Below are 57,083 nucleotides of genomic sequence, written 5' to 3' on the forward strand. Positions count from 1 at the left end.
TTGTCGCGTTTTCGGGGCCCGAAAACGCGCGACAAGTGCGCAAAACGCGAGGGGGAGGGGCGGGCGTAGAGGGGCGGGGGGAGGTCTTCCGAGCCGGGTCCGGGCGATTCGCCGCCACTGATTACGATTGGGGGGTGACCAGTGCGCCAGAGACTCCCCAGACCCCCGCAGACGCCCTCCCCAAGAGCTGGGACCCCAGCGCGGTAGAGGCCGACTTGTATCAGGGCTGGGTGGACGCCGGTTACTTCACCGCCGACCCGACGAGCGACAAGCCCGGCTACTCGATCGTGCTGCCGCCGCCGAACGTCACCGGCTCGCTGCACATGGGCCACGCGCTCGACCACACCCTGATGGACGCGCTGTGCCGCCGCAAGCGGATGCAGGGCTTCGAGGTGCTGTGGCTGCCCGGCATGGACCACGCCGGCATCGCGACGCAGACCATCGTCGAGAAGCAGCTCGCCGCCGACGGCAAGAAGAAGGAAGACTTCGGCCGCGAGGACTTCATCGAGAAGGTCTGGGACTGGAAGCGCGAGTCCGGCGGCATGATCCAGGGCCAGATGCGTCGCATCGGCGACGGCGTCGACTGGAGCCGCGACCGCTTCACGATGGACGAGGGCCTCTCCCGCGCCGTCCAGACGATCTTCAAGCGGATGTACGACGACGGCCTGATCTACCGCGCCGAGCGCCTGGTCAACTGGTCGCCGGTGCTGCAGACCGCGATCTCCGACATCGAGGTGAAGTTCGAGGAGGTCGAGGGCGAGCTCGTCTCGCTGCGCTACGGCTCCCTCGACGACGCCGAGCCGCACGTGATCGTCGCCACCACCCGTGTCGAGACGATGCTCGGTGACACCGCCGTCGCGGTGCACCCCGAGGACGAGCGCTACAAGCACCTCGTCGGTACCACGCTCGAGCACCCGTTCACGGGCCGGCAGATCCCGATCATCGCCGACGACTACGTCGACCCCGCGTTCGGCACCGGCGCCGTGAAGATCACGCCCGCGCACGACCCCAACGACTTCGAGATGGGCGTGCGGCACAACCTGCCGATGCCCACCATCATGGACAAGACCGGCAAGATCGCCGACACCGGAACGCAGTTCGACGGCATGGACCGCTTCGAGGCCCGCGTCAAGGTGCGCGAAGCGCTCGCCGAGCAGGGCCGCGTCGTCGCCGAGAAGCGTCCGTACGTGCACAGCGTCGGGCACTCGGAGCGCTCCGGCGAGACCATCGAGCCGCGGCTGTCGATGCAGTGGTGGGTCAAGGTCGACGCGCTGGCCAAGGCCGCGGGTGACGCGGTCCGTAACGGCGACACCGTCATTCACCCGGCCAGCCAGGAGCCGCGCTGGTTCGCGTGGGTCGACAACATGCACGACTGGTGCATCTCGCGTCAGCTGTGGTGGGGTCACCGCATCCCGATCTGGTACGGCCCGAACGGCGAGGTGCAGTGCTTCGGCCCGGACGAGACCGCACCCGAGGGCTGGGTGCAGGACCCCGACGTCCTCGACACGTGGTTCTCGTCGGGCCTGTGGCCGTTCTCCACGATGGGCTGGCCCGAGAAGACCCCCGAGATCGAGAAGTTCTATCCCACCAGCGTTCTCGTCACCGGCTACGACATCCTGTTCTTCTGGGTGGCCCGGATGATGATGTTCGGCACGTACGTGGCCGGCGACGACGCCGTGAGCGGTGCCAAGGTGCCGTTCAAGGACCTGTTCCTGCACGGCCTGGTGCGCGACCAGTTCGGCAAGAAGATGTCGAAGTCGCGCGGCAACGGCATCGACCCGCTGGACTGGGTGGACCGCTTCGGCGCCGACGCGCTGCGCTTCACGCTGGCCCGCGGCGCCAACCCGGGCAGCGACCTGGCGGTCGGCGAGGACCACGCGCAGTCGTCGCGCAACTTCGCGAACAAGCTGTTCAATGCCACCAAGTTCGCGCTGATGAACGGTGCCGTCGTGGCCGATCTGCCGGCTCGTGACGTGCTCACCGACGCCGACCGCTGGATCCTCGACCGACTCGAGCAGGTCCGCGGCGAGGTCGACGAGGCGTTCGAGAAGTTCGAGTTCTCCAAGGCCTGCGAGGCGCTGTACCACTTCGCCTGGGACGAGGTGTGCGACTGGTACCTCGAGCTCGCCAAGCCGCAACTCGCCGAGGGCAGCGTCCACGCCGAAGGCACCAAGGCCGTGCTCGGCAACGTGCTCGACACGCTGCTGCGGATGCTGCACCCGGTGATCCCGTTCGTCACCGAGACGCTGTGGAAGGTGCTCACCGGCGGCGAGTCCGTCGTCGTCGCCGAGTGGCCCGCCGCGACCGGTGTCGCGTCGGATGCCGTTGCGGCGCAGCGGGTCGAGGACATGCAGCGTCTGGTGACCGAGGTTCGCCGCTTCCGTAGCGACCAGGGTCTCAAGCCGTCGCAGAAGGTGGCCGCGCGCCTCACCGGTGCCGCCGACGCCGACATCGAGTCCCAGCTGGCGTCGGTGACGTCGCTCGCGAAGCTCACCGAGCCGACCGAGACGTTCGCGGCGACCGCCTCGGTGGAGGTGCGCCTGAGCAAGGCCACCGTCACCGTCGAGCTGGACACGTCGGGCGCCGTCGACCTGGGTGCCGAGAAGAAGCGCCTCGAGAAGGACCTCGCGGTCGCCGAGAAGGAACTCGCCGGCACCACCGCCAAGCTCGGCAACGAGGCGTTCCTCGCGAAGGCCCCCGATGCGGTGGTCGACAAGATCCGTGCCCGCCAGCAGGTGGCGCAGGAGGAGATCGCGCGCATGTCGGCACGTCTGAAGGAGCTGGGCGGAGCGTGAGTACCGAACGTCCGGGCGCCCCCGACCCGGTCGATCTCGCCGAACTCGCGCTCGTCGAGGCGGAGCTGGACCAGCGCTGGCCCGAGACCAAGATCGAGCCGTCGCTGACCCGGATCTCCGCGCTGATGGACCTGCTCGGCTCGCCGCAGCACAGCTATCCGGCCATCCACGTCGCCGGCACCAACGGCAAGACGTCGGTGACGCGGATGGTCGACGCGTTGATGACGCACCTGCACCGTCGGACCGGTCGGACCACCAGCCCGCACCTGCAGCTGGCGACCGAGCGGATCAGTATCGACGGGGCACCGATCTCGGTGCGCACCTACGTCGACACCTATCGGGAGATCGAGCCGTACATCCGGATGATCGACCAGCAGTCCGAGGCTGCCGGTGGTCCCGCGATGAGCAAGTTCGAGGTCACCACGGCGATGGCGTACGCCGCTTTCGCCGAGGCGCCCGTGGACGTTGCGGTCGTCGAGACCGGGCTGGGTGGCAAATGGGATGCGACCAACGTCATCGACGCGCAGGTCGCGGTGATCACCCCGATCGGCCTGGACCACGTCGACTACCTCGGCCCCGACCTCGCGTCGATCGCGGGGGAGAAGGCCGGAATCATCAAGAAGGGTCGCGACAGCGGCGTCGAGGGCGTCGCGCCGGTCGACACCGTCGCGATCATCGCAGAGCAGGACCCCGAGGTCATGGACGTGCTGCTGCGCCGCGCCGTCGAGGTCGAGGCGGCCGTGGCGCGCGAGGGATCCGAGTTCCGGGTGCTGCGCCGGCAGATCGCGATCGGTGGCCAGCAGCTCGAACTGCAGGGCCTCGGCGGCGTGTACGAGGACATCTTCCTGCCGCTGCACGGCGAGCACCAGGCGCGCAACGCGTCGCTCGCGCTCGCGGCGGTCGAGGCGTTCTTCGGCGCGGGCCCGGACCGTCAGCTCGACGCGGACGCGATCCGCGCGGGCTTCGCGTCCGTCGTCAATCCCGGACGGCTCGAGCGGGTCCGGAATGCGCCGACGGTGTTCCTGGACGCCGCGCACAACCCGCACGGGGCACAGGCCCTCGCGGCCGCGCTGGCCGCGGAGTTCGACTTCCGCAAGCTGGTCGGCGTCGTGAGCGTCATGGGCGACAAGGACGTCGACGGCATCCTGGCGGCGCTCGAGCCGGTCTTCGACGAGATCGTCGTCACCCACAACGGGTCTCCCCGCGCGATGGACGTCGAGGATCTCGCGAATCGCGCGGTCGCGCGGTTCGGCGACGAACGTGTCGTGGTGGCGTCCACCCTGCCGGACGCCCTCGAGACCGCGATCGGGTTGGCCGAAGAGGTCGCCGAACCCGGTGAGGCAGTATCGGGAGCGGGAGTCGTCGTCACCGGGTCCGTCGTGACCGCGGGCGTCGCCCGATCCCTGTTCGGAAAGGACCCCGCGTGAGCGACACCCCAGAACCCCAGTTCCACCCCCCGGTGAACGACCCGTGGAAGGGGTTCCGTGGCGTCATGGCCGGCACCCTGATCCTCGAGGCGATCGTCGTGCTGCTGGCTCTGCCGGTCGTGGCGGTCGTGAACTCGACCGGCCTGACGTGGGCCTCGGGCCTCTACATCTGCGTGTTGGCGCTGCTGATGATCCTGGGCGCCGGCGTGCAGGGGAAGCCGTGGGCGATGAAGTACAACCTGGCACTCCAGGTTGCGACGATCCTCGGATTCTTCATCGACATCTCCCTCGGCGTGATCGGCGTGCTGTTCGGCGCGGTCTGGCTGTACATCGTGTACCTGCGCAAGGACATCTCCGAGCGCATCGCGCGGGGTCTGCTGCCCGGACAACGAGACTGACCGTCTAGGCTGTTCGCCGTGACTGAGCGCACCCTGGTACTGATCAAGCCCGACGGCGTGGCCCGTGGCTACGTCGGCGAGATCCTCTCCCGCATCGAACGCAAGGGCCTGACCATCGCGGCGATGGAGATGCGGACCGCGCCGAACGACGTGGCCGCCACCCATTACGCCGAGCACGAGGGCAAGCCCTTCTACCCGGGGCTGCTCGAGTTCATCACGTCGGGTCCGCTCGTCGCGGCGGTCCTCGAGGGCCCGCGGGCCATCGCGGCGTTCCGTCAGATCGCCGGCGGGACCGATCCCGTCGAGAAGGCGGTTCCCGGCACCATTCGCGCCGACCTGGCGCTCGACGGTGGACAGAATCTCGTCCACGGATCCGATTCCGTGGAGTCTGCCGAGCGCGAGATCGCGCTCTGGTTTCCCCAGCTCGCGCGGGCCTGATACCCCCAACCTCCGGACGCTCCCGGGCCTTCGTGCCCGCGGAGCGTCCCTTCGTTTCGTCACCTATCGGTGCGCCGCTGGGCGGACAAACCGTTGCCGTGTGGGATACTGGGGGAGGCCGGACCGCAATTTGGCTCCACGCGGATTCGGCCGGATGACACCCACGGAACGAAGCCCGTCATCGCTGCCACATCAGCACAGGTAATCCCTGTCACGTGCGGCATGCTGGATGAGCAGGCGCTCGCGCCGTGAACGGTCAGGCGCATGCGCCGTGGATCGCCGCCATCCAGCCAGGCACCGCGCGATTCTGCAGTGATAACGGACACTGCGGAGCACGTGGAGCGAGACCAGACAATCTCGTATCCAAGATGCGAGTACACAACCATCGCCCCCGCGCGGCCGCGTCACATTCGATCGACAGACGGATGGACGCGCCCGGGGGCTCGAGGAGAATACGTGGCCGACCAAGCGCCGCCCGAAAACGTCCAGGAACCGATCGCGGAAGCGTCGGTCGAAGCGAGTGCCCCCCCGGCACTGCCCGAGAAGATCCGCGCCCATGCGCTGGCCAAGCTCCTCGGTGTGACAAGCAAGCAGGTCCTCGCTGAGGCCGCCGCGCTGGGTACCGAACTGCGCAGCGCACAGTCGAGTCTCCCGCGTGAGATCGCCGAACGGATCCACGCGACCGTGACGGGCGCGACCGCCGCGCCCGAGCCGGTCGTCGCCGAGCCGGTCGTCGCCGAGCCGGTCGTCGCGGAGCCGGTCGCCGCTGAACCCGTGACCGAGACCGTCGCAGAGCAGGCACCGGCGGAGACCGCTCCGGCCGAGAAGCCGGCCCCGCGCAAGCGGGCCCGCAAGAAGGCTGCCCCCAAGGCTGCAAAGGTCGCCGAACCGGCCGAGGCCGCCGAGTCGGCGGAGACCACGGAGACCTCGGACGCGGGTGACGCCCTCTTCGCCAGCGCGGACCTGGGTACCGAGAGCGACGAGGCGGCGGCTCCCGCGTCCGTGCAGGCGCCGTTGTTCCTGCAGCCCGAGGCTGTCGCGGCGGAGCCCGCTCCGCGGCGGCGGCGTAGCCGTCGGGCCGCAGCCGCACCCGAGGTGACCGAGGAGTCGCAGGAGGAGAAGGTCGAGGCCGCCGCGGAGACGGCCGCCGACGAGACCGCCGCCGAGGCTACGACCGAGGCTGCCGAATCCGCAGACGCCGGGGAATCGAGCGATTCCGAGGGCGGCGACCAGCAGCGTCGTCGTCGTCGGGGGCGCCGTGGCCGTGGCCGCGGCCGAGGTGAGCAGCAGACCGAGGGTGAGACCGAGGACACCGAGAAGGCCGAGGACGTCTCCTCGGATTCTGCAGAGTCCGCAGGTAAGGACGCCGGTGAGACGGCGACCGAGGAGGGTGCGGAGAGCACCGAGGCTTCCGAGGGCGAGGGGGCGGAGTCCGAGGACGAGGGCGACGGCTCGAGCCGGCGCCGGCGTCGTCGTCGTCGCCGCCGCAGCGGTGCCGACGGCGAGGTCACCTCCGAGGACGATCCGCCGAACACCGTCGTCCACGAGCGCGAACCGCGCAACAAGCCGCGGACCAAGGACGAGGTGCAGGGGATCAGCGGATCCACCCGTCTCGAGGCGAAGCGTCAGCGTCGCCGCGACGGGCGTTACGCCGGGCGTCGTCGTCCGCCGATCCTGAGCGAGTCGGAGTTCCTGGCCCGCCGTGAGGCGGTCGACCGGGTCATGGTCGTCCGCGAGAAGGTCGGCGGAGCCAATCCGGCGGCGTCGACGCAGGTCGCGGTCCTCGAGGACGGCGTGCTCGTGGAGCACTTCGTCACCGGGTCGTCCTCGACGTCGATGGTCGGCAACGTCTACCTCGGGCGCGTGCAGAACGTGCTGCCCAGCATGGAAGCAGCCTTCATCGACATCGGTCGCGGACGTAACGGCGTCCTGTATGCGGGCGAGGTCAACTGGGAGGCCGCCGGTCTCGGTGGTCGCGAGCGCAAGATCGAGCAGGCCCTCAAGCCGGGCGATCAGGTGCTGGTGCAGGTCAGCAAGGATCCGGTGGGCCACAAGGGTGCCCGCCTGACCACGCAGATCAGCCTGGCCGGGCGATTCCTCGTGTATGTGCCCGGCGGAACCTCCACCGGCATCAGCCGCAAGCTGCCCGACACCGAGCGCAAGCGTCTCAAGGAGATCCTCCGTGAGATCGTGCCGGCCGACGCCGGTGTGATCATCCGGACGGCGTCGGAGGGCGTCAGCGAGGAGGAACTGGCGCGCGACGTCACCCGCCTGCAGACGCAGTGGGCGACGATCGAGGAGCAGGCCGCGAAGGCGAAGGACGGCAAGTCCGGCTCGCCGCAGGCGCTGTACGAGGAGCCCGATCTCCTCGTCAAGGTTGTCCGCGATCTGTTCAACGAGGACTTCTCGAAGCTCGTGATCGAGGGCGAGAAGGCGTGGAACACCGTCGAGACCTACATCAAGACGGTGGCGCCCGATCTGCTGCCGCGCGTCGAGCGGCACGATCCTGCGCCGGGCACCCCGGACGTGTTCGAGACGCACCGCATCGACGAGCAGCTCGCGAAGGCGCTCGATCGCAAGGTGTGGCTGCCGTCCGGCGGCACGCTGGTGATCGACCGCACCGAGGCGATGACCGTGGTCGACGTCAACACCGGCAAGTTCACCGGTGCCGGCGGCAACCTCGAGGAGACCGTCACCCGGAACAACCTCGAGGCGGCCGAGGAGATCGTGCGGCAGATGCGTCTGCGCGACATCGGCGGCATGATCGTCATCGACTTCATCGACATGGTGCTCGAGTCCAACCGTGATCTGGTGCTGCGCAGGCTCACCGAGTCGCTGGGACGGGACCGGACCCGCCATCAGGTGTCCGAGGTGACGTCGCTGGGCCTGGTCCAGGTCACGCGCAAGAAGCTCGGCACCGGGCTGGTCGAGGCGTTCTCGACGACGTGTGAGCACTGCCACGGTCGAGGCATCATCGTTCACACCGAGCCGGTCGAGGCGAAGTCCTCCGACGACGGTGGACGCGGCCAGGGTCAGGGCAAGGAGTCGGGCGGCGGCCGCAAGAAGCGTGGCCGCGATCGGTCGGCCGCGGCTGCCCCTGCCACTGCCCCGGAACCGGAGCCGGAGTCGGACGGTCAGCACGGGCACCCGTCGCCCGAGGAGGCGGCCGCGGACGCGACCGTCAAGCGGGCGCACCCGGTGGCACTCGCGATGGCGTCGCATCACCCGGAGGACGAAGCCGGAGCGTCCGCCGAGACGCCGGTTGCCGCCGACGCGACCGCCGCATCCGAGGCGGCTGTGGAGGCATCTTCGCCGAAGTCGTCGGAACCCGCGGTCGCGGAAGCCGAACCGGTAGAGGCGGAGCCAACGCCGGAACCCGAGCCGGAGGCGGCGACGCCGCGCCGGCGACGGAGTCGGCGGGTCTCCCGCGCGGCGGCCGCACCGGCAGGGGACACCCCCGAGTCGGGGACGGTATTCGTGATGTCGGCCACGGAGCCCGCTCCGTCGGCAGAACCCCCGGCCGCGCCCGAACCGGCGGCCGAGGTTGCGGAGACGACGTCGTCGCCCGACGGCGGTGCGCCTGCCGAGCCTGCAGCTACTCCGCGTAAGCCGCGTCGGCGCCGTGCGTCCGCGCGTCCTGCCGGTCCGCCGGTGGACGCCGACGCTTGATCCATCCCGTGGTGCTTCGCCGCCCTCTCATACCGGGCGGCGAAGCACCACAGCGGGAACGGTGTTGCGTCAGTTTGACCCTGACGGCTCCTGTCCCGTAATCTTGACCGGTCGCTACCCGGCGATACCGCTCTGCTGCGCCCGCTTTGGGCATACCACGGGCGCGCAAGGGGTAGCCGCCACACCAGACCAGTCGCGCAGCAACGAAAGCCTGACGGCAGCGGCGCGAGCACGTTCGAAGTAGCAAGGGGTAGCCGTCCGATGGCAACGTACGCGATCGTCAAGACCGGCGGAAAGCAGTACAAGGTCGCTGTTGGTGACCTCGTCAAGGTCGAGAAGATCGAGGGTGAGCCCGGCACCGCTGTCTCGCTTGCCCCGGTCCTCGTGGTCGATGGGTCCGAGCTGACCACCGACGCCGACAAGCTGGCGAAGATCTCCGTGACCGGTGAGGTCGTCGAGCACACCAAGGGCCCGAAGATCCGGATCCACAAGTTCAAGAACAAGACCGGCTACCACAAGCGCCAGGGTCACCGTCAGAAGCTGACGGTCCTCAAGGTCACCGGCATCAAGTAACTCGACCTTTTCACCGATTCAGCTTTCACCGATTCCTGGGAGGGATTCGACATGGCACATAAGAAGGGTGCATCCAGCTCCCGTAACGGTCGCGATTCAAATGCACAGCGACTCGGCGTGAAGCGCTTCGGCGGCCAGTCCGTCAGCGCCGGCGAGATCCTCGTGCGTCAGCGCGGCACCCACTTCCACCCCGGCGTCAACGTCGGTCGTGGCGGTGACGACACCCTGTTCGCTCTCGCTGCGGGCGCCGTCGAGTTCGGCACCAAGCGTGGGCGCAAGACCGTGAACATCGTTCCGGTCGCGGCAGAGGCCTGAGCCTGCTGCCAACTGTGATCCGGGCTTCGTTCGCCTGACAGGCTGACGAGTCCGACATCGCATCCGATCTCCCAATGGGGGCGGGCCAGGGTCTCACAACCCTGCCCGCCCCTATTGTTGTTTCCAGAGCGGTGCGCGCGCTTCGCGTGCACCGTGCACTCTCCGCCCGAAGTATTGACTGAGGAAGGATCCGGCAGTCATGTCCCGATTCATTGACCGCGTGGTGCTGCACGTCAGCGCCGGAAAAGGCGGCAATGGTTGCGCCTCCGTCCACCGCGAGAAGTTCAAGCCGCTCGGCGGCCCCGACGGTGGCAACGGTGGTCGCGGCGGAGATGTCGTGCTCGAGGTGGACCGCAACGTCCACACCCTCCTCGACTTCCACTTCCATCCGCGCGCCAAGGCGACCAGTGGCACGCAGGGGATGGGTGGCAACCGCGAGGGTGCCAACGGCTCGGACCTGATCCTCAAGGTGCCGGACGGCACCGTCGTGGTCGACAAGGACGGCGAGGTTCTCGCCGACCTGATCGGGATCGGGACCCAGTTCGTCGCGGCCAGGGGCGGCCGGGGTGGCCTCGGCAACGCGTCGCTGGCCTCCAAGGCCCGCAAGGCCCCCGGCTTCGCCCTGCTCGGCGAGGAGGGCGAGGCAGGCGACCTGATCCTCGAACTCAAGTCGGTCGCCGACGTCGGCCTCGTCGGCTTCCCCTCCGCCGGCAAGTCGTCGCTGGTGTCGGTGCTGTCGGCCGCGAAGCCGAAGATCGGCGACTACCCGTTCACGACCCTGCAGCCGAACCTGGGCGTCGTGTCGAGTGGTGACGAGACGTTCACCGTCGCGGACGTGCCGGGCCTGATCCCGGGCGCCAGCGAGGGCCGTGGCCTCGGCCTGGACTTCCTGCGGCACCTCGAGCGCTGCGCGGTTCTCGCGCACGTCGTGGACTGCGCGACGCTCGAGCCGGGGCGCGATCCGATCTCCGACGTCGACGCCCTCGAGGCGGAACTGGCGGCCTACCAGCCGGCGCTCAAGGGCGACGCGAGCCTCGGTGACCTCGCCGACCGTCCCCGCATCGTGATCCTCAACAAGGCCGACGTCCCCGAGGCGGCCGAGCTCGCCGAGATGGTGACGCCGGACTTCGAGGCGCGCGGCTGGCCCGTGTTCACGATCTCGGCCGTCAGCCGGGACGGACTGCGGCCGCTGACCTTCGCGCTCGCCAAGATGGTGGCCGATTACCGTGAGGCGCATCCGCCGGCGGAGCCCAAGCGCCAGGTGATCCGCCCGATCGCAGCCAAGGAGACCGGGTTCGAGGTCCTCGCCGATCCGGATCATCCGGGTGGCTTCATCGTGCGCGGCGTTCAGCCCGAGCGCTGGGTGCGGCAGACCGCGTTCGACAACGACGAGGCCGTCGGCTACCTCGCCGACCGTCTGGCTCGCCTCGGCGTCGAGGACGCGTTGGTCAAGCACGGCGCCGAACCCGGTGCCTTCGTCACCATCGGCGACGTCGGATTCGAGTGGGAGCCGCAGACTGCGGCCGGTGTCGACATCGTCCGTACCGGTCGTGGCACCGATGCCCGACTCGACCAGGACGAGCGCATCGGCGCGGCCGAGCGTAAGCACGCCCGCCGGGTGCGTCGCGGACTCGATAGCGAGGATCCCGAGAACCAGTGAGCGAGACCAGAGCGTCCATCGCGTCCGCGCGCAGCATCGTCGTCAAGATCGGTTCGTCGGCCTTGACGAGCCTGATCGGTGGCCTCGACGTCGGGCGGCTCAATCTGCTCGCGGATGCGCTCGAGGCGCGGATGCGGGCCGGTTCGGACGTCGTCGTGGTGTCGTCGGGTGCGGTCGGGGCGGGTCTCGCTCCGCTCGGATTGACGCACCGCCCAAGGGATCTCGCGACGAAGCAGGCTGCCGCCAGCGTCGGTCAGTTGGCGTTGGCGCACGCGTGGGGCACGTCGTTCGCGCGATACGGGCGCACCGTCGGCCAGGTGTTGCTCACCGCCGACGACATCGCCCGGCGCACGCAGCACCGCAACGCGCAGCGCACGCTCGACCGGCTGCGAGCCCTGCACGCGGTCGCGATCGTCAACGAGAACGACACCGTTGCCACGACGGAACTCCGGTTCGGTGACAACGACCGGCTCGCGGCGCTCGTCGCGCATCTCGTCGGCGCGGACGCTCTGGTACTGCTCTCGGACGTCGACGGTCTCTACGACGGCGATCCCCGAAAGGGTGGCGCCACACTCATTCCCGAGGTGAACAGCCCCGAGGATCTCGACGGCGTGGTGGCCGGGTCCGGGGGAGCGCTGGGCACGGGCGGCATGGCGTCCAAGCTGTCGGCGGCTCGGTTGGCGGCCGACTCGGGTGTGCCGGTGCTGCTGACCGCGGCGTCGGATGCGGCGACGGCGCTCACGACGGCCGACGTCGGCACCGTGTTCGCGGCACGGCCGCACCGGATGTCGGCCCGTAAGTTCTGGGTCCGGCACGCGGCGGACACGCAGGGCGCGCTGCACCTCGACGAGGGCGCCGTGCGGGCGGTCGTCGAACGTCGACGCTCGCTGCTGCCGGCGGGCGTCACCGCGGTCGGCGGCCGGTTCTACGGCGGCGACGTCGTGTCCCTCGTCGGCCCCGACGACCGTCCTGTCGCGCGCGGCGTGGTGGCGTACGACTCGACGGAGATCGAGGAGATGCTGGGTCGGTCCACCGCGGATCTGCCCGCCGACATGCACCGTCCCGTCGTGCACGCCGACGACCTGGTGGCGCTGTAGCCGTCCCGGTCAGTCGGGGAGCGCGGACACCAGCGACTGCAGGACGTCCGAGCAGCCGTCCTCGACCTTGAGCGTCGCGAACTCGTCGCCGCGCGTGCTGCCGCGGTTGACGATGACGATCGGCAGCCCGTCCCGCGCGGCGCGGCGGACGAAGCGTAGCCCCGACATCACGGTCAGCGACGATCCGGCGACCAGCAGGGCGTCGGCGCCGGCGACCATCTCGAATGCGGCCGTCACGCGCGGCTTCGGCACGCTCTCGCCGAAGTAGACGATGTCGGGCTTGAGCATGCCGCCGCACCGGTCGCAGTCCACCATCCGGAAGTGGTCGGTGGTTTCGATCACGGCGTCGGCGTCGGGCGCGATCTCGACGCCGGTCGCGGCGGCGACGCTGTCCGCGAAACCGGGGTTGGCGGCGTCGAGGCGGTCGGCGAGGGTCATCCGCGACATCCGTGCGCCGCAGTCCAGGCACCGCACCTGGGCGTAGCTGCCGTGCAGATCGATGACCCGACGGGTGCCGGCCTTGGTGTGCAGCAGATCGACGTTCTGGGTGATGACACCGTGGACGACGCCGGCCCGTTCGAGCGCGGCGACGGCGTGGTGCCCGACGTTGGGGCGGGCGGCGTCCATGAACCGCCAGCCGAGGTGGTTGCGCGCCCAGTAGTGGCGGCGGAACGAGGGATCGCCCACGAACTGCTGGTAGGTCATCGGGTTCCGCGGTGGCGAATCGGGGCCGCGGTAGTCGGGGATTCCGGAGTCGGTGGAGATTCCCGCCCCGGTCAGCACGCACACGCGGCGGCCGCGGAGCAGTTCGAGCATTCGGTCGATCACCCGATCCAGGGTAGGCGTGTCCGATCCGTTCAATCCTCGTCGGTCGCCGGCGCCGGAGACTGGTCGCCATGACCACAGTGAACCCGATTCCCGACGGATACCGAACCCTGACGCCGTACCTGGCGGTCCCCGACGGCGACGTCGCGATCGACTTCTATGTCCGCGGTCTCGGCGCGGTGATCGTCGACCGGATGGACGCGCCGGACGGCACCGTGATGCACGCCGAGATCCGGATCGGCGACTCGATGCTCCAACTGTCGCAGGAGATGCCCGATTTCGGGCTCAAGGCGCCGGAGCAGGGTTGGGTGCACTCCTCGCTCGTGGTGTACGTCGAGGACACCGATGCGTTCGTCGACACCGCTGTGCGGGCCGGTGCGACCCTGGTCACGCCGGTGGCCGACGCGTTCTCCGGCGACCGGCACGGTGTGTTCCTCGATCCGTTCGGGCACCGCTGGGCGGTCTGCACCCGGATCGAGAACGTCCCGCCGACGGAGGTGGCGCGCCGGGCACGCGAGCTGTTCTTCCCGGACCCGGTGTCCTGACCGCGACACGCTGCCGTCGAATTCGCGGGAAACGCCACCGTGAGCGGTTTCACTCTCTATCGTGACCAAATTGGACATATGTCCACGTCGGCGCCGTTCGCGGCCGCCGGCCGCCCTCGGTCCCCGCAACGAGAGAGCTCCTCATGGTGCCCACATCTCCGTCCGGTGAGCCCGGCGCTTCCACGCGCCGGGCTCACGTCGTCCGCACGATCCTGGCGTTGCTCGTCATCGCGCCGCTCGCTATTGCCGGCTTCTACATGTGGGCGCTGTGGAATCCGGGTGACACCGTCAGCCGGCTGCCGGTCGCGATCGTCAACGCGGACGTGGGCGCCGACGTCGACGGCACGCGGATCGTCGCGGGCGACGAGGTCGTCGCGGGGCTCGTCGACAGCGGCGACGTCGACTGGAAGGTCGTCTCGGCCCAGGAGGCCCAGGACGGCGTCGACGACGGCAGCTACTACTTCTCCGTCGTGATTCCGGAGACGTTCAGCGCCGACGTCGCGAGTGCAGCCAGTGGCAGCGGCCGCAAGGCCCAGCTCGACGTGGTCTACAACGACTACAACAGCCTTGTCGCCACCCCGGTCGGGGAGAGTGTCGTCGCGCAGGTGCGCTCGGCGGTGTCGGAGTCGATCGGTGAGCAGTCCGTCGATCAGGTCCTCATCGGTCTCGGCGACCTCGGGAAGGGTTTCGGTGAGGCGGCGGCCGGTGCGCAGCAGCTCTCGGCCGGAACGAAGGACGCGCTCGCGGGAACCAACGAGCTCTACGCGGGCAGCAAGGAGCTGTCGGCCGGACTCGGGGAGGCGAACCAGGGCAGCACCGAGCTCGCGGCCGGTGCCGGTGAACTCGCGACGGGCGCCGGCGAGGCCGCGGCCGGTTCGGGTGAGTTGAGCGCGGGCCTGAACCAGCTGGTGGGCGGCACCGACGAATTGGGCGCCGGCGCGAAGCAGATCAGCGAACTCGTGGACACGGTCACCGGCCCGCTGCTCAGCGTCCTCGGCGAACAGGGCGACATCCAGTCCCAGCTCGTGGAGCTGAGGGACGGTGCGCGCCAGCTCGCGCGTCAGCTCACCGACCCGACCGCCGAATACCGTGGCGGCCTGATGTCGGCGGCTGCGGGTGCCGGGGAGCTGAACACCGGGCTGGGGCAGTTGTCGTCGGGTGCGCAGCAACTGAGCACCGGCGCGAACGAGTTGTCGTCGGGGCTCGGTCAGCTGAACACCGGTGGCATCCAGCTGCGCGACGGACTGGGGCAGCTGTCCACCGGCATGGGCCAGCTCGACAGCGGCAGCAACGAACTCGCGACGGGGCTGACCGACGGCGCCGCGCAGGTTCCCCAGTTCACCGACGAGCAGCGGGCCACCACCGCGGGGCTGCTGTCGGCGCCGGTCGCTGTCGAGCAGACGTACGCCTACCCGGCGGCCGGGTTCGGGCCCGGCGCGGTGCCGGCCGTGATGTCGGTGCTGCTGTTCCTGGTCGGCATCCTGATCTGGTTCGTCGTCCGCCCGCGTCGGGGTAGCTCGCAGCGGGTGCACGAGAACGTGATCCGGGAGGGCCTGCGCCGGTACCGGACCCCCGCCGCCGTCACGCTCGTCGCGGCCCTCGTGGCGACGGTGGTGTCGCTCGTCGTGGCCGACGCGGATCCGCCGAGCGCCCTCGCGCTGACCGCCGTCATGGTCCTCGTCGGTGCGGCCGCGGTCGCGCTGGGACGGCTCTTCACGGTGGTCTTCGGCGCGGTCAACGGCACCTTCGTGGCGTTGGGTGCGTTGATGATCCAGATCTTCGCGTTCGGTGCCGTCTACCCGATCGAGCAGATGCCGGCGCCGCTGCAGTGGCTGCACGCCCTGATGCCGCTGACGTGGGCGCGCAACGCGATGCGGATGGTCCTCGTCGGCTACTACGGCCCGCGGTTCTGGACGGCCGTTCTGGCGCTCGTGGCGCTGATCGTCGTCGCCGTCGCGTTCACCATCTGGTGGCGCCGTCGGCAGGAGCCGGCCGCGGACGACGTTCCCCCGATGGATGATCCGACCGTCGTGATGGAGCGCGTCGGCTGATCGTAGGCAACAGTCAGGGCCCGGTCGAGAGAATCGACCGGGCCCTGACTGGTGTTCGGAGCAGTTTGTCGTGCGGTGCTACGAGGCGGCGCGCTCGTCCTCGTCGAGGGTGACGAGCGGGTACACGCCGTTCTCGTCGTGCACCTCGCGCCCGGTGACCGGGGGATTGAACACGCACAGCATGCGCATCGTGGTGACCGGTTCCACCCGGTGCCGCTCGTGCCCGTCGAGCAGGTACATCGTGCCCGGGCGCAGCTGGTACACCTCGCCGCTGTCGAGGTCGGTGAGGATACCGTCGCCCTCGACCAGCCACACAGCCTCGATGTGGTTCGCATAGTGGAACTCGTTGACCGAGCCGGCGCGGATCACGGTCTCGTGGAACGAGAACCCGACCCCGTCGCCCGCGAGGACGATGCGCTTGCTGCGCCAGTTGCCGTCCTCGCTGGTGATGTCGCGGTCGGTGTCGGTGATCTCGTCGGTGGTGCGAACGATCATGAAAGCTCCTCTCGTCGCTACGTTTTCGGTTGGATCAGAGGGTCAGGCGAAGACCTTGGCGGTGGCCTCGGCGAGGATGCTCAGGCCGTGGTCGAGTTCGGCCTCGGTGATGGTCAGCGGCGGCAGCAGTTTGACCACCTCGTCGGACGGCCCCGAGGTCTCGGCGAGCAGGCCCTCGTCGAACGCGAGTCCGCACACCTTCACGGCCATCCCGGGGTCGTCGAACACCAGGCCCTGGACCATGCCGCGGCCGCGGGTGCTGACGCCGTCGAACGTATCTGCGAGGTTGGTGAAGATCTGGCTGATCCGATCGCCCTTGGCGAGCGTGGACCGCTGCAGTGCGTCGTCCGACCAGTAGTGGTCGAGCGCCGCGGTAGCGGTCACGAACGCCGGATTGTTGCCACGGAACGTGCCGTTGTGCTCGCCCGGTGCCCACAGGTCGAGTTCGGGCTTGAACAGCGTGAGCGCCATCGGCAGGCCGTAGCCGCCGATCGACTTCGACAGGGTCACGATGTCGGGGGTGATTCCCGCGATCTCGAACGAGAAGAACGGGCCGGTGCGGCCGCAGCCCATCTGGACATCGTCGACGATGAGCAGGATGTCGCGGCGCTGACACAGGTCGGCGAGCGCGCGCAGCCATTCGGGGCGGGCGACGTTGACGCCGCCCTCGCCCTGCACGGTTTCGACGATCACCGCAGCGGGGCGGTTGAGTCCGCTGCCGGAGTCGTCGAGCACCCGCTCGAACCACTGGAAGTCCTCGGTGACGCCGCCGAAGTAGTTGTCGAACGGCATCGGGGTGGCGTGCACCAGTGGCACGCCCGCGCCGGCCCGCTTCATCGAGTTGCCGGTCACCGACAGCGCGCCCAACGTCATACCGTGGAAGGCGTTGGTGAAGTTGATGATCGACTCGCGTCCGGTCGCCTTGCGGGCGAGCTTCAGCGCGGCCTCGACCGAGTTGGTGCCGGTCGGTCCGGGGAACTGGACCTTGTAGTCGAGTCCGCGGGGTTCGAGGATGTTGCGCTGGAAGCTCTTCAGGAACTCCCGCTTGGCGACGGTGGACATGTCCAGGCCGTGCGTGATGCCGTCGCTCGCGATGTAGTCGATCAGTGCCTGTTTCATGACGGGGTTGTTGTGCCCGTAGTTGAGGGCGCCGGCGCCCGCGAAGAAGTCCAGGTATTCGCGCCCGGCCTCGTCGCGGATCCAGGCCCCGGACGCCGATTCGAACACGGCGGGCCAGTTGCGGCTGTAGCTCCGCACCTCGGATTCGAGCGATTCGAAGATGCTGGTCTCGACTGTGGTCATGGGTGCTCCTTCCTCAGGAGGCGTTCTGTGGCGAGATCGTGTAGAGATCCTCGGCCTCGTGCCCGTCGGGAAAATCATTGGGGGAGAACAGTTCACTCTTGGTGATCACACATCCACGTCGATGAGCGACGGACGTGAACAGCGCAACCGATGCGGCATTGTCCGGGCTGATGGTGGTCTCGAGCTTCCAGACGCCCTGTAGTGCAACATGATCGAGAAGATGGGACAGCATTCGGCCGGCCAGTCCGCGGCCTCGTTGGCTCTCGTCGACGGCGACCTGCCAGACGAAGAGCGTGGCCGGCACCTCGGGGCGCACGTAGCCGGTGACGAATCCGACGACCCTGTCGTCGACGGTCGCGACAATCGAGGTGTCCGGGAAATCCCTGCACCACAACAGGTATGAGTAGCTCGAATTGAGGTCGAGCACCTGCGAATCCTTGGCGATCTCCCAGAGCCGGACTCCGTCTGAGATCTGGGGCTTACGTAACTCCACCGCGTCCGGCGCGATGGTTGGGGTACTTCTCCGCTGTAATGGCGTCATTATTGTTGGCGTCCTTGTTGTTCGAACGTAACAACCACGCGCCGCGATTTCATGGAAGCGTCGAAATCGGACAGAGAAGACCCCGAAGTCGTGCAGGTGGGACGATGTATGTGACCCTGGTCACACGACCGCTATTTGGGGGTGGCGAGGGCGAACGGGAGGACGGCCGGAGCGCCGGCCCGACGCAGGGTGCGGGCCGCCATCGTGAGCGTCCAACCGGTGTCGGTGACGGTGTCGAGGAGCAGCACCGGGTGGTCGAGGCCGGACAGGTCCGGGGCGTCCCACAGGCCGTCGAGTCCCGCGACGCGGTACGCCGAGTTGGCCGCGGACACCGGCGGCAGCTCGGGTCGCACGTGCAGGACGCCCAGGTCGTCGAGGCGGCCCACCTCGGCCAGCCGGGTGGTGAGTGAACGCATCAGGATCGGGTGGGTCGCGGATTCGAGACACATCACCGCACCCGGGCGCTCGGCCCAGTCCCACGCGGCGAGGACCTTGATGCCGGCGTCGACGATGGCGTCGGGCACCGGCGCGTCCGGGCCGTCGAGCAGGCCGCGCAGGCGCTGGCCCCAGCCCAGGTCGGACAGGCGGCCGAGGACGCGTCCGGGCTCCGGTCCGTCGGAGATCTTGCCGGACAGGCTGATTCCGAGCTTGGCCATCCCTGTGGGCCACTGCTTGCGCGGCGCCAGATCGATGCCGGGACGCTGCAGTCGCTGACGGGTGTCGGCGAGCGTGGTTTCGCTCACCTCGGCGGTGTACTTGGGCCCGGCGCAGTTGTCGCAGCGGCCGCAGTTGCCGGCGTCGGCCAGCCCCGGGTCGTCGAGCTGGCGACGCAGGAACGTCATCCGGCACTCGTCGGTGCGCTCGTACTCGAGCATCGCCTGCTGCTCGGCCTGCCGGGCGGCGTCGAGGCGCCCGTAACGTTCGGCGTCGTACGCCCACGGCTGCCCGGTGGCCACCCAGCCGCCCTTGACCCGGCGAACGGCGCCGTCGACGTCGAGCACCTTGAGGACGAGTTCGAGGCGCGTCCGGTTCAGTTCCACGAGCGGTTCGAGCGCCATCGTCGACTGCGGCCGATCGGTGTCGAGCACATCGATGACCTTGCGCACGATGTGTTCCCGCGGGAACGACACCGACGCGAAGTAACTCCAGATCTGCTGGTCCTCGTGGCCGGGCAGCAGCACCACCTCGGCGCTGTCGGTGGAGCGTCCGGCACGGCCCACCTGCTGGTAGTACGAGATGGGTGAGGACGGCGCGCCCAGGTGCACGACGAAACCCAGGTCGGGCTTGTCGAATCCCATGCCCAGTGCGGACGTCGCGACCAGCGCCTTGACCCGGTTGTTCAGCAGGTCGTTCTCGAGGACCTCGCGTTCGGCGGCATCCGTCTGGCCGGTATACGCGGCGACCTGGTGCCCGCGGTCGGCCAGCAGGCTGGCGAGGTCACGCGCGGCCGAGACGGTGAGCGTGTAGATGATGCCCGAGCCGGGCAGCTCGTCGAGGTGTTCGGCGAGCCACGCCGCGCGTTGGGTGGCCTCCGGGATCCGGACGACGGACATGCTCAGCGAGTCCCGCTCGAGGGTGCCGCGCAGCACGAGTGTCTCGGCGCCGCCCACACCCAGCTGGGTGGCGACGTCGGTGACGACGCGGTCGTTCGCGGTGGCTGTGGTGGCGAGCACCGGGATGCCCTCGCCCAGGTCCTCGACGAGGGTGCGGATGCGGCGGTAGTCGGGGCGGAAGTCGTGGCCCCAGTCCGAGACGCAGTGCGCCTCGTCGACCACGACGAGGCCCGCGTCGGCGGCGAGCGACGGGAGGACCTGGTCGCGGAAGTCGGGGTTGTTGAGCCGTTCGGGGCTGACCAGCAGCACATCCAGCTCGCGCGCCGCGACGCGCTCGTGGATCTCGTCCCATTCGGTGACGTTGCCCGAGTTGATCGTCGCGGCCTGCACGCCGGCCCGCTCCGCCGACGCCACCTGGTTGCGCATGAGCGCGAGCAGCGGCGAGACGATGACCGTGGGGCCGTGCCCGTGCGCGCGCAGCAGCTTCGCGGCGATGAAATAGACCGCCGACTTGCCCCAGCCGGTGCGCTGCACGACGAGCGCCCGCCGTCGCCCGACGACCAGTGCCTCGATCGCGGTCCACTGGTCCTCGCGCAGCCGGGCGTCCGGGCCGGCGAGTTCGCGGAGCAACCGTTCGGCCTCGTCGCGGAGGTCGGCGGCGGACTCGGTGGCAGTCTCGGTCGTCATGAGTCCATCGTGCCCGAGGGCGCCGACAGGTTCGGTAGCGCGGTGGTCGGGGTCAGTCGGTCGACCGCACCATGTGCAGGATCGGGAACGGCCGGCCGTCGCCGTCGGTGGCGGAACGGCTCGAGGTGACGAACCCGTGGCGTTCGTAGAACCCGACGGCCTGCGGATTCTGTTCGTTGACGTCGAGGATCAGATCAGGGTGGTCCGAGAGTGCGCGCTCGAGCAGCGCGGAACCTATGCCGCGCCCGCGATACGCGTCGTCGACGAACAGCATTTCGAGGGAGTTGCCGGCGATCCCGGAGAAGCCCGCGGGTGTGCCGTCGAGGTCGGCGACCGTGAGATCGACGGCCGGCAGGTAGTCGCTCGTCATCCGCGACTCGAAGAAGGCGACGTCCTCGGGAGCGAGGAAATCGTGGGTCGCCTCGACCGCGCTGCGCCATATCCGGACGAGGACGGGCCACTCCGTCGAACCCCGGCAGGGGCGCAACACCGGATGACTCGATGTGCTCATTTCAGGGACCGTACGGGCGGACGTCCGCGGTGCCAACCGAGTTTCGATTTCAGGCGTTCTCGGACAGCAGCGCCTCGATCTCACCGCGCGTCGGCGACGCCGCGCTCGCGCCGGGACGCGTGGCGGTGAGGGCCCCGGCGGCGCACGCGAAGGCCAGTGCCTCGCGAGGGCCGCGGCTCCACGTCGAGGCCAGCGCGCCCGCGAACGCGTCGCCCGCGCCGGTGGTGTCGACCGCGTCGACGGTGGGGGAGTCGACCCGGATCCTCTCGCCGCCGGGTCCCCGGTACCGCGCGCCGTCGGCGCCGAGGGTCGTGACGACGTGCTGCACGCGGGCGAGCGTGTCCTCGCCGAGTTGCCGCTCCTCGGTTTCGTTGACGACGAGGACGTCCACCGCATCGGCGAGGGCGTCCGGAAGCGTCTGTGCCGGTGACGGATTGAGCATGACGACGGTGTCGTGGGCGGCGGCGTGCCGTGCCGCCGCGATCACCGTTTCGAGGGGAATCTCCAACTGGCACAACAGGATGTCGGCGTCGGCGACCGCCGTCAGCTCCTCGTCGGTGAGGTCGACCACGCGCGAGTTCGCGCCCGGCACCACGACGATCGAGTTCTGGCCGTCGCCGTCGACGGTGATCGCGGCGATTCCGCTGGGGCCCGGCACCTCCCGCAGTCGTACGGCGTCGACCTCGGCGTCCACCAGCGCCTGCCGCAGTTCCAGCGCGAACGTGTCGTCGCCCACTGCACCCACGAACACGATGTCCGCGCCGGCCTTCGCCGCCGCGATCGCCTGGTTGGAACCCTTGCCGCCCGGCGTCGTCGCGAACGACACCCCGAGGATCGTCTCGCCGGGGGCGGGCATTCGGTCGGTGTGGGCCACCAGGTCCATGTTGATGCTGCCGACGACGACCACCCTGTTCTCCGCCATGCACCGAGGTTAGCTGCGATGGCCGAATGTCACATCGGGTCGGTTGGGCGGAACGCGTGTGACATTCGGCCGGATCCGTCGGGGCAATTGGAGGTCAGTAGCGCGACGACGCACGTCCGATCATGGCGTAGTAGCCCGCGCCCACCAGCACACCGAAGATGGCGCCGACCGCCAGCGCGATCCGGCCCGCGTCGGTGAAGAACAGCAGCACGACGACGAACGCCAGGAATGTCAGCGCGATCCAGTTGGTGTACGGCGCGCCGGGGAGTCGGTAGTCGGACGCGGGCAGTGCGCCGCGGTTCACGAAGCGGCGGTACCGCAGGTGGCACGCGAGGATCACGCCCCACACGAAGATGATCCCGATCGTCGACACCGAGGTGATGTAGACGAACGCACGGTCGGGCGAGAGGATGTTGACGACGACGCCGATGATCATGGCGCCGGCCGACATCGTGATGCCCACGTACGGCACGTGCCGGCCGCTCAGCTTGCCCAGTGCCGCGGGCGCCTCGTGGCGCAGCGACAGGCTGCGCAGCATCCGGCCCGTCGAGTAGATGCCGGAGTTGCACGACGACAGCGCCGCGGTCAGCAGGACGAAGTTCATGATGCCCGCGGCGGCGGGGATGCCGATCTGCTCGAGCACCTCGACGAACGGGCTCTTGCCGGCGTGGAAGTCCTGCCAGCTCGCGACCGACAGGATCACGATCAGCGAGCCGACGTAGAACAGGCCGATGCGGAACGGCAGTGTGTTGATCGCCTTGCGGAGGGTCTGCTTGGGATCCTTCGCCTCACCGGCCGTGACGCCGACCAGTTCGACGCCGACGTACGCGAACATCACCACCTGCAGGCTCATCAGCGCACTGCCGAACCCGTTGGGGAAGACGCCACCGTCGGCCCACAAGTTCGTCACCGTCGGGTTGGTGGCGTGACCGAAGCCGAGCGTGAGGACGCCGATGCCGATCAGGATCATCCCCAGGATGGCGGTGATCTTGATGGCGGAGAACCAGAACTCGGCCTCGCCGAAGAGCTTCACCGAGATGAGGTTGGCGCTGAACAGGACCAGCAGGACGACGAGTGCGGTCAACCACGTCGGGACGCTCGGCCACCAGTATTCGACGTACTTGCCGGCCACCGTGATCTCGGCCATGCACGTGGCCGCCCACACCGCCCAGTACGCCCACCCGGTCGCGAAGCCGAAGAAGCGTCCCAGGAACTCCTCGGCGTACTCGGCGAAGCTGCCGGAGACCGGCCGATACGTCAGGAGTTCGCCGAGGGCGCGCATGATCACGAAGATCGCCAGCCCGGCCGCCAGATAGGCGAGGATGAGCGACGGTCCGGCCTCCTCGATGGCCCCGCCGGCGCCGTAGAACAGGCCGGTCCCGATCGCGCCGCCGAGCGCGATCATCTGCACGGTGCGGGCGTTGAGTCCGCGGCTGTATCCCTCTGACGGTGCTTGGTGAATCGTCTCGTGTTGTGACACTGACTCTTCCTTACGCAGACGGCGCATGGGCAGAACGATTATGCGCTCGGAGTGCTCGCTAATCTGTAGATATGACTGCCGCGACGCACACTTCACCGGCCGCCAGCGACTCCGGGGACACCCGCCAGGAGGTCCACGACGCGGCCCGGCGCGCGCGTGTCGCGTCCCGTGCACTGGCGCTGCTGACCACCGCTCAGAAGGACGCTGCCCTGCAGGCGGCGGCGGATGCGGTCGTCGCCGCGACCGACGAGATCCTCGCCGCGAACGCCGAGGACATCGAGACCGCCCGCGCGGCCGGCACCGAGGACTCGCTCCTCGACCGACTTCGCCTGACCGCCGCGCGTGTCGACGGCATCGCGTCCGGTCTGCGTCAGGTGGCCGGACTGTCCGATCCGGTCGGTGAGATCATCCGCGGTTCGACGCTGCCCAACGGTCTCGAGATCCGTCAGGTCCGCGTCCCGCTCGGCGTGGTCGGCATGGTGTACGAGGCACGCCCCAACGTCACGGTCGACGCGTTCGGTCTGGCCCTCAAGTCCGGCAACGCGGCGCTGCTGCGGGGGTCGTCGTCGGCGGCGAACTCCAACGCCGCGCTGGTGAAGGTGCTGCGGGAGTCGCTCACCGCGCAGGGTCTGCCCGCGGACGCCGTCCAGTTGCTGCCCAGCGCCGACCGCTCGAGCGTCACGCACCTCATCCAGGCCCGCGGCCTCGTCGACGTCGTGATCCCGCGCGGCGGTGCCGGCCTGATCAACGCGGTCGTGCGGGACGCGACCGTGCCGACCATCGAGACCGGCGTCGGCAACTGCCACGTCTACGTGCACGCCGCCGCGGACCTCGAGATGGCCGAGAAGATCGTCCTCAACGCCAAGACCCGCCGCCCCAGCGTGTGCAACACCGCCGAGACGCTGCTGATCGACGCCGCGATCGCCGACACCGCGGTGCCCAAGCTGCTGCAGGCGCTGCAGATGCACAGCGTCACCGTGCACGGCGACCTGCCGGGCCTCGTCCCCGCCACCGAGGAGGACTGGTCCGAGGAGTACCTGACCCTCGACATCGCGCTCAAGGTCGTCGACGGCCTCGACGAGGCCGTCGCGCACATCGACCGCTACGGCACCGGCCACACCGAGGCCATCGTGACGTCCGATCTGTCCGCTGCGCGCGAGTTCACCACGCGTGTCGACGCCGCCGCGGTTATGGTCAACGCCTCGACTGCCTTCACCGACGGTGAGCAGTTCGGGTTCGGCGCGGAGATCGGGATCTCCACGCAGAAGCTGCACGCCCGCGGTCCGATGGGTCTGGGCGAGCTCACCTCGACGAAGTGGACTGTCTGGGGAGACGGTCATACCCGACCGGCCTGACGGCCCGAAAGGACTGAGCGTGGACCGCGCCCTGCCGACTGCACCGCCGCTGTTCGCGAGTGTCGACGACGTCGTCGAACGACTCGCCGAGACCGGCTACCTCGCCGACAAGGGCACCGCGACCGCGGTGTTCCTCGCAGACCGGTTGGGCAAGCCGCTGCTGATCGAGGGTCCCGCCGGTGTCGGCAAGACCGAGCTGGCGCGGGCCGTCGCGCAGACGTCGGCGGCCGAGCTGGTACGGCTGCAGTGCTACGAGGGCGTCGACGAGTCCCGCGCGCTCTACGAGTGGAATCACGCCAAGCAGATCCTGCGCATTCAAGCCGGTAGTGATCACAGCTGGGACGCGACCAAGCAGGACGTCTTCTCGGAGGAGTTCCTGCTGTCGCGGCCGCTGCTGACCGCGATCCGCCGCGAGGATCCGACGGTGCTGCTGATCGACGAGGTCGACAAGGCCGACGTCGAGATCGAGGGTCTGCTGCTCGAGGTCCTCAGCGACTTCGCAGTGACGATCCCCGAGCTCGGCACCATCACCGCGACCCGCAAGCCGTTCGCGGTCCTCACCTCGAACGCGACCCGCGAGCTGTCCGAGGCGCTCAAGCGGCGCTGCCTGTTCCTGCACCTGGACTTCCCCGACGCCGACCTCGAGCGCCGGATTCTCGCGAGCCGGGTGCCCGAACTGCCCGAGGCGGTGGCCGACCAGCTGGTCCGCACGGTGAACGTGCTGCGCGGCATGCAGCTCAAGAAGGTGCCGTCGGTGTCGGAGACCATCGACTGGGGCCGGACCCTGCTCGCGCTGGGACTCGACACCCTCGACGACGACGCCGTCCGCGCCACGATGGGTGTGGTGCTCAAGCATCGCGCCGATCAGCAGCGCGCCGCCGCCGAACTGCGCCTCAACTGAGAGGACCTCGCCGATGATCACCTCGCCCGCGAACCGTCGTGGTGGTCCGCCCGCGCCGTACGGAATCCCCGGTCATCTCGTCGACTTCGTCGAGGCGCTGCGCCGGCGCGGCATCTCGGTCGGCCCGTCCGAGACGGTCGACGCCGGCCGGGTGATGTCCGTCCTCGATCTGCTCGATCGGGAGGCGCTGCGCGAGGGACTCGCGTGTTCGCTGCTGCGCCGACCGACGCACCGGGCCACGTTCGACGCGCTGTTCGATCTGTGGTTCCCGGCCGGTGTCGGCCTGCGCGGCCAGGGCGCGGATGATGCCCCGACGCTGCCGCGGACCCCGGACGGCGAGATCGACTTCGGCGCGCTGCAGGAACTGCTCGCGGAACTACTGGCCGACGACTCACCGGAGGCGCTCGAGCGGCTCGAGGCGCTGGTCGCGCAGATGGTCGAGGACATCGGCAAGTACGAGTCGTCGAACGGCCCGTCGTTCTCGGCGTACCAGGCATTGCGGAACGTCGCGCCGGACACGCTGCTCGACAAGATCCTGTCCGGACTGCTGGGCAACCAGCCGCGGGAGGACAAGGCGGGGGGCAACTACGCGTCCGAGGTCGCCAAGCGGGCCGCGGTGCAGCGGATCATGGACTTCCGCAAGATGGTCGAGTCCGAGACTCGACGGCGGTCGGCCGAGCAGGTCGGCAAGGAACGTGTCGCGAACTACGGGGTGCCCAAGCTCGCCGAGGAGGTCGACTTCCTGCGGGCGTCCGACTCCGAACTGGTGGCCTTGCGGCGCAGCGTCACCCCGCTCGCCCGTCTTCTCGCGAGCCGCCTGGCGGTGCGGCGCAGCCGGGCCCGCTCGGGCGCGATCGATCTGCGGCGCACGCTGCGCAAGTCGATGTCCACGGGCGGGGTTCCCATCGATCTGGTGCAGCGCAAGCCGCGCCCGGCGCGTCCCGAACTGGTGTTGCTGTGCGACGTCTCGGGTTCGGTGGCCGGCTTCGCGCATTTCACGCTGCTGCTGGTGCACGCGCTGCGCGAGCAGTTCTCCCGGGTGCGCGTGTTCGCGTTCATCGACACCACGGACGAGGTGACCCGCTTCTTCGACACCGGTGCCGATCTAGGGGTGTCGATGTCGCGGATGCTCCGCGAGGCCGAACTGATCACGTACGACGGCCACTCCGACTACGGGCACTCGCTCGGGGTGTTCGCCGAGCGGTACGCGCACACCCTCAGCGGACGGAGTTCGCTGCTCGTCCTGGGTGACGGCCGCAACAACTACCGCGATCCGGGCCTGCCCGCGCTCGAGAGCCTGGTGTCGGTCGCCAAGCACGCGCACTGGCTCAACCCCGAACCCCGAGGTCAGTGGGGGACCGGAGATTCGGCGGCCCTCGATTACAACGAGGTGATCGACATGCACGAGTGTCGCTCCGCGCAGCAACTCGCGGCGGTGGTCGCCGGTTTGCTGCCTGTGTGACCGGGTGTTCCGCGGGAGCCCGTAAGCTGGATCCTCGTGCAGCAGCCGACAGCGATCACCCCCCGGCGCCGCCTGGGCGTGATGGGTGGCACCTTCGATCCGATCCACCACGGTCACCTGGTGGCCGCCAGTGAGGTCGCGGATCGATTCGCTCTCGACGAGGTGATCTTCGTGCCCACGGGACAGCCGTGGCAGAAGGACGATCGCGACGTCAGCCCGGCCGAGGACCGCTACCTGATGACGGTCATCGCGACCGCGTCGAACCCGAGGTTCTCGGTGAGCCGCGTCGACGTCGACCGCGGCAAGGTCACCTACACGGTGGACACGCTGCGGGACCTGCACGCCCAGCACCCCGATGCCGAACTGTTCTTCATCACGGGTGCGGACGCGCTCGAGAGCATCCTGTCGTGGCAGGACTGGGAGGAACTGTTCGCGCTGGCCAAGTTCGTGGGTGTCTCGCGACCGGGCTACGAACTGCACACCGAGCACCTCTCGTCCCACCTCGAGCGGCTGCCGCGTGATGCGGTGACGTTGATCGAGATCCCCGCACTGGCGATCTCGTCCACCGAATGTCGGCTGCGGGCGAGCGAGCACCGGCCGGTCTGGTACCTCGTGCCGGACGGCGTGGTGCAGTACATCAGCAAGCGGAACCTGTACCGGCCGCAAGGGGCGGAGCGGCTGGACGGTGCGGTCACGATGTCGGAGCCGGTCCCGGCGCGACAGTCGTCCACCGAACCTTCACAATCTTCAGTACAAGCAGAACCAGGAGAACACTGAGTGAGCGCATCGAACGACGCCATCGAGATGGCACGAATCGCGGCACTGGCGGCCGACGAGAAGCTGGCCTCGGATGTGGTGGTGCTCGACGTGTCGGAGCACCTCGTGATCACGGACTGCTTCGTCATCGCGTCGGCGGCCAATGAGCGTCAGGTCAACGCGATCGTCGACAACGTCGAGGACAAGCTGCGTGAGGCCGGGCACAAGCCTGTGCGTCGCGAGGGTGCCCGCGAGGGCCGCTGGGCCCTGATCGACTTCGTCGACATCGTGGTGCACATCCAGCACACCGACGAGCGCAATTTCTACGCGCTGGACCGGCTGTGGAAGGACTGCCCGGAGATTCCGGTCGAGGGCGTCGAGCCCCGTAGCCTGCCGCTCGACGACGAGCCGGCCGACGAGGCCGGGGAGTCGGAGCAGTGACGGCCGCCGCAGCCGGACCAGTTGTCAGGCGGCTGATCCTGCTGCGGCACGGCCAGACCGAGTACAACGCGACCAGCCGGATGCAGGGGCAGCTCGACACCGACCTGTCCGACCTGGGACGGTCGCAGGCGAAGTCTGCGGCGCAGGCACTCGCCGACACCCGACCGTTCGCGATCGTGTCGTCGGATCTGCGGCGCGCGCACGACACCGCGCTCGCGCTGGGGGACCACATCGGGCTGCCCGTCGAGACCGACAGCCGGCTGCGGGAGACACATCTCGGGGAGTGGCAGGGGCTCACCCACACCGACGTCGACGACATCTCGCCCGGCGCGCGGTCGCGGTGGCGAACCGACGCCGAGTGGGCGCCGCCCGCCGGCGAGAGCCGCATCGACGTGGCCGCCCGCAGCCTGCCGGTTGTGCAGGAACTGCTCGAACGTCACGGGAACTGGGGCGAAGCCCCCCTCGTGCTCGTCGCGCACGGCGGTCTGATCGCCGCGCTGACGGCGCGTCTGCTCGACCTTCCGGCGGATCGTTGGCCGGTGCTCGGAGGACTCGGGAACACCAGCTGGGTGCAGCTCAGCGGACATGGGGAGGGTACGGAACCGGTATGGCGATTGGATGTGTGGAACGCGTCGGCGAACGTCGCCGGCGACGTGCTCTGACGGCGGTGCCGTCGGTTCGGCATCTGACGGCGGTCTCGTCGTGACGGCACCCGGGCCGGAGCAGCCGGTCCTGCTGGTGGTCGCGGATTCGCTTGCGTACTACGGGCCCAAGGGCGGGCTGCCCGCGGATCATCCGCGGATCTGGCCCAGCTTGGTCGCGAAGGAACTGGGCTGGCGGGTCGAGTTGGTGGCGCGAATCGGCTGGACCAGCCGCGACGCGTGGTGGGCGATCACTCAGGATCCACGGGTGTGGGCGGCGGTGCCGCAGGCGGGCGCGGTGGTGTTCGCGGTCGGCGGCATGGATTCGCTGCCGTCGCCGCTGCCGACCGCGCTGCGCGAGCAGTTGCGCTACATCCGTCCGCCGGCGCTGCGGCGGGTCGTCCGCTCCGGCTACCAGTGGCTGCAGCCGCGGCTGTCCAAGCTGGGACGTCCGGTGGCGCTGCCACCGAGACTGTCGGTCGAATACCTGGAAAGCTGCCGCGACGCGCTCGCGGCGATCCGGCCGGACCTCCCGGTGATCGGTACGTACCCGTCGGTGCATCGCTGTGACGCGTACGGTCGGGTGCACGCCGGACGGGAACCCGCGGTGCGGGCGCTCGAGGCGTGGTCGTCGCAGAAGGGGGTGCCGATGGTCGATCTGGCTGCCGCCGTGCGCGACAACGTCTTCTCCGACAACGCCAACCCGGACGGAATCCACTGGGGCTGGGACGCTCACGAGGAGGTCGCCGCGGCGATGATCGACGCGATCAAGAACGTTCGACGCCCCGTGTCGTCCACCGAATCCGGAGCGGAGTAGCGCCGTGCCCGTCGTCGTCGTGACCGATTCGTCGGCCTGCCTGCCGCCCGAACTGGTCGATCGCTTCGGCATCCGAGTGGTGCCGCTGCATCTGCTCAGCGACGGTCGGGACCTGCGCGACGGCATCGACCCGGTCCCGGACGACCTGTCCGGGGTGACGACGTCGGGTGCCTCTCCCGGTGAGCTCACCGACGCGTATGCCGAGGCGCTCGAACAGAGCGGTGGCGACGGGGTCGTCGCCGTGCATATCTCCCGTGGTCTGTCGGGGACGTGGGAGGCGGGCCGTCAGGCCGCGCAGAAGCTCGGTGAGAAGGTCCGCATCGTCGACTCGGAGTCGACGGGGATGGGTCTCGGGTTCCCGGCGTTGGCGGCGGCCCGCGTGGCGCGCGCCGGCGGCGGCCTCAAGGTCGTCTACCAGCGGGCCGTGGAGGTGGCGGCTCGCGGACGGACGTTCATCGTCGTCGACCGTCTCGACCACCTGCGGCGCGGCGGCCGGATCGGCACGGCGGCCGCCCTGCTCGGTACCGCGCTCGCCATGAAGCCTGTCCTGCACATCGTCGAGGGCAAACTGGTGCTGCGCGAGAAGACCCGGACGTCGACCAAGGCGCTCACCAAACTCGTCGACGCCGCGGTGGAACAGGCCGGGACGGGCCCGGCCGCGGTCGCGGTGCATCATTCGCATGCCGCCGAGCGAGCCGAGGACGTCGTGGCCCAGCTGAAGGACCGGATTCCGGATCTGAGCGAGGTCGTCGTCACCGAGATCGGCGCGGTCCTCGGCGCGCACGTCGGCCCAGGTGCGGTCGGTGTGGTGGTGTGCCCGGGCGGGGCGGGTCTACCTGCACCGGAGGACGATTCGACGCCGTCATCCACAGCTGATCGTTGATCCACAGATTTCTTTCCTCCGGCTGATTCGGCCGGTTCGCCGTCCGGTGGGGGTTCTAGCGTCGGCGGCATGGGTATCGATCAGGATCGTGCGACGGTGCGCCGCCGACTGGTGGCGTCCACATCCTCCGGAGGCCCGGCGGAGCAGACCGCGGCCGGGCCCGACAGCGACGTCTCCACGTTCGAGGACCCCGCCGAGCGGGCCCCAGGCTGGCTGTTCGACCGCGGCGCCGAGTCGGAACGGGACGAGCCGGAGGCCCCTTCGCCCCGGGCGCGCCTCGCGCTCGGTCGCCGCGGCGCGGCGGTCCTCGTGCTCGTGGGGCTGCTCGCCGCAGGGATCGCGGGGGTGGCCGTGTGGCGGGATCGGCCGACCGCGCAGGCGGTGCCACCGCTACCGGTGGTCGAGGTGCGCGAGTCGGATCCCGTCGGTGACCGGGACGCCGGCGCCGCGCCGTCGACACCCGCACCGGAACCGGTCGGCGACGCCCAGCTGATCGTGAGCGTCGTCGGTCTGGTCAATCAGGCCGGGCTGGTTCGTCTTCCACCCGGATCCCGCATCGCCGACGCGCTGGCCGCGGCCGGCGGACCGCGCCCCGGCGCCGACGTCCTGGGGCTGAACATGGCCGAACGCGTCGACGACGGCGACCAGATCCTGGTCGGGGCGATCCCCCCGGACGGTGGCCCCACCACCGTGGGGAGTGCGCGCGTCGGCCCCGGCGCGGCGGCGGGGAGCGGGGCCGGTGGTGGCGCGAAGGCGGCCGGGAAGATCAGCCTGAACTCCGCCGGCGCCGAGGAACTCGACGCGCTGCCCGGCGTCGGGCCGGTCACTGCGGCGGCGATCGTGTCGTGGCGGCAGAGCAACGGGAAGTTCACCGACGTCGAGCAATTGGGCGAGGTCGACGGTATCGGGCCCGCACGACTGGCGAAGCTGCGCGACCTGGTGACGTTGTGACCGAGCGGGACCAGCCGCTCGATCTGCGTCTGGTCCCGTCTGCGGCGGCCTGCTGGGCCGCGACCCTCGTCGGGTTGCTGGCGGGGTGGCGTCCGGTGGCGGTGTTGGCCGTCGTGCTGGCCGGGGTGGGAACGGTGCTCGCGGCTCTTCTGTGGCGACGACGCCGCGACGGGACGACGGTGGTGGCGGGTGTCGGCGTGGGGCTCGTCGCGGCGGCGCTGCTCGGCGCGGGCTTCTCCGCGGCGATCGCGGCCCGGGCCCACGCCGCCGAGACGCACCCGGTCGCCGCGATGGCGGCGACGGGTACCTCCGGCACGCTCGGCGTCGTGCTCGACGACGACCCGAAGCCGCTGCGCAGCAGAGGATTCGGTGGCGAGCGGCAGCTGATGCTGCGCGCGTCGCTGCGTGAGATCCGGGCCGGCGATGCCGCAGTGCGGGCGGGTGGGTCGGTGCTGATCTTCGCCGAGGGCGCGGAATGGGAAGGTCTGCTGCCCGGGCAGCGGGTGACGCTGCGCGGGCGCCTCGCCGAGCCGGAGCGCCGCGATCTCACGGTGGCCGTCGTGCGGGCGACGGGCCCGCCGGTGCGAGTCGAGGAGCCGTCGACGATCCAGCGCTGGGCGGGAGCGGTCCGGGACCGGCTGGCGGCGGCCGCGGCCGATGCGCTGCCGGACGATCAGGCGGGCCTGCTGCCGGGACTCGTCGTCGGCGACACCACCGCACTTGCCCAGGAGACCAAGGACGAGTTCACGGCCGCCGGACTCACCCACCTCACGGCGGTGTCGGGAGCGAACGTCTCCATCGTTCTCGGTGCGGTGCTGCTCGTGGTCCGCGGTGTCGGGCTGGGCCCGCGCACCGGCGCGGTGCTGGCCGGGCTCGCGCTGGTGGCCTTCGTCGTCATCGCCCGGCCGTCGCCGAGCGTGCTACGTGCCGCCGCGATGGGGTGCGTCGCGCTGCTGGCGCTGGTGACCGGACGCCGCAAGCAGGCGACCCCGGCGCTCGCTGCCTCCGTCGTCGTCCTGCTGGCGCTGTTTCCCTCGCTCGCAGTCGATTTCGGGTTCGCGCTGTCGGTGGTCGCGACCGCCGGGCTGGTCGTCGTGTCCCCGGTGCTGGTGGAGCGGCTGCGGGAGCGAGGCTGGCCGCGCTGGCTCGCCGAGATGTGTGCGGTCGCGATTGCCGCGTTCGTGGTCACCGCGCCGCTGGTGGCGGCGATGTCCGGCACGGTCAGTGTCGTCTCGATCGTCGCCAACGTTCTCGTGGCGCCGGTGGTCGCCCCGATCACCGTGGTCGGCGCGGTGGCCGCGGTGCTGGCGGTGATCTGGCTGCCCGCGGCGACACTGGTCGTGCGGATCGCCGGGCCGCCCCTGTGGTGGCTGCTCGAGGTCGCCGACCGGGCGGCGGCCGTGCCGGGCGGAAGTATCGCAGTGCGCGACGGAATCGGCGGTGCGGTGGTCGTGACGATCGGCGTGGTGGTCGTGGGCCTGGCGGTGCGCCACCGGTGGTCGCGCCGGATGCTCCTGGCGGTCACCGTCGGTGTGGCGGCGGTGTGGGTTCCGACGCGATTCCATCAGCCGGGGTGGCCCGCACCGGGGTGGGCACTGGTCGCCTGCGATGTCGGCCAGGGTGACGGGCTGGTGCTGTCGGCCGGTGGGCGCCGGGCCGTCGTGGTGGACGCGGGCCCGGAGCCCGGTCCGATGGACCGATGCCTGCGACGTCTAGGGGTCGACGAGATCGCGCTGGTGATCGTCACCCACCTGCATGCGGACCATTACGGCGGCCTCGACGCGGTGCTGCGCGGCCGATCGGTGGGGGCGGTGGCGATCGGCCCGGCGAGCTTGCCGGACGGCGGGTTCCGCTTCGTCTCGTCTGCGGCTTCGCGTGCGGGTGTCCCGGTGGTACGACTGGCGGCGGGACGGGAGCTGACGGTGGGACCGGTCCGGCTGACCGTGCTCGGGCCGCTGCTGCCGGAACCGCGCACACCGGAGGCCGCGGAGGACGGCGCCAACGATGCGTCCCTCGTGCTGATGGCGCACACGGCCGCGGGCACCGTCCTGCTCACGGGAGACGTGGAGGAGGCCGGTCAGCGGGCGCTGCTGCGATCGGGGGTCCCGCTGCGCGCGGACGTGCTCAAGGTTCCGCACCACGGGTCCCGGACGACGAGTCCCGACTTCCTCGACGCGATCCGGCCTCGGGTGGCGCTCGTGAGCGTGGGGGCCGACAACACCTTCGGTCACCCGAATCCCGGCATCCTCCAACGGTTGGCGGCGCTGGGCACGGTGACCGCGCGAACCGATCGGAACGGGGACGTCGCGGTGGCGCGCTCGGGGTCCGGGGCGCTTGCCGTCGTGGGGCATTCTCGTGGGAACATCGTGCGGTGAGCACCTCAACGCGGCCCGATTCGCTCCAACTCGTTCTCGGTGACGAGGAGTTCCTGGTCGAGCGCGCGGTAGCTTCCGTGATCGCGGACGTGCGTGCCGCCGCCGGCGCGGCCGGCCAGGACATCCCGATCTCGCGGTTGCGTGCCGGTGACGCCAGCGCCCCCGAACTCGCGGAACTGCTGAGCCCGTCACTGTTCGCGGAGGACCGGGTGGTGGTGCTCGAGGCGGCCGCGGAGGCCGGCAAGGATGCCGTTGCTCTGGTGCAGGACGCGGCCGCGGATCTGCCCGAGGGCGTGGTCCTCGTCGTCCTGCACTCCGGCGGTGGCCGGGCGAAGGCGATGGCGGGCGTACTGCAGAAGTCCGGCGCCACCGTGCACCAGTGCGCCAAGCTCAAGGCGAACGAGCGGGTGGACTTCGTGCGCGGCGAGTTCCGCACCGCAGGGGTGCGGGTGTCGCCCGAGGTGATCGAACTCGTCGTCGAGGCCGTGGGGTCCGACCTGCGCGAACTCGCGGCGGCCTGCTCGCAGCTGGTGGCCGACACCGGCGGCAAGATCGACGCGTCCGCCGTGCAGCGCTACTACTCGGGCAAGGCCGAGGTGTCCGGTTTCGACGTCGCAGACAAGGCCGTGGCGGGGGACCGGCGCGGTGCGATGGAAGCGTTGCGGTGGGCGATGCACCGGGGTGTCCCGCACGTCCTGCTCGCCGACGCCCTCGCCGACGCGGTGCACACGATCGCGCGGGTGGGCTCGGCCGGCCGCGGCGACCCGTTCCGCATGGCGTCCGAGCTCGGGATGCCGCCGTGGAAGATCAAGAAGGCGCAGGGCCAGGCCCGCGGCTGGGATCCGGCGTCGATCGGTGAGGCGCTGCAGGTGGTCGCAAGGCTCAATGCGGAGGTCAAGGGGCAGGCGGCGGACGCCGACTATGCGGTCGAGGCCGCCGTCCAGCGGATCGTCGCCCTCCACGGCGGCCGCTGACCCCACGGGCGCCGGCCCCTATCGCGTCCGGCGCCCTCGCCCGAGACCAGGGAATTCGGAAACAAGCACAACAAGAAATAGCCCCCGATCAATGATCGGGGGCTATTTCTACAGAGCTTGCGACGGCGGAACCGTCAGAAACTTGTCAGATGGAGTTGGCGACCTTCGCAAGCGCCGACTTCTTGTTAGCGGCCTGGTTGGCGTGGATGACGCCACTGCCGGCTGCCTTGTCGAGCTTGCGGCTGGTGGCGACGAGGAGCTCGTTGGCCTTGTCCTTGTCACCGGCTGCCGCGGCCTCGCGGAAGGAACGGATCGCCGTGCGCAGCGAGGACTTGACCGACTGGTTGCGGAGTCGGTTGCGCTCGTTGGTGCGGATCCGCTTCACCTGGGACTTGATGTTGGCCACGCGTAAAATCCTGTCGTCTTTTGGTTTCTGTCGAAAAGCTCTGAGCACACGGGTGTGCCGACCGACGACACTACCAGTACCCGTGTGGTGTTCTCAAACCGGTGGCCGTCCAGGGCTCGGTGGAAGCCTACCTGCTCGTGCGACCGGAGCCGTGCGTCAGGGTGGGGGTTCCGTGTCCACCCGGCTCCGCGCCGGTTTGCCCTGCCTTCTGTGTCGGGCCTTCCGGAACGTGGTCTCGCGCATACCGATTCGGACTCGGAGTGTGCCGAATGCGCCGAAAAGAGACCGTGTTGTACGTAAAGTCCCGATCGAAATCACAGTTGCTCTTCGGTTCGGGAATGAAGGGGTGTGCATGTCGACAGCGCAGGAAATCGCGGAGAAGGAAGAAATCTCCGACGTCAAGAAGTACCTCGCCGAGGGGGCCGGCACCTTCGTGCTGGTGTTCGCGGCGATCGGTACCGCGGTGTTCGCCGGGACAGCCGTCGGACAACTGGGGATCGCGCTCGCGTTCGGTCTGACGCTGATGTTCCTGGTCTACGCGATCGGTCCCATCTCGGGTTGCCACGTCAACCCCGCGGTCACGCTGGGCCACTTCATCCTCGGCCGCTTGTCCGCGGCAAAGGCCGGCTACTACGTGCTCTCGCAGGTCGTGGGCGGTCTCGTGGCGGGCCTGGCGGTGTACGCGATCGCGCAGAGCCTGCCCAGCTACAACCGCCGGGAGGACGGCCTGGCCGCCAACGGCTGGGGTGCCCACAGTCCGTCGGCCCAGTCGGGCCCGTTGGGCAAGGTCTTCGAGACCGGCTACGGCATCGGCGCCGCGATGACGGTCGAGATCATCCTCACTGCGCTGCTGGTCTTCGTGGTGCTCGCCTCGACCGACCAGTTGTCCGACGTCCCGCTTGCGGGCGTCTCGATCGGCTTCACCCTGGCGGTCATTCATCTCATCTCGATCCCGATCGACAACACCTCCGTCAACCCGGCGCGCAGCCTTGCGGTCGCTGCCTACCAGCCCGGTGCGCTCGGGCAGGTGTGGCTGTTCATCGTCTTCCCGCTGATCGGCGGAGCGCTGGGCGCGGTCATCTACCGCGCGCTGTTCGGCCGGTACAACCGACTGAACGACTGATCCGGATCGACAGGGGCCCGGCACGCGTGATGCGTGCCGGGCCCTGTCGCATGTGCAAGAGGTCGTGGGAGAGGCCGGTGCCGGGTCAGTGCCAGCTGTAATCCGAGCGCAGGCGGGCCGCCACCGTGTCGAAACGTGCGCGGTCGAGGACGGCGCCCTCCCGGCGGATACCGGCCTCGGGGACGTCGAGGACCCGGTCGAGCCGCACCCAGCTCGGCCGGTTGTCCGCGTCCCACGCTCCGGCACCGAGTGCCAGCCAGTTGGGCTGGTCGCCGCGGTCGCTGTTGGACGAGAGCATCAGGCCGAGCAGAGTGTTGCCGTCCCGGCCCACGACCAGCACCGGCCGGTCCTTGCCCTGGCCGGGGTCCTCCTCGTACGTGACCCAGGTCCAGACGATCTCGCCCGGATCGGCGCGCCCGTCGAGGTCGGGGGAGTACTCGATGCTGCGGGCGCGGTGTGCCGTCGGTGAAGTCCGTCGCGACACCGGGCGTCCCGGCACTCCGGTCTGTGGGCCCGCGAGCGCTGCTGTCGCCCGTTTGACCGCGGGCGTGTTCTGTACTTGGCGCAGGAGCTTCGGACCCTGCGCGACGGCGAAGTCGCCTAGCTTCTTGCCGATGCTGCCCCAAGTGCTCGCCATGACAGCCGAGCTTAATGGTGGAGGCATCCGGGGATCCCGGACAATCGGCCGGAACTTCCTGCGTCGTTTCCGCCGCCACGTCGTCTGCTGCGGGCTAGTCTCCTCCGGACGCGCAGCCGGTGCGCGACTTCTTGGGGAAGGTGCCAGCATGCCCGATCGATCAGTCCTGCCCGGGCGTAGGCAGACGAAATGGGCTGCGGGAGCGGTCGCCGCGATTGCCGCTGTCGGGATGGCCGCGGGCGGGGCGGGGGTGGCAGCCGCCGACACCGGTTCCTCCGGATCACTGGACACGACCCAGACCAGGATCCTGACGGACGGGCTGTACCGCGTCGGCGTCGACGTTCAGCCGGGGACGTACACGACAGCCGGCGCCCTCCCCGGCAGCCTGCTTCCCTGCACCTGGACCCGCGTCGTGGAGCTGACTTCCGCCGGCATCCTCACGATCGAACCCGGGACCTCGTTCACGCCGGTCACTGTCACGATCGAGCCGGGCGACGACGCGTTCATGACTACCGGCTGCCGAGTGTGGAGCCTGGCCGGCGGACCCGGTTCGGTCGACTTCGGATCACTGGGTACGGGCTCGCTCGGCTCGTGATGATTCGTGTCTTTCCGCGCTCTTCGGGAATGGGCGGAGCGTCCACGGTGAAATTGACGACCGATCGGCTTTGCGTCAATTCGATGATTTCACCCATAACCTCACCACATATCGGCGCGACACGGCGCGGTACCGGCGGCTAGCTTCTGTTCGGCCGTCGGTAGGTATCGTCGTGCAGCCACTTTCGCTTGAAGGAGTTAGCCATGGGTTCGTTTTCCGAGTTCACGCCGGCCGAAAACATTGCAGGAATTGTCAGCTGGGCTTTCGGAAGCCTCGTCCTCCTCGGCGTCGCCAGTGCTCTGAGCAGCGCCAGCTGAACGACATCCCTGAACGCGGCAAGCCCCGACCATCGCACGAGATGGCCGGGGCTTCGTCGTACGGTCCCGTCATCGTTCGTCGAGACCGCGGCCTACCGGAAGGCGCGAGCTTCGGGGCGGCTCTTGGGTGCGCGTTCGTAGCTCGGCACACCATGTTCGCACACACGTTCGAATCCGGTGCTACGCTCCAGTTGGTTGCCGAACGAGGGAAGCGGACGGCGGCCGTACCGGGCGCCTCGCTCGTCCCCCCTTTGAGTGAGGCGCCCGGCTATAGATTCGGGAGGCTGTCATGGATGCGTTCGGGGCTCACCGGTTCGTGAGGAACTACCCGTTCAGCGAGTTGCTGCCGTTGGGGTGGCAGGTCGAGCGTGTGGAGTTGCCGAAGGATCGCGGCAACGGCGAAGGCGTGATTCGGGTCGCCTACTTCGTCGACGGGTTCGGCCGGCGTCTCGTGTTCGACGTGACCGAGGATGGCCGGATGAGCAGGCACGCGACATATCAGCCGAATGGCTCGTTCACGGTGGTCGCGAACTATGCGGATGCCGCGTTGCGGTTGGCGGCAGTGTCGCCGTTCGCCCCGGTCGAGGAGTTGTGCGCACTGCCGGGCGTGGAGTTCGGGCACCGGTTCGTCGAGGTGTAGGTCACGGCTCCATGCCGTGGCCGGGAGCGCATCGCCGATACATCCGAGTGGTCTGCCGATACCGTCGCGGCGTACGCCGAGGTCGCGGAGCTCGCCGGCCCACACCGATACGGATCATCGAACGCTCTGGTGTTCGTCCAGATCAACGAGGGGCTCTCGGCCGCCGAGGGGCAGAAGGTCGAGCAATTGGTCTCCGGCCTGTAGGCGGCCGGTCGAACCGCTTCGTCCTCGTTCGTCGAGACTGTGGCCTGCCCGGCTGGAAGAGCCTCCACGACCTCAGTCACTTCTTCGCATCGACGTTGATCTTCGCGGGCGCGTCGGTCCCGATGGTGGCTCAGTGCCTTGGTCGCAAGTCGCCTGCCGTGACCCTCGATGTGTACGCCCACCTATGGCCAGGGGATGATGAGAGGGCACGGGACGCAGTCGATGCGATCCTGGTGCGGGACCAGTGCGGGACGGGCGACCGGACCGGGTCGATGTCAGTGCGCGAGTGAGACGAGGGAATTGGGCTTGAGCAGCAACTTTGCGGAGAAGACGTTCACGGATCCGTCGAAGATCCGGAACTTCTGCATCATCGCGCACATCGACCACGGCAAGTCGACTCTCGCGGACCGGATGCTGCAGCTCACCGGTGTCGTCGAGGAGCGCGCGATGCGCGCGCAGTATCTCGACCGCATGGATATCGAGCGCGAGCGCGGCATCACCATCAAGGCGCAGAACGTGCGGCTGCCGTGGACGGTCGAGAACGAGGACGGCACGACCGAAGAGATCGTCCTGCACCTGATCGACACGCCCGGTCACGTCGACTTCACCTACGAGGTTTCCCGCGCGCTCGAGGCCTGCGAGGGTGCGGTGCTGCTCGTCGACGCCGCCCAGGGCATCGAGGCGCAGACCCTGGCCAACCTGTACCTGGCGATGGAGAAGGATCTCACCATCATCCCGGTGCTCAACAAGATCGATCTTCCTGCCGCCGACCCGGACCGGTACGCCGCCGAGATCGCGCACATCGTGGGCTGTGAGGCCGAGGACGTGCTGCGGGTCTCCGGCAAGACCGGTGTCGGCGTCAAGGAACTGCTCGACGAGGTCGTCAAGCAGGTGCCCGCCCCTGTCGGCGATGCGGACGGTCCGGCGCGCGCGATGATCTTCGACTCCGTGTACGACGCCTACCGCGGCGTCGTCACCTACGTGCGCGTGGTGGACGGCAAGATCCGTCCCCGCGAGAAGATCACGATGATGTCGACCGGCACCACGCACGAACTGCTCGAGGTCGGCATCATCTCGCCCGAGCCCAAGGCCACCGCCGGTCTGGGTGTCGGTGAGGTCGGCTACCTGATCACCGGCGTCAAGGACGTGCGGCAGTCGCGGGTCGGCGACACGGTCACCACCTTCCGCAACGGCGCGTCCGAGCCGTTGACCGGCTACCGCGATCCCAAGCCGATGGTCTACTCCGGCCTGTACCCGCTGGACGGTTCCGACTACCCGGTGCTGCGTGACGCGCTGGACAAGCTGCGGCTCAACGACGCGGCGCTGGCCTACGAGCCGGAGACCTCGGTGGCCCTCGGTTTCGGCTTCCGTTGTGGCTTCCTCGGCCTGCTGCACATGGAGATCACCCGGGACCGGCTCGAGCGCGAATTCGGCCTGGACCTCATCTCCACCGCACCGAACGTGGTGTACCGCGTGGTGATGGAGGACGGCTCCGAGCACGACGTGACCAACCCGTCGTACTGGCCGGAGGGCAAGATCCGCGAGGTGTACGAGCCGATGGCCAAGTGCACCGTCATCGCGCCGAGCGAGTACACCGGCGCGATCATGGAGCTGTGCCAGTCCCGGCGTGGTGAGCTCGGCGGCATGGACTACCTCTCGGAGACCCGCGTCGAGCTGCGCTACACGCTGCCGATGGGCGAGATCATGTTCGACTTCTTCGACGCCCTCAAGTCGCGAACGAAGGGCTACGCGAGCCTCGACTACGAGGAGTCCGGTGAGCAGAATGCGGCGCTGGTGAAGGTGGACATCCTGCTGCAGGGCGAGGCCGTCGACGCGTTCAGTGCGATCGTGCACAAGGACGCCGCCTTCGCGTACGGCAACAAGATGACCACCAAGCTGCGCGAGCTGATCCCGCGTCAGCAGTTCGAGGTGCCCATCCAGGCCGCGATCGGCGCGAAGATCATTGCGCGCGAGAACATTCGCGCGATCCGTAAGGACGTGCTCGCCAAGTGCTATGGCGGCGACATCAGCCGTAAGCGCAAGCTGCTCGAGAAGCAGAAGGAGGGCAAGAAGCGGATGAAGACCATCGGTCGCGTCGAGGTCCCGCAGGAGGCCTTCGTGGCGGCGCTGTCGAACGAGTCGGTGGCGGACAAGCCCAAGGGCAAGTAGGAGGGGACACGATGATCGGCACCTGGTTGACCCGTGAGTTCGGGCTGGAGGTGCCGATTTTCGGCGCCCCGATGGGTGGCCGCGCTGGCGGCCGACTCGCGGGGGAGGTCACCCGGGCCGGCGGGCTCGGTCTACTGGGTGCCGCGCGCTACGCGACGCCGGAGTGGATCGCCGCCGAGTCCGCGATCGCTCGCGAGATCGGCGGCGGCCTGCTCGGTATCGGGCTGATGACGTGGTCCCTCGACGCCGACGACTCCCTCCTCGACGCGGCGCTCGCCGAGAAGCCGCGCGTGGTGTCGCTGTCGTTCGGTGACCCGGCCCCGTACGTCGAGCGGGTCCACGCGGCGGGAGCGCTCGCCGTCTCCCAGGTGAACACGCTCGAGGACCTGCGGGTCGTCGAGCGCGCCGGGGTCGACTTCGTGATCGCTCAGGGCGGCGAGGCGGGCGGGCACACCGGACGGATCGGCACCCTCCCGCTGCTGCAGGAGGTGCTCGACGCGACGAATCTGCCGGTGCTCGCGGCCGGCGGCATCGGCACGGGCAGGGGACTGGCGGCGGTGATCGCCGCCGGCGCGGACGGCGCCATGATCGGTACCGCGCTGCTCGCGAGCCCCGAGACGATCGGCCCGGACTACGCCCGGCGGAAGCTGATCGAGGCCGGCAGCGCCGACACCGTCTACACGTCGATCTTCGATCAGGCCCGCGACCAGCCGTGGCCGGCCCGGTGGGGCGGCCGGGCGCTCGCAAACGACTACACGGCCAAGTGGCACGGCCAGGGTGCCGACAACGAAACCCTCTCCGCCGCCTACGATTCCGGCGACGCCGACCAGGGTGTGGTCTACGCGGGCGAGGTGGCGGGTCTCGTCACGTCGGAGCGACCGGCTGGTGAGGTGGTCCGCACAATCGCGGCCGACGCCGAACGCCTGCTGCGCCGGACCTTCTGACGCCGCCGCTCACTCGGGGCGGTGACAGACCGCCTCGACGTTGTTGCCGTCGGGGTCCCGCACGAACGCGCCGTAGTAGCCGGGGTGGTACTCCGGCCATTCACGGGGTGCGTGCAGCACCTCGGCGCCGGTAGCGACCGCGGCCGCGAAGAAGGCGTCGACCGCGGCGCGGGTGTCGGCCACGAACGCGACGTGGTTCTCGCGGAAGCCCGCGTCGGCGGGCTCCAGCGGGCTGATCCAGAAGTCGGGATGCGGCGGCACGCCGTATCCGATGACTCCGGGGACGGGTTCGACGACCCGCTTTCCGTCGAGCGGGGCGAGTGCCGCGTCGTAGAAGGCGGCCGCGGCCGCGATGTCGGCGCATTGAATTCCCACGTGATCCAGCATGCGCAGATCGTGACACACGTCACCGACAGATGCGGAGCTTCCGGACGTCAGGACGGGCCGTGCGCGGGCTGGAACGTGCCGGTATGGCCCGACTCCTCGGCGCGGATGACGTGCACGACGGCGTTGATGAGCGCCAGGTGGGTGAAGGCCTGCGGGAAGTTCCCCAGGTGTCGGCCGGTCTTGGGGTCGATCTCCTCGCCGTAGAGCTTGAGGGGGCTCGCGAACCCGAGCAGGCGCTCGCACAGGTCCCGGGCCCGATTCACCTCCCCGATCTCGACGAGCGCCGACACCAGCCAGAACGAGCAGATCGTGAACGTCCCCTCCTTGCCGGAGAGGCCGTCGTCGGTGGACTCGACCCGGTATCGAAGCACCAGGCCGTCTTCGGTGAGCTCGTCCGCGATCGCCAGCACGGTGGCCTTGATGCGGTGGTCGTCGGCGGGCAGGAACCGTAGCAGCGGAGCCAGCAGCAGCGACGCGTCCAGGGACAGGTGCCCGTAGCGCTGCGTGAACACCCCGCGCTCGTCGACGCCGTGCTCGAGGATGTCGGCCTTGACCTCGTCCGCGATCTCGGCCCACTGTGCCGCGTACTCCTTCTCGCCGTGCAGCGCGGCCAGTTTGACCCCGCGGTCCAGCGCCACCCAGCACATGATCTTCGACGACGTGAAGTGCTGCGGTTCGCCGCGCACCTCCCAGATCCCGCGGTCGGGCTCGCGCCAATGCTCGACGACCTCCTCGATCTGCCGTTTGAGCAGCGGCCACAACGTCTCGGGGACCTGGTCGCGAGAGCGCACGTGCAGATACACCGAGTCGAGCAGGGTGCCCCAGATGTCGTGCTGGTTCTGGTTGTAGGCGCCGTTGCCGATCCGTACGGGCAGGGCCCCGTCGTACCCCTTGAGGTGGCCGAGCTCCTCCTCGACGAGGGTGTGCTCACCGCCGACGCCGTACATCACCTGCAGCGGTGCCGGATCGCCGTTGTCCGACTGTGCCGAATCGAAGATGAACGAGAAGAAGTCGTTGGCCTCACGGTCGAGACCGAGCGTGTAGAGGCCCCACAGTGCGAAGGTCGAATCCCGCACCCACGCGTAGCGGTAGTCCCAGTTACGTTCTCCGCCAGGGGTTTCCGGAAGCGATGTGGTGGGCGCTGCGAGCAGGGCGCCGGTGGGTGCGTAGGTGAGGCCCTTGAGGGTGAGGGCACTGCTCTGCAGGTGGCTGCGCCACGGATGGTCGGGGAATCGTCCGATCGTCACCCACTGGCGCCAGCACTCGGTGGTCTGCCACATCTTGTCGGCGGCCTCGGCGAACGTCTGTGGGGCCGCGAGCTCCGACCACGACAGTGCGACGAATGCGTTGTCGCCCTCGACCATGCGGGTGCGTGCCCGTGCCTCGCGGCCCTCGACGCCCAGGCGCAGATTCGAGGTCAGGCGCAGCGCCGGATGCTCGCCGCCGGTGCGGCTGGTAGCGGTGGCCTCCTCGTACACGTTGCCGGTGTACTCCCAATGGGCCGGGGCGCGGTTGTAGTCGAACGCAGGCTCGCAGCTCATCTCGACCTCGACGGTGCCGCTGACGCACTTGACGGTGCGCAGCAGGATATGTTCGGCGTCCCAATCCGAGGGTGTCCGGCGTCGGGTGGGGGACCGCTGCGCGTTGGCGTGCCACGGGCCCATCACGAGCGTGTCGCGGACGATGAGCCAACCTGTCTGCGTCTGCCAGGTCGTCTCGAGAATGAGCCCGCCGGGAAGGTAGCGCCGCGCGGCCGGCACGTTCTGGCCGTACGGACCGATCCGGAAATGGCCGGCGCTCCGGTCGAGGATCGCGCCGAACACGCTGGGGGAGTCGGGACGCGGGACGCACATCCACTCGACGGCGCCGTTGCGTGCGACCAGGCAGTTCGTCTCGCAATCCGAGAGGAAGGCGTAGTCGTCGATCGGCGGGAACATGGTGCGACGTTTCGGTGCCACCTCGTCGGAATCGGCGATGGGTGCGGTGACGGGCTGCTCGTCCGCGGACGTCATCCCCTCATCATCGACCCGGGCGCACGCCGACGTCCACGTTTCGGTGCCACCACGGAAGGGTCGGTGAGGTTCGCCGGAAAACGGGGTGTCTGTTACTCTCTGCGGCGTGTCTGTTGCCACCGCCCACCGCGTCCGCCATGAACTGGCGTTGATTGCTGTCGGCGATCTGGCAGTTGCCGACATTCATTGTCGCTGACGCCTTTTCTCGGCGTTCACCTCCGCTCGAATCCGGGCGAATTCGGTCCGTGGTCGGACCTTTCGTCATACCTTGTCGAGTGGTGCACCGACGGCCTGCCCTGTGCCCGGTTCGTCCTGAACGCCCCTCCGCTGCAGGACATCCCGTCCGATCTCTGTGAGTGCGGTCCGGCACGTGCCGGACTGGTTCCGTACGTCATCACCTTCATCTGTGAGCCTGGTAGGAAGGCAATCCCCCATGAGGCATCGTTCCCGTTCGTTCCTGACCGCCCTCGCCGCGATCGGCGCTGTCGCACTGACCGCCTGCGGCGGCGGTTCCAGCGACGTCGTCGGCGGCACCGAGACCGCCGACGGCAGCGGCGGCACGATCAACCTGTTCGCGTACGCGGTACCGAAGCCCGGGTTCGACAAGGTCACCGTCGGGTTCGCCGAGACCGAGGAGGGCAAGGGCGTGCGGTTCAACCCGTCGTACGGCGCCTCGGGTGACCAGTCGCGCAAGGTCAAGGACGGCGCGCAGGCCGACTTCGTGAACTTCTCCGTCGAACCCGACATCACCCGCCTGGTGGATGCCGGTCTGGTCGACGAGAACTGGAACAAGGACGCGTACAACGGAATTCCGTTCGGTTCGGTCGTCACGATCGTCGTCCGCGAGGGCAACCCGAAGAACATCCAGGACTGGGACGACCTGCTGCGGCCGGGCATCGAGGTCGTCACGCCCAACCCCTTCAGTTCGGGCTCGGCCAAGTGGAACCTGTTGGCGCCGTATGCCGCCAAGAGTGAGGGTGGGAAGAATCCGCAGGCGGGTCTGGACTACCTCGACAAGCTCGTGGGCGAGCACGTGAAGGTGCAGCCCAAGTCGGGACGCGAGGCCACCGAGACGTTCCTGCAGGGCACCGGCGACGTGCTGCTCAGCTACGAGAACGAGGCGCTGTTCACCGAACGCAACGGCGATCCCGTCGAGCACGTCACCCCGCCGGTGACGTTCAAGATCGAGAACCCGGCCGCGGTGATCTCGAACAGCCCGAACGCCGCCCAGGCGACGGCCTTCCGCGACTACCTCTACACCACCGACGCGCAGCGACTGTGGGCCGAAGCCGGCTTCCGGCCCGTCGATCCGGCCGTCGCGGCGGAGTTCGCCGCCGACTTCCCGCAGCCGGAGAAGCTGTGGACCATCGCCGACCTCGGCGGCTGGAAGGCCGTGGACGCCGAGTTGTTCAAGCAGGGGACCGGCAGCATCGCCGTGATCTACGAGAAGGCGACCAACTAGCCGTCGTGCGTGCGGTGTGAGCGGCGGTGACCGGACGGGGCGACGATTGCGCCGCGTTCGGTCACCGCCCCGGCAGCCGCTAGGGTGGTCGGGTGGATCAACTCGCGAACTGGTGGGACGGCGCCGAACTGTGGATCGCCGGCCTTCCGTTCATTCCCCAGGTTCTCCTGGTGCTCGCGGTGATGATCCCGGCCTGCTTCGGTATCGCCTGGCTGCTCGACCGCGTGTTGTCCGCGGTGTTCGCGGCGATCGGTCGTGCCGAACCGGCCGCGTCGGATGTCTGCGCGGAGGCGCGCTCGAAGGTGGAGGGTTCCTGATGCCGCGCTCACGCGTGACCCTGGCTCTGATCGCACTGATCGTCCTGGTCGTCATCGCCTGGTACTTCACCCGCTGACGCCTACCCGGCTCCCGGTCCGCCCGTCCCGTTCACCAGAAATGCGATTCGGACGGCGGTTCGGTGCTCTGCTAAAGTCTGCCGCGTGTCTGTAGTCGTCGCCCACCAGGTCCGCCATGAATTGGCGTTGATCGCTGTCGGCCGACTCGCAGTTGCCGACGTCGACTGTTGTTGATTCCCCCGTCGGTGTTCGCCCAGTCGTGACACGCGCGTTCCGTCCGAACGCGTAGCTTCCCGCCCGTCACCTCGCCGCCCACGTGTGCCGCGAACGCCTCCGTGCCCCGATAGCTCCCGCCGCCCGACCGTCCGGTCGGTTCGATCCTGTGCGAGCTCTTCTGCATCTGTCGGCATTGTAGGAAGGTAAATCCGTATGAACCATCGGTCCCGCTCCCTCTTGGCTGCGCTCGTCGCCGCCGGGACGATGGCACTTGCCGGGTGTAGCGGCGGTTCGAGCGACGTCATGGGCGGGGGAGACGTCGGTGCCGACGGCAGTGGCGGCACGATCAACCTGTTCGCATACGGCGTCCCCAAGCCCGGCTACGACAAGGTCACCGCGGCGTTCGCGGAGACCGTGGACGGTCAGGGTGTGCGGTTCAATCCGTCGTACGGTGCCTCGGGTGACCAGTCGCGCAAGGTCAAGGACGGCGCGCAGGCGGACCTGGTGAGCTTCTCCGTCGAACCGGAGATCAGCCGGCTCGTGGAGGCGGGCCTGGTCGACGACTCCTGGAACCAGAATGCCTACGGCGGTGTCCCGTTCGGGTCCGTCGTGACGCTCGTCGTGCGTGAGGGCAATCCGAAGAACATCCGCGACTGGGACGACCTGCTGCGGCCGGGCATCGAGGTGGTCACCCCGAATCCGTTCAGCTCCGGGTCGGCGAAGTGGAATCTGTTGGCGCCGTATGCCGCCAAGAGCGAGGGTGGGAAGAATCCGCAGGCGGGTCTGGACTACCTCGACAAGCTCGTGGGCGAGCACGTGAAGGTGCAGCCGAAGTCGGGACGTGAGGCGACCGAGATGTTCCTGCAGGGCACCGGCGACGTGCTGCTGAGCTACGAGAACGAGGCGCTGTTCACCGAGCGCAAGGGCGATCCCGTCGAGCACGCCACCCCGGCCGTGACGTTCAAGGTGGAGAACCCGGTCGCCGTCGTCTCGACGGGCCGGAACGCGTCCACCGCCGTCACGTTCCGCGAATTCCTGTACACCCCTGCGGCGCAACGCCAGTGGGCGCAGGCCGGGTTCCGCCCCGTCGATCCGGCCGTCCTGGCCGAGTTCGCGGCCGACTTCCCGGAGCCGCAGAAGCTGTGGACCATCGCCGACCTCGGTGGGTGGGACGCCGTCGACCAGGATCTGTTCGAGCAGGACTCGGGACGGATCGCCGCCATCTACGAGAACGCGACGAAGTGATGACGACAGTGACGACTCAGCCGACTCGACAGTCGGCGCAGACACCACCACCGAAACCGAAGGCACGTTTCCGGCGCAGGTTCGCCGTCACCGGCGCGGTCGGCCCGTTGGGCATCGGCATCGCGGGCCTGTGGCTCAGCGTCATCGTGCTGCTCCCGCTGGCGGCGCTCGCGGTCACCTCGTTCGAGAACGGCTGGGCCGGCTTCTGGGACGCGGTCACCGCGCCCGGCGCGCTCGCGGCGCTGCGGGTGACCGTCGTGGTCTCGGCGATCGTCGCCGTGGTCAACGTCGTGATGGGCACCGCAATCGCCTGGGTGCTGGTGCGCGACGAGTTCCCCGGCAAGCGAATCGTCAACGCGCTCATCGATCTCCCGTTCGCGCTGCCGACGATCGTCGCGAGCATCGTGCTGCTCTCGCTGTACGGGCCGCAGAGCCCGGTGGGCATCCACCTCAACGCGACGCAGCCGGGCCTGATCATCGCGCTGGCCTTCGTGACGCTGCCGTTCGTCGTGCGGTCGGTGCAGCCGGTGCTGATCGAGGCCGATCGCGAGGTCGAGGAGGCCGCCGCGTCGCTGGGCGCGAACAACTGGACCATCTTCCGCTCGGTGGTTCTGCCCACGCTCGCGCCGGCGGTCATCAGCGGTGCAGGACTCGCGTTCGCCCGCGCGATCGGCGAGTACGGGTCGGTGGTCCTCATCGGCGGCAACATCCCGCGCGAGACGCAGGTCGCGTCGCAGTACATCCAGCAGCAGATCGAGATCGACCGCCCGGTCAGTGCCGCCGCCGTCTCGGTGGCACTGCTGGCGATCGCGTTCGTGACGCTGTTCGTCCTGCGCGTGTTCGCGGCCCGCAACCAGCGCCGAGAGGAGAACGCACAGTGAAGCTGTCCCCGACGGCGCGGATCGGTCTGCGGACCATCGTCCTCGCCTACCTGTTCGTCCTGCTGATCATGCCGATCGCGGTGATCCTGTACCGCACGTTCGAGAACGGCTTCGTCGCGTTCTACCACGCGATCAGCACCCCGGCCGCGATCTCGGCGCTCAACATGTCGCTGATCATCGTGGCGATCGTGGTTCCGCTCAATGTCGTGTTCGGCATCGTGACGGCGCTCGCGCTGGTGCGCGGACGCTTCCCCGGGCGTGGACTGCTGCAGTCGGTGGTCGACCTGCCGTTCGCGGTGTCGCCCATCGTCGTCGGCGTCTCGCTGATCCTGCTGTGGGGCGCGAACGGCTGGTTCGGCGGGCTCGAATCGACCGGCTTCAAAGTGATCTTCGGATTGCCGGGCATGGTGATCGCCACCATCTTCGTGACGCTGCCGTTCGTGGTGCGCGAGGTGGAGCCCGTGCTGCACGAGATCGGTGAGGAGCAGGAACAGGCCGCGGCGACGCTGGGAGCGTCGAAGTGGCAGACGTTCACGCGAATCACCCTGCCCGCCATCCGGTGGGGCCTGACCTACGGCGTCGTCCTCACCGTCGCCCGCGCGCTCGGCGAGTTCGGCGCGGTCATCATGGTCTCGTCCGGCATCCCCGGGCAGTCGCAGACCCTGACCCTGCTCGTCCACTCCCGCTACATCGACGACCACAACACCTTCGGGGCCTACTCGGCGGCGACGCTGCTGATGGGTATCGCCCTGATCACCCTGCTGCTGATGACTCTGCTCGACCGCAAGAGGAGCACGACATGATCACCGTGACCGGTGCGCGCAAGAACTACGGCGATTTCGCCGCGCTCGACGATGTCACCCTCGACATCCCGTCCGGATCGCTGACCGCGCTGCTGGGCCCCAGTGGTTCGGGCAAGTCGACGCTGCTGCGCTCGATCGCCGGCCTCGAGCATCCCGACTCGGGCACCATCACCATCGCCGGTAAGGACGTCACCGGGGTGCCGCCGCAGAAGCGCGACATCGGCTTCGTGTTCCAGCACTACGCCGCGTTCAAGCACATGACGGTGCGCGACAACGTCGCATTCGGCCTCAAGATCCGCAAGCGCCCGAAGGCCGAGATCACCAAGAAGGTCGACGACCTGCTGGGGATCGTCGGGCTCGACGGCTTCCAGCACCGCTACCCGGCGCAGCTGTCGGGCGGCCAGCGTCAGCGCATGGCCCTCGCCCGCGCGCTCGCCGTCGATCCGCAGGTGCTCCTGTTGGACGAGCCGTTCGGCGCGCTGGACGCGAAGGTGCGCGACGATCTGCGGACGTGGCTGCGCCGCCTGCACGACGAGGTGCACGTGACCACGGTGCTGGTCACCCACGACCAGGAGGAGGCGCTCGACGTCGCCGACCGGATCGCGGTGCTCAACAAGGGCCGCATCGAGCAGGTCGGCACCCCGCAGGAGCTGTACGACACTCCGGCCAACGATTTCGTGATGTCGTTCCTCGGGCCGGTAGCGCGTCTGAACGGCCAGCTGGTGCGCCCGCACGATCTGCGCCTGGATCGCAACCAGCTGCCGCAGTCGTTCGCGGCCACCGTCTCCCGCGTCGTGCATCTCGGTTTCGAGGTCCGCGTCGAGTTGCAGCCCAAGACGGGTGCGCAGGAGCTGTCCGCTCAGATCACCCGCAGCGATGCCGAGGCCCTCGGTCTGCGTGAGGGCGAGACGGTGTACGTGCGGCCGAGCGATATCGCCGGCTAGACCTCCGCGCAACACGAAAGCCCGGTTCCCTCAGCTGGAACCGGGCTTTCGTCGTCGGATCAGCGGTTCAGGATCCGAGCGAACCGAACGACAGCGAGCCGCTGCCGTCTTCCGGTGCCGCCGGGTAGTCGGGGGCGAGCTCACGCATCAGGTCCAAGGCGACGCCGTCGGTGTACTCCGAGTCGCCGTTCGCCATCACCGTCACACCCCATCCCTCGGACGGCATGAGGTAGGTGGCGCTGGTCGTTCCCGAGGCGCCGCCGTTCTTGAACGCGTAGGGACGGTTGATTCCGTTCTGCGCGGGGTAGAGCTGCCAGGCCATGCCCATCTGCATGTTCGGCATCGTGGTCGGCGCCACGCCCGGGATCGGATCGAGCGTCGACTGCAGGACCGGGACGAGCGGGTTGTCGCCGTAGCCGAGGGTGGCGGCCACCCACTTCGCCATGTCCGACGCGGTGCTGATCAGTCCGCCGCCGCCGGCGAGGGCGCCGGTGTTGTTCCAGAGGTCGGTCGGGCTGCCGTTCGAGTAGGGCACGGCCAGATCCGGTGTGGGGCTCTCGATGATGGTCCCGGTCATGCCGAGCGGCCCGGTGAGTTCGCGTTGGACCACGTCGGCGAAGCGGGGCTCGGCGTGGCCCGGTTCGTACGCGTCCGCCATCAGGGTGCCCAGGGTGCCGAAGCCGAAATCCGAGTAGATCCATTCCGAGCCCGGTGCGCTTGCCAACGCGCCGGGCGCCTCCAGCCCCTCCCACAGGAGGGTGCGGTTGTAGAGCGCCTTCGCGTCCGAGCACCCGTGGGTGCCGCCGCCCGGGCAGCCCGCGTTCAGGTTGCCCGGATCGTCGGCGAGTCCCGACCGGTGGGTGACGAGGTCGCCGAGGGTGATGGCGGTGCCGTCCATTGTCGGGAACGTGACGTCCTGCTCGTAGTCCTGCGCGAGGTCGTCGAGGTCGGAGTGACCCTCGGCGATCCGCTTGGCGAGGAGCGCGGCGGTGAACGTCTTGGTCTCCGAGGCGATTTCGAACTGCGTCTGTGGGCCGACGGGGCGCGCTCGCTCCTTGTCGGCCATCCCGAAGTAGTAGGTGGTGGTGATGGCCTCGTCGGGCTTGTTCGGGTTGCGCTTGACGATCGCGATCGACATGCCGGGCGCACTGTGGCCGACGACCTTCGAGGCGGCTCGGGCCACGGCGCGCGTTTCCCACCCGTTGCCGGTCGAGGATCCCGTGTTCGGGACGGGAATCGCTGCGGATGCGGTGGGCGCGAGAGTCGCGGCGAGGACCAGACAGGTCGCGCTCGCCAGAGCCGCGACGCCGGCCCGTCGGTACGGCCGGCGGAGAATTGGTTGCATGACCACGAGAGTAAATCGGAGGTAATGCTTTTCGTCAGATTTCTTGCGTCGTGGTCACGGCGGACCCGGATTGCGAACGAACGTTAGATCACGGGAGGGCGGTCCAGGCGCTCACGCAGTGATACGTGCGGTCCTGGTACACCAGCGGTGCGGCGAGAGAGTCGGCGGCGCGAACCTCCTCGACCGCGGCCGTGACGACCAGTGCCGGCCCGACCTCCGTGCGCGTCAGTGGCGTGCACCGCAGCACGGTGCCGGTGCCGTGCAGGAACGGCTCGCCGGATTCGAGTGCGGACCACGCGGTGTCGACGCCGAACCGGGCGCTGCCGGCCGTCGCGAACCGGCGGGCCAGCGCGACGTTGTCGGCGGTGAGCAGGTGCACCAGAATGCTCGACGCCGCCGCGATCTCGGCGGCCGAACCCCGCAGGGCCTGCAGCGAGAAGCCGAGCACGGCGGGGTCGGCGGAGATCGATGCGACCGACGACGAGGTGATCCCGACCGGACCGGTGGCGCCCTGCGCGGTGATGATCGCGACGCCCGCGGGATGGCCGCGGAAGGCGCGCCGGAAGCCGTCGCTGATAGGGATGTGAGGGGCGGCGGTCGTCAACGCGAGGTCCTTCGTCGAAGCGGTGTGTCACTGCCGACGCTAGAACCTCGAGCTAACTCGAGGTAAAGGGGATGTGCTCGACGTCATGCCCCGCGGCCCATACGATCGCCGACATGACGACGCTCCCGACCGCCATCGGCAAGCCCGCGACCAGGGCACTGCAAGAGGCGGGAATCGCCACGCTCGAGGCCGTCGCGCAGCACTCCGCGAAGGAGTTGCTCGCTCTGCACGGCGTGGGCCCCAAGGCGATCCGGGTGCTCACCGAATCGCTCGGCGAACAGGGACTGGCGTTCCGCCGCGTCGATCAGCGGTAGCGTTCGGCGAGGGCGGCGCCGATCGCAGCGAGGTGGTCCCGCACGCCCTGGGGACTGGTGACGTCGAGCCATTCGACGAGTCCGGCGAGGTGGCCGGCGAGCCCGTATTCGCTCGGCCCGCGGATCACGACGGTGATGCGGCCGTCGTCGGTGGTGCCGCCGATGTCCAGGTCGGCGCCGACCGCGATTCGGAGCAGGTCGATTCCGTCGGCCGCGCAGGTCGCGTGGATCTCGATGGGCGATCGCCGGCGATCGACTTCGTCTGCGATTTCACGCCAGGTCTCGGCGAGGTCGAAGTCCTCGGGTCGGTGGACGGGGTCGCCCGTCGTGTCGGCGGATGAGACGCGGTCGATCCGGAAGGTCCGCCGGCCGGTCTCGGTCTCGGCGACGAGATACCAGGACGGGCCTTTGGCGACGACGCCCAGCGGGTGGATGATCCTCTCGGTTCGGGTGCCTTTGCTGTCGAGGTACCCGAGTCGCACCTGGATGCCACGGATCACGGCGTCCTGCAGGTCGTCGAGGAAGCGCGGGGGTTTCGGTTCGATTCGAGCCGAGCCCCACTGACTCGGGTCCAGGACCAGTGAGGACGCCGCGGCCTCGGCTTGTTCTCGGAAGGGTTCCGGTAGGGCGCGGACGAGTTTGCGCAGCGCGGTCTTCACTGCCGGGGTCGCCACCGAGGCCGGTCCGGCGACCAGGAACAGGGCGCGGGCCTCGCTCTCGGTCAGACCGGAGAGGTCGGTGCGGCCGCCGCCGAGAAGCCGCCAGCCGCCGCGTCGGCCCTGGATCGAGTACACCGGAATGCCGCTCATGGCGAGGGCGTCGAGATCGCGGCGTGCGGTGCGTTCGGAGACCTCTAGTTCCTTCGCGACCTCCCCGGCCGTGACCTGTTCGCGCCGCTGCAGCATGAGGAGGATCGCCACCAGCCGGTCAGTTCGCATGCTGACAACATTCGCAGAAAAACCGGTCATGAGGTGACCGGTATAGGTTCCTAAGTTGGTCACATGAATCCAGCAATGAACCGCACCGACTTCCCCGAGCCCACTCTGATCGCCGTCGACGGCGTGGAGTTGGAGGTCTTCGAGGCAGGCCGACAGAACTCCGGAAAGCCCGTCGTGCTCTGCCACGGCTGGCCTGATCTCGCCTTCACCTGGCGTCATCAGGTGCCCGCCCTCGTCGCTGCCGGCTATCACGTCATCGCCCCCAACCAGCGCGGCTACGGCAACTCCTCCCGCCCGACCGAGGTCACTGCCTACGACGTCGCGCACCTGGCCGGCGATCTCGTCGCTCTCCTCGACCACTACGGCTACGAGGACGCGACCTTCATCGGCCACGACTGGGGCGCGATGGTGGTGTGGAGCCTCACCCTGTTGCATCCGCAGCGCGTGAACAAGGTGGTCTGCCTGAGCCTGCCGTATCCAGTGCGCGGCGAGGTGCCCTGGATCGAATGGATGGAGGCGGTGCTCGGCAGCGACTACTACTTCGTCCACTTCAATCGGAATCCAGGTGTCGCCGACGCCGTGTTCGAGGAGAACCCGGCCCGGTTCCTCCGCAACCTGTACCGCAAGAACGAGCTACCCGAGAACCCTGCGCCCGGAATGGCGCTGATCGATCTCGCCCGAGCCGAGGCTCCCCTCGGCGAGCCCCTGATGAGCGAGAGTGATCTGGACGTCTACGTCTGCGCCTTCGAGAAGTCCGGGTTCACCGGCGGCATCAACTGGTACCGGAACATGGACCGCGACTGGCACCTGCTCGCCGACGTCGACCCGATCATCCGCCAGCCCGCTCTCATGATCTACGGCGACCGCGACGCCGTGGCCCAGGCCGACAACCTCGCGGCGTTCGTTCCCGACGTCGACGAGATCCACCTCGACAGTGGCCACTGGATCCAGCAGGAGAAGCCAGAAGAGACGAACCGGGCGATCCTGGAGTGGCTGGAACGACAGGAATCGCGCGCTTCGGCGAAGGCGCCACGCGCCCAGAAGAACTGACAGCTACGCCGACAGTCGGATCCGCGCCGCCGCAACCACGGCGGTGTCGTACCGGTCGAGTGCGACCTCGGCGACGTGCCGGTGCGCGCCGATCGTCTCGGCGAACACGACGTCGGGGGCGGCGTCCAGGGCGGCCGTACCGAGGCGGTCGGTGAGCCGCCCCGGCGCGAGGAACCACGGTGCGATCACGATGCGCTCGACCCCTCGCGAGCGCAGCAGTGAGATCGCCTGTCTGACGGTCGGTTCGGCGGAGGTTGCGAAGCACACGGTCGTCGACCACGGGCTGCCCTCGGTGAGGACGCCGGCGAGTGCGCGGGTGCGATCGTTCGCCCGAGCGTCGGACGAGCCGACCGCGGCGAGCACGACACCGGTGCGGGCGTCGTCCGTGGCGACACCGGTCTCCGTGATCCGGTCCCGCACCGCACCGACGAGGCGGCGGTCGTGGCCCAGGACGTCCGACTGGACGAGCGTCAGGTGCGGGTGCCGCGCGCGGGCGGCGGCCAGGATCCCGGGGAGATCCACTCGGGCGTGGAACGCGCTGCCGAGCAGCAGCGGCACCACGATCGCGGTGGAGTGGCCTTCCGCGGCGACGGCGTCGACCACCTGATCCACCGACGGTGCGTTCAGATCGAGGAAGGACAGCCGGACGTCGACGTCCGGGCGCTGCGCGCGGATCGCCGCCACGGCAGCCGCGACCACCCGAGCAGATCGGGGGTCACGGCTGCCGTGCGCGACGGCGATGAGCGGCACCGCCGCCGTGGCGATCAGCGGCGGTGTCACGGTCTCAGACCCGCTCACCGAGTTCGACGGCCGCGATGGCGTCGCCGACCAGACCGGCCGCGAGCGTGTTGCCGCCGGCCGGATCGATCAACAGGAAGCTGCCGGTGTGCCGGTTGACGGTGTAGTCGTCGGCCACGATCGGCTCCGCGACGCGCACCGAGATCTTGCCGATCTCGTTGAGCTCGAGGGTCGCCGGTGACAGCTCCGACGTCAGCTCCTGCTCGTCCAGGCGCTCGACGAGCGAACCGACGATGGCCTGCGTGGTGCGGGTGCCGTGCTTGAGCAGCAGGCGGGCGCCCGGTCGCAGGGACTTCTCGGCCAGCCAGCACACGGTGGCGTCGAACTGCTCGATCGGCTCGGGGGCACCCGACGGCGCCGCGATGGTGTCACCGCGCGAGACGTCGACGTCGTCCGCGAGCACCAGTGTGACGCTGCGGCCCGCGTGCGCGACGTCGAGTTCGCCGTCTGCAGTGTCGATTCGGGTGACCGTGGTCCGGGTGCCGGACGGCAGGATCACCACCTCGTCACCGGGGACGACCGAACCGGCCGCCACCTGACCGGCGTAGCCGCGGTAGTCCGGGAACTCCGCGGTGCGCGGGCGGATCACGTACTGCACCGGGAACCGCAGGCCCACAGCGTGCTTGCCCTCATTGTCGCTGTCCACCGGCACCGCCTCCAGGTGCTCGATCAGCGTCGGACCGTCGTAGTACGGCGTGTTCTCCGACGCCACCGCGACGTTGTCGCCGTGCAGCGCGGACACCGGGATGGCCTGGACGTCGGCGTCGTCCCAGCCGAGCGATCCGGTCAGCGACCGGAAATCGGCCGTGATGTCGGCGAACACCTGTGCCGGATCCTCGACGAGGTCGATCTTGTTGACGGCCAGCACCAGTCGCGGCACGCCGAGCAGTGCGAGGACCGCGGCGTGCTTGCGGGTCTGCGAGATGACGCCCTTGCGCGCGTCGACCAGCAGGATCACCAGCTGCGCGGTGGATGCACCCGAGACGGTGTTGCGGGTGTACTGCACGTGCCCCGGGGTGTCGGCGAGCACGAACGAGCGGCGCGGGGTCGCGAAGTAGCGGTACGCGACGTCGATCGTGATGCCCTGCTCGCGTTCGGCGCGCAGGCCGTCGACGAGCAGCGACAGGTCGGGGGTGGACAGCCCCTTGTCGACCGACGCGCGGGTCACGGCGTCGATCTGGTCGGCCAGAACGGATTTGGTGTCGTACAGCAGCCGGCCCACGAGGGTGGACTTGCCGTCGTCGACACTGCCCGCGGTGGCGAGCCTCAGGAGGTCGCTCATGATCAGAAGTAGCCCTCTCGCTTGCGGTCTTCCATGGCCGCTTCGGAAACTCGGTCGTCGCCGCGGGTGGCGCCGCGCTCGGTCAGTCGCGACGCCGCGACCTCGGCGAGGATCGCCTCGTTGTCGGCGGCATCGGACAGGACCGCGCCGGTGGTGGAGCCGTCGCCGACGGTGCGGTAGCGCACCGACAGCGTCTGCAGTTCTTCGCCCTCTGCCGGTCCGCCCCACACGCCGGGCGTCATCCACATGCCGTCGCGCTGGTACACCGGGCGCTGATGGGCGTAGTAGATGCTCGCCAGTTCGACGTTGTCACGGGCGATGTAGCGCCAGATGTCGAGCTCGGTGAAGTTGCTGAGCGGGAACACCCGGACCTGCTCACCCGGGGAGTGCCGGCCGTTGTACAGGTTCCACAGCTCGGGGCGCTGCTTTTTGGGGTCCCACTGCCCGAAGGCATTGCGCAGCGAGAAGATCCGCTCCTTGGCGCGGGCCCGTTCCTCGTCGCGCCGGGCGCCACCGAAGACGGCGTCGAAGCGGTTCTCGGCGATCGCGTCGAGCAGCGGCACGGTCTGCAACGGGTTGCGGATGCCGTCGG

The 57,083-nt window shown here is 69.2% G+C and carries 55 protein-coding genes (1 of these 55 running past the window's edge); 37 read left to right on the forward strand and 18 right to left on the reverse strand.

Features of this window, described 5'->3' with window-relative positions; all coding sequences use genetic code 11:
• The first annotated feature begins 134 nt into the window (after positions 1-134).
• The 9 genes from LCL87_RS12560 (at position 135) to proB (ending at position 12,372) form a co-directional block, all read left to right on the forward strand.
• Complete coding sequence (locus tag LCL87_RS12560) at positions 135-2,795, forward strand: valine--tRNA ligase (RefSeq protein ID WP_225020063.1); 2,661 nt, start codon at positions 135-137, stop codon at positions 2,793-2,795.
• On the forward strand, positions 2,792-4,222 hold the full coding sequence (folC, locus tag LCL87_RS12565) for a bifunctional tetrahydrofolate synthase/dihydrofolate synthase (RefSeq protein WP_510850751.1): 1,431 nt from the start codon (positions 2,792-2,794) through the stop codon (positions 4,220-4,222). The genes LCL87_RS12560 and folC overlap by 4 nt, the downstream gene beginning before the upstream one ends.
• On the forward strand, positions 4,219-4,620 hold the full coding sequence (locus LCL87_RS12570; RefSeq protein WP_510850752.1) for a DUF4233 domain-containing protein: 402 nt from the start codon (positions 4,219-4,221) through the stop codon (positions 4,618-4,620). The genes folC and LCL87_RS12570 overlap by 4 nt, the downstream gene beginning before the upstream one ends.
• A gap of 18 nt (positions 4,621-4,638) precedes the next feature.
• Positions 4,639-5,058 carry a nucleoside-diphosphate kinase gene (ndk, locus tag LCL87_RS12575; protein WP_225020065.1) on the forward strand — a complete coding sequence of 140 codons (420 nt, stop codon included), beginning with the start codon at positions 4,639-4,641 and terminating at the stop codon, positions 5,056-5,058.
• A 456-nt stretch (positions 5,059-5,514) separates the two neighbouring features.
• The gene (locus LCL87_RS12580) at positions 5,515-8,727 is read left to right on the forward strand and encodes a ribonuclease E/G (protein ID WP_225020066.1); all 3,213 of its coding nucleotides are present in this window, start codon (positions 5,515-5,517) and stop codon (positions 8,725-8,727) included.
• Positions 8,728-8,988: 261 nt separating this feature from the next.
• The gene (gene rplU / locus LCL87_RS12585; RefSeq protein ID WP_005512259.1) at positions 8,989-9,300 is read left to right on the forward strand and encodes a 50S ribosomal protein L21; all 312 of its coding nucleotides are present in this window, start codon (positions 8,989-8,991) and stop codon (positions 9,298-9,300) included.
• A 51-nt stretch (positions 9,301-9,351) separates the two neighbouring features.
• Positions 9,352-9,615 (forward strand): 50S ribosomal protein L27, encoded by a 264-nt coding sequence (rpmA, locus tag LCL87_RS12590; protein WP_013416501.1) that lies wholly within the window; start codon positions 9,352-9,354, stop codon positions 9,613-9,615.
• A 199-nt stretch (positions 9,616-9,814) separates the two neighbouring features.
• A complete protein-coding gene (gene obgE / locus LCL87_RS12595) occupies positions 9,815-11,275 on the forward strand; it encodes a GTPase ObgE (RefSeq protein WP_225020068.1) in 1,461 nt (486 codons plus the stop codon).
• Positions 11,272-12,372, forward strand: coding sequence for a glutamate 5-kinase (gene proB, locus LCL87_RS12600; protein ID WP_225020070.1), 1,101 nt, complete (start codon positions 11,272-11,274; stop codon positions 12,370-12,372). The genes obgE and proB overlap by 4 nt, the downstream gene beginning before the upstream one ends.
• 9 nt (positions 12,373-12,381) lie before the next feature.
• On the opposite strand, the gene LCL87_RS12605 is transcribed toward proB, so the two are convergent.
• Complete coding sequence (locus LCL87_RS12605) at positions 12,382-13,188, reverse strand: NAD-dependent protein deacetylase (RefSeq protein ID WP_237692134.1); 807 nt, start codon at positions 13,186-13,188, stop codon at positions 12,382-12,384.
• A gap of 80 nt (positions 13,189-13,268) precedes the next feature.
• On the opposite strand from LCL87_RS12605, the gene LCL87_RS12610 reads away from it, so the two are divergent.
• Together LCL87_RS12610 and LCL87_RS12615 are read left to right on the forward strand one after the other, a co-directional pair.
• Positions 13,269-13,742 carry a VOC family protein gene (locus tag LCL87_RS12610; protein ID WP_225020075.1) on the forward strand — a complete coding sequence of 158 codons (474 nt, stop codon included), beginning with the start codon at positions 13,269-13,271 and terminating at the stop codon, positions 13,740-13,742.
• Positions 13,743-13,885: 143 nt separating this feature from the next.
• Positions 13,886-15,793 carry a YhgE/Pip domain-containing protein gene (locus LCL87_RS12615; protein ID WP_225020077.1) on the forward strand — a complete coding sequence of 636 codons (1,908 nt, stop codon included), beginning with the start codon at positions 13,886-13,888 and terminating at the stop codon, positions 15,791-15,793.
• Between the two features lie 78 nt (positions 15,794-15,871).
• On the opposite strand, the gene LCL87_RS12620 is transcribed toward LCL87_RS12615, so the two are convergent.
• The 7 genes from LCL87_RS12620 to LCL87_RS12650 form a co-directional block, all read right to left on the reverse strand.
• Positions 15,872-16,288: an ectoine synthase gene (locus LCL87_RS12620; protein WP_225020079.1), complete on the reverse strand. Its 417-nt coding sequence runs from the start codon at positions 16,286-16,288 to the stop codon at positions 15,872-15,874.
• Between the two features lie 42 nt (positions 16,289-16,330).
• Complete coding sequence (gene ectB, locus LCL87_RS12625; protein WP_225020081.1) at positions 16,331-17,590, reverse strand: diaminobutyrate--2-oxoglutarate transaminase; 1,260 nt, start codon at positions 17,588-17,590, stop codon at positions 16,331-16,333.
• A 13-nt stretch (positions 17,591-17,603) separates the two neighbouring features.
• Positions 17,604-18,131: a diaminobutyrate acetyltransferase gene (ectA, locus tag LCL87_RS12630; protein WP_225020083.1), complete on the reverse strand. Its 528-nt coding sequence runs from the start codon at positions 18,129-18,131 to the stop codon at positions 17,604-17,606.
• Between the two features lie 131 nt (positions 18,132-18,262).
• Positions 18,263-20,371, reverse strand: coding sequence for a DEAD/DEAH box helicase (locus tag LCL87_RS12635; RefSeq protein ID WP_225020085.1), 2,109 nt, complete (start codon positions 20,369-20,371; stop codon positions 18,263-18,265).
• Positions 20,372-20,423: 52 nt separating this feature from the next.
• The gene (locus LCL87_RS12640) at positions 20,424-20,882 is read right to left on the reverse strand and encodes an acetyltransferase (protein ID WP_225020087.1); all 459 of its coding nucleotides are present in this window, start codon (positions 20,880-20,882) and stop codon (positions 20,424-20,426) included.
• A gap of 49 nt (positions 20,883-20,931) precedes the next feature.
• Entirely contained in the window at positions 20,932-21,804 is an 873-nt protein-coding gene (locus LCL87_RS12645) for a ribokinase (RefSeq protein WP_225020089.1), read from the reverse strand.
• A 94-nt stretch (positions 21,805-21,898) separates the two neighbouring features.
• Complete coding sequence (locus LCL87_RS12650; protein ID WP_225020090.1) at positions 21,899-23,311, reverse strand: amino acid permease; 1,413 nt, start codon at positions 23,309-23,311, stop codon at positions 21,899-21,901.
• Positions 23,312-23,355: 44 nt separating this feature from the next.
• Between LCL87_RS12650 and LCL87_RS12655 the strand changes: the two genes are divergently transcribed.
• The 11 genes from LCL87_RS12655 (at position 23,356) to holA (ending at position 34,840) form a co-directional block, all read left to right on the forward strand.
• Positions 23,356-24,639, forward strand: a complete 1,284-nt coding sequence (locus tag LCL87_RS12655; protein ID WP_225020092.1) for a glutamate-5-semialdehyde dehydrogenase — start codon at positions 23,356-23,358, stop codon at positions 24,637-24,639.
• A gap of 19 nt (positions 24,640-24,658) precedes the next feature.
• Positions 24,659-25,540, forward strand: a complete 882-nt coding sequence (locus tag LCL87_RS12660; protein ID WP_225020094.1) for an AAA family ATPase — start codon at positions 24,659-24,661, stop codon at positions 25,538-25,540.
• Between the two features lie 13 nt (positions 25,541-25,553).
• Positions 25,554-27,002: a VWA domain-containing protein gene (locus tag LCL87_RS12665; RefSeq protein ID WP_225020096.1), complete on the forward strand. Its 1,449-nt coding sequence runs from the start codon at positions 25,554-25,556 to the stop codon at positions 27,000-27,002.
• 81 nt (positions 27,003-27,083) lie between these two features.
• The gene (nadD, locus tag LCL87_RS12670; protein ID WP_237692136.1) at positions 27,084-27,779 is read left to right on the forward strand and encodes a nicotinate-nucleotide adenylyltransferase; all 696 of its coding nucleotides are present in this window, start codon (positions 27,084-27,086) and stop codon (positions 27,777-27,779) included.
• Positions 27,780-28,199: a ribosome silencing factor gene (rsfS, locus tag LCL87_RS12675; RefSeq protein WP_225020100.1), complete on the forward strand. Its 420-nt coding sequence runs from the start codon at positions 27,780-27,782 to the stop codon at positions 28,197-28,199.
• Between the two features lie 80 nt (positions 28,200-28,279).
• On the forward strand, positions 28,280-28,861 hold the full coding sequence (locus tag LCL87_RS12680) for a histidine phosphatase family protein (protein ID WP_237692138.1): 582 nt from the start codon (positions 28,280-28,282) through the stop codon (positions 28,859-28,861).
• 40 nt (positions 28,862-28,901) lie between these two features.
• The gene (gene octT, locus LCL87_RS12685) at positions 28,902-29,657 is read left to right on the forward strand and encodes a diglucosylglycerate octanoyltransferase (RefSeq protein ID WP_225020104.1); all 756 of its coding nucleotides are present in this window, start codon (positions 28,902-28,904) and stop codon (positions 29,655-29,657) included.
• 4 nt (positions 29,658-29,661) lie between these two features.
• A complete protein-coding gene (locus LCL87_RS12690) occupies positions 29,662-30,540 on the forward strand; it encodes a DegV family protein (RefSeq protein ID WP_225020106.1) in 879 nt (292 codons plus the stop codon).
• A 69-nt stretch (positions 30,541-30,609) separates the two neighbouring features.
• Positions 30,610-31,491, forward strand: coding sequence for a ComEA family DNA-binding protein (locus LCL87_RS12695; RefSeq protein ID WP_225020108.1), 882 nt, complete (start codon positions 30,610-30,612; stop codon positions 31,489-31,491).
• Complete coding sequence (locus LCL87_RS12700; protein WP_225020110.1) at positions 31,488-33,866, forward strand: DNA internalization-related competence protein ComEC/Rec2; 2,379 nt, start codon at positions 31,488-31,490, stop codon at positions 33,864-33,866. The genes LCL87_RS12695 and LCL87_RS12700 overlap by 4 nt, the downstream gene beginning before the upstream one ends.
• Complete coding sequence (holA, locus tag LCL87_RS12705; protein ID WP_225020112.1) at positions 33,863-34,840, forward strand: DNA polymerase III subunit delta; 978 nt, start codon at positions 33,863-33,865, stop codon at positions 34,838-34,840. The genes LCL87_RS12700 and holA overlap by 4 nt, the downstream gene beginning before the upstream one ends.
• Before the next feature lie 145 nt (positions 34,841-34,985).
• Here the strand turns inward: holA and rpsT are convergent, their stop codons facing one another.
• A complete protein-coding gene (gene rpsT / locus LCL87_RS12710; RefSeq protein WP_225020114.1) occupies positions 34,986-35,246 on the reverse strand; it encodes a 30S ribosomal protein S20 in 261 nt (86 codons plus the stop codon).
• 352 nt (positions 35,247-35,598) lie between these two features.
• Here rpsT and LCL87_RS12715 point away from each other — a divergent pair, with 352 nt between their 5' ends.
• Entirely contained in the window at positions 35,599-36,369 is a 771-nt protein-coding gene (locus tag LCL87_RS12715) for an aquaporin (protein ID WP_225020116.1), read from the forward strand.
• A gap of 85 nt (positions 36,370-36,454) precedes the next feature.
• Here the strand turns inward: LCL87_RS12715 and LCL87_RS12720 are convergent, their stop codons facing one another.
• Complete coding sequence (locus LCL87_RS12720) at positions 36,455-37,006, reverse strand: type II toxin-antitoxin system PemK/MazF family toxin (protein ID WP_225020118.1); 552 nt, start codon at positions 37,004-37,006, stop codon at positions 36,455-36,457.
• A gap of 148 nt (positions 37,007-37,154) precedes the next feature.
• On the opposite strand from LCL87_RS12720, the gene LCL87_RS12725 reads away from it, so the two are divergent.
• The 4 genes from LCL87_RS12725 to LCL87_RS12740 all read left to right on the forward strand — a co-directional run bounded on the left by LCL87_RS12725 (position 37,155) and on the right by LCL87_RS12740 (position 41,875).
• The gene (locus LCL87_RS12725; RefSeq protein ID WP_225020120.1) at positions 37,155-37,601 is read left to right on the forward strand and encodes an Rv1352/Rv1906c domain-containing protein; all 447 of its coding nucleotides are present in this window, start codon (positions 37,155-37,157) and stop codon (positions 37,599-37,601) included.
• A gap of 606 nt (positions 37,602-38,207) precedes the next feature.
• Positions 38,208-38,558 (forward strand): hypothetical protein, encoded by a 351-nt coding sequence (locus tag LCL87_RS12730; protein ID WP_225020123.1) that lies wholly within the window; start codon positions 38,208-38,210, stop codon positions 38,556-38,558.
• A gap of 426 nt (positions 38,559-38,984) precedes the next feature.
• Positions 38,985-40,931, forward strand: coding sequence for a translation elongation factor 4 (gene lepA, locus LCL87_RS12735; protein WP_225020125.1), 1,947 nt, complete (start codon positions 38,985-38,987; stop codon positions 40,929-40,931).
• Between the two features lie 11 nt (positions 40,932-40,942).
• A complete protein-coding gene (locus tag LCL87_RS12740) occupies positions 40,943-41,875 on the forward strand; it encodes a nitronate monooxygenase (RefSeq protein ID WP_225020128.1) in 933 nt (310 codons plus the stop codon).
• Positions 41,876-41,884: 9 nt separating this feature from the next.
• On the opposite strand, the gene LCL87_RS12745 is transcribed toward LCL87_RS12740, so the two are convergent.
• Together LCL87_RS12745 and LCL87_RS12750 are read right to left on the reverse strand one after the other, a co-directional pair.
• Entirely contained in the window at positions 41,885-42,262 is a 378-nt protein-coding gene (locus LCL87_RS12745) for a VOC family protein (RefSeq protein WP_225020130.1), read from the reverse strand.
• A gap of 47 nt (positions 42,263-42,309) precedes the next feature.
• The gene (locus tag LCL87_RS12750; protein WP_510850753.1) at positions 42,310-44,274 is read right to left on the reverse strand and encodes a glycoside hydrolase family 15 protein; all 1,965 of its coding nucleotides are present in this window, start codon (positions 44,272-44,274) and stop codon (positions 42,310-42,312) included.
• A 106-nt stretch (positions 44,275-44,380) separates the two neighbouring features.
• Here LCL87_RS12750 and LCL87_RS25865 point away from each other — a divergent pair, with 106 nt between their 5' ends.
• From LCL87_RS25865 to LCL87_RS12780, 8 genes are all read left to right on the forward strand, one after another.
• On the forward strand, positions 44,381-44,470 hold the full coding sequence (locus LCL87_RS25865; protein WP_510850754.1) for an Ms4533A family Cys-rich leader peptide: 90 nt from the start codon (positions 44,381-44,383) through the stop codon (positions 44,468-44,470).
• 237 nt (positions 44,471-44,707) lie between these two features.
• Positions 44,708-45,736, forward strand: a complete 1,029-nt coding sequence (locus LCL87_RS12755) for a sulfate ABC transporter substrate-binding protein (RefSeq protein ID WP_225020131.1) — start codon at positions 44,708-44,710, stop codon at positions 45,734-45,736.
• 92 nt (positions 45,737-45,828) lie between these two features.
• A complete protein-coding gene (locus tag LCL87_RS12760; protein WP_225020133.1) occupies positions 45,829-46,053 on the forward strand; it encodes a hypothetical protein in 225 nt (74 codons plus the stop codon).
• Between the two features lie 162 nt (positions 46,054-46,215).
• The gene (locus LCL87_RS25870) at positions 46,216-46,305 is read left to right on the forward strand and encodes an Ms4533A family Cys-rich leader peptide (protein ID WP_350317242.1); all 90 of its coding nucleotides are present in this window, start codon (positions 46,216-46,218) and stop codon (positions 46,303-46,305) included.
• 195 nt (positions 46,306-46,500) lie between these two features.
• The gene (locus tag LCL87_RS12765; RefSeq protein WP_225020135.1) at positions 46,501-47,532 is read left to right on the forward strand and encodes an extracellular solute-binding protein; all 1,032 of its coding nucleotides are present in this window, start codon (positions 46,501-46,503) and stop codon (positions 47,530-47,532) included.
• On the forward strand, positions 47,532-48,413 hold the full coding sequence (gene cysT / locus LCL87_RS12770; RefSeq protein WP_225020136.1) for a sulfate ABC transporter permease subunit CysT: 882 nt from the start codon (positions 47,532-47,534) through the stop codon (positions 48,411-48,413). Before LCL87_RS12765 ends, cysT begins: the two co-directional genes overlap by 1 nt.
• A complete protein-coding gene (cysW, locus tag LCL87_RS12775; protein WP_225020137.1) occupies positions 48,410-49,216 on the forward strand; it encodes a sulfate ABC transporter permease subunit CysW in 807 nt (268 codons plus the stop codon). The genes cysT and cysW overlap by 4 nt, the downstream gene beginning before the upstream one ends.
• Positions 49,213-50,160: a sulfate ABC transporter ATP-binding protein gene (locus tag LCL87_RS12780; protein ID WP_225020138.1), complete on the forward strand. Its 948-nt coding sequence runs from the start codon at positions 49,213-49,215 to the stop codon at positions 50,158-50,160. Before cysW ends, LCL87_RS12780 begins: the two co-directional genes overlap by 4 nt.
• 67 nt (positions 50,161-50,227) lie before the next feature.
• On the opposite strand, the gene LCL87_RS12785 is transcribed toward LCL87_RS12780, so the two are convergent.
• Positions 50,228-51,505 (reverse strand): serine hydrolase domain-containing protein, encoded by a 1,278-nt coding sequence (locus tag LCL87_RS12785; RefSeq protein ID WP_225020139.1) that lies wholly within the window; start codon positions 51,503-51,505, stop codon positions 50,228-50,230.
• Positions 51,506-51,593: 88 nt separating this feature from the next.
• Positions 51,594-52,109 (reverse strand): flavin reductase family protein, encoded by a 516-nt coding sequence (locus LCL87_RS12790; protein WP_225020140.1) that lies wholly within the window; start codon positions 52,107-52,109, stop codon positions 51,594-51,596.
• A gap of 113 nt (positions 52,110-52,222) precedes the next feature.
• Between LCL87_RS12790 and LCL87_RS12795 the strand changes: the two genes are divergently transcribed.
• A complete protein-coding gene (locus tag LCL87_RS12795; protein ID WP_225020142.1) occupies positions 52,223-52,423 on the forward strand; it encodes a helix-hairpin-helix domain-containing protein in 201 nt (66 codons plus the stop codon).
• On the opposite strand, the gene LCL87_RS12800 is transcribed toward LCL87_RS12795, so the two are convergent.
• Positions 52,414-53,361, reverse strand: a complete 948-nt coding sequence (locus LCL87_RS12800; RefSeq protein WP_225020144.1) for a WYL domain-containing protein — start codon at positions 53,359-53,361, stop codon at positions 52,414-52,416. The genes LCL87_RS12795 and LCL87_RS12800 overlap by 10 nt on opposite strands.
• 63 nt (positions 53,362-53,424) lie before the next feature.
• On the opposite strand from LCL87_RS12800, the gene LCL87_RS12805 reads away from it, so the two are divergent.
• Complete coding sequence (locus LCL87_RS12805) at positions 53,425-54,411, forward strand: alpha/beta hydrolase (RefSeq protein ID WP_225020145.1); 987 nt, start codon at positions 53,425-53,427, stop codon at positions 54,409-54,411.
• Positions 54,412-54,414: 3 nt separating this feature from the next.
• Here LCL87_RS12805 and LCL87_RS12810 read toward each other — a convergent pair whose 3' ends face one another.
• The 3 genes in view from LCL87_RS12810 to cysD are tightly spaced (at most 2 nt apart) and all read right to left on the reverse strand, a layout consistent with a single transcriptional unit that may run on beyond the window.
• Entirely contained in the window at positions 54,415-55,209 is a 795-nt protein-coding gene (locus LCL87_RS12810) for a sirohydrochlorin chelatase (protein ID WP_225020147.1), read from the reverse strand.
• Complete coding sequence (locus LCL87_RS12815; protein ID WP_225020149.1) at positions 55,196-56,491, reverse strand: GTP-binding protein; 1,296 nt, start codon at positions 56,489-56,491, stop codon at positions 55,196-55,198. The genes LCL87_RS12810 and LCL87_RS12815 overlap by 14 nt, the downstream gene beginning before the upstream one ends.
• Positions 56,492-56,493: 2 nt before the next feature.
• A protein-coding gene (gene cysD, locus LCL87_RS12820) for a sulfate adenylyltransferase subunit CysD (RefSeq protein WP_225020151.1) crosses the window boundary here: on the reverse strand, positions 56,494-57,083 show its 3' portion. 352 nt of this gene lie beyond the right edge of the window; only the last 590 of its 942 coding nucleotides appear in the window; the start codon falls outside the window, past its right edge — the gene reads right to left on this strand; it ends in the stop codon at positions 56,494-56,496.

The sequence above is a fragment of the Prescottella equi genome, assembly GCF_020171745.1.
In the GTDB taxonomy this organism is placed as follows: domain Bacteria; phylum Actinomycetota; class Actinomycetes; order Mycobacteriales; family Mycobacteriaceae; genus Prescottella; species Prescottella equi_A.

Bases quoted from the DNA above. Each gene is read 5' to 3' on its own strand.
- rplU (WP_005512259.1), top strand. From the start codon at position 8,989: ATGGCAACGTACGCGATCGTCAAGACCGGCGGAAAGCAGTACAAGGTC.
- rpmA (WP_013416501.1), top strand. From the start codon at position 9,352: ATGGCACATAAGAAGGGTGCATCCAGCTCCCGTAACGGTCGCGATTCA.
- obgE (WP_225020068.1), top strand. From the start codon at position 9,815: ATGTCCCGATTCATTGACCGCGTGGTGCTGCACGTCAGCGCCGGAAAA.
- LCL87_RS12605 (WP_237692134.1), bottom strand. From the start codon at position 13,188: ATGCTCGAACTGCTCCGCGGCCGCCGCGTGTGCGTGCTGACCGGGGCG.
- LCL87_RS12610 (WP_225020075.1), top strand. From the start codon at position 13,269: ATGACCACAGTGAACCCGATTCCCGACGGATACCGAACCCTGACGCCG.
- LCL87_RS12615 (WP_225020077.1), top strand. From the start codon at position 13,886: ATGGTGCCCACATCTCCGTCCGGTGAGCCCGGCGCTTCCACGCGCCGG.
- LCL87_RS12620 (WP_225020079.1), bottom strand. From the start codon at position 16,288: ATGATCGTTCGCACCACCGACGAGATCACCGACACCGACCGCGACATC.
- ectB (WP_225020081.1), bottom strand. From the start codon at position 17,590: ATGACCACAGTCGAGACCAGCATCTTCGAATCGCTCGAATCCGAGGTG.
- ectA (WP_225020083.1), bottom strand. From the start codon at position 18,131: ATGACGCCATTACAGCGGAGAAGTACCCCAACCATCGCGCCGGACGCG.
- LCL87_RS12635 (WP_225020085.1), bottom strand. From the start codon at position 20,371: ATGACGACCGAGACTGCCACCGAGTCCGCCGCCGACCTCCGCGACGAG.
- LCL87_RS12640 (WP_225020087.1), bottom strand. From the start codon at position 20,882: ATGAGCACATCGAGTCATCCGGTGTTGCGCCCCTGCCGGGGTTCGACG.
- LCL87_RS12645 (WP_225020089.1), bottom strand. From the start codon at position 21,804: ATGGCGGAGAACAGGGTGGTCGTCGTCGGCAGCATCAACATGGACCTG.
- LCL87_RS12650 (WP_225020090.1), bottom strand. From the start codon at position 23,311: ATGCGCCGTCTGCGTAAGGAAGAGTCAGTGTCACAACACGAGACGATT.
- LCL87_RS12655 (WP_225020092.1), top strand. From the start codon at position 23,356: ATGACTGCCGCGACGCACACTTCACCGGCCGCCAGCGACTCCGGGGAC.
- LCL87_RS12665 (WP_225020096.1), top strand. From the start codon at position 25,554: ATGATCACCTCGCCCGCGAACCGTCGTGGTGGTCCGCCCGCGCCGTAC.
- nadD (WP_237692136.1), top strand. From the start codon at position 27,084: ATGGGTGGCACCTTCGATCCGATCCACCACGGTCACCTGGTGGCCGCC.
- LCL87_RS12680 (WP_237692138.1), top strand. From the start codon at position 28,280: ATGCAGGGGCAGCTCGACACCGACCTGTCCGACCTGGGACGGTCGCAG.
- LCL87_RS12695 (WP_225020108.1), top strand. From the start codon at position 30,610: ATGGGTATCGATCAGGATCGTGCGACGGTGCGCCGCCGACTGGTGGCG.
- LCL87_RS12715 (WP_225020116.1), top strand. From the start codon at position 35,599: ATGTCGACAGCGCAGGAAATCGCGGAGAAGGAAGAAATCTCCGACGTC.
- LCL87_RS12720 (WP_225020118.1), bottom strand. From the start codon at position 37,006: ATGGCGAGCACTTGGGGCAGCATCGGCAAGAAGCTAGGCGACTTCGCC.
- LCL87_RS12725 (WP_225020120.1), top strand. From the start codon at position 37,155: ATGCCCGATCGATCAGTCCTGCCCGGGCGTAGGCAGACGAAATGGGCT.
- LCL87_RS12730 (WP_225020123.1), top strand. From the start codon at position 38,208: ATGGATGCGTTCGGGGCTCACCGGTTCGTGAGGAACTACCCGTTCAGC.
- lepA (WP_225020125.1), top strand. From the start codon at position 38,985: ATGCGATCCTGGTGCGGGACCAGTGCGGGACGGGCGACCGGACCGGGT.
- LCL87_RS12740 (WP_225020128.1), top strand. From the start codon at position 40,943: ATGATCGGCACCTGGTTGACCCGTGAGTTCGGGCTGGAGGTGCCGATT.
- LCL87_RS12745 (WP_225020130.1), bottom strand. From the start codon at position 42,262: ATGCTGGATCACGTGGGAATTCAATGCGCCGACATCGCGGCCGCGGCC.
- LCL87_RS12750 (WP_510850753.1), bottom strand. From the start codon at position 44,274: ATGACGTCCGCGGACGAGCAGCCCGTCACCGCACCCATCGCCGATTCC.
- LCL87_RS12755 (WP_225020131.1), top strand. From the start codon at position 44,708: ATGAGGCATCGTTCCCGTTCGTTCCTGACCGCCCTCGCCGCGATCGGC.
- LCL87_RS12765 (WP_225020135.1), top strand. From the start codon at position 46,501: ATGAACCATCGGTCCCGCTCCCTCTTGGCTGCGCTCGTCGCCGCCGGG.
- cysT (WP_225020136.1), top strand. From the start codon at position 47,532: ATGACGACAGTGACGACTCAGCCGACTCGACAGTCGGCGCAGACACCA.
- LCL87_RS12780 (WP_225020138.1), top strand. From the start codon at position 49,213: ATGATCACCGTGACCGGTGCGCGCAAGAACTACGGCGATTTCGCCGCG.
- LCL87_RS12785 (WP_225020139.1), bottom strand. From the start codon at position 51,505: ATGCAACCAATTCTCCGCCGGCCGTACCGACGGGCCGGCGTCGCGGCT.
- LCL87_RS12795 (WP_225020142.1), top strand. From the start codon at position 52,223: ATGACGACGCTCCCGACCGCCATCGGCAAGCCCGCGACCAGGGCACTG.
- LCL87_RS12800 (WP_225020144.1), bottom strand. From the start codon at position 53,361: ATGCGAACTGACCGGCTGGTGGCGATCCTCCTCATGCTGCAGCGGCGC.
- LCL87_RS12805 (WP_225020145.1), top strand. From the start codon at position 53,425: ATGAATCCAGCAATGAACCGCACCGACTTCCCCGAGCCCACTCTGATC.
- LCL87_RS12815 (WP_225020149.1), bottom strand. From the start codon at position 56,491: ATGAGCGACCTCCTGAGGCTCGCCACCGCGGGCAGTGTCGACGACGGC.